The 57,671-nt window shown below is 44.2% G+C and carries 57 protein-coding genes and 1 pseudogene (1 of these 58 running past the window's edge); 48 read left to right on the forward strand and 10 right to left on the reverse strand.

The features are described from left to right. On the reverse strand, positions 1-189 hold a 189-nt coding region (locus H539_RS32590; RefSeq protein ID WP_035322038.1), incomplete at its 3' end, for a hypothetical protein. Between the two features lie 57 nt (positions 190-246). Between H539_RS32590 and lepA the strand changes: the two genes are divergently transcribed. The 10 genes from lepA (at position 247) to deoC (ending at position 12,307) form a co-directional block, all read left to right on the forward strand. Then, positions 247-2,085 carry a translation elongation factor 4 gene (gene lepA / locus H539_RS0106355; RefSeq protein WP_026692840.1) on the forward strand — a complete coding sequence of 613 codons (1,839 nt, stop codon included), beginning with the start codon at positions 247-249 and terminating at the stop codon, positions 2,083-2,085. Positions 2,086-2,205: 120 nt separating this feature from the next. Continuing rightward, positions 2,206-3,342, forward strand: a complete 1,137-nt coding sequence (gene hemW / locus H539_RS0106360; protein ID WP_026692841.1) for a radical SAM family heme chaperone HemW — start codon at positions 2,206-2,208, stop codon at positions 3,340-3,342. 97 nt (positions 3,343-3,439) lie between these two features. Further along, positions 3,440-4,471, forward strand: coding sequence for a heat-inducible transcriptional repressor HrcA (hrcA, locus tag H539_RS0106365; RefSeq protein WP_026692842.1), 1,032 nt, complete (start codon positions 3,440-3,442; stop codon positions 4,469-4,471). A 76-nt stretch (positions 4,472-4,547) separates the two neighbouring features. Next, the gene (grpE, locus tag H539_RS0106370) at positions 4,548-5,141 is read left to right on the forward strand and encodes a nucleotide exchange factor GrpE (protein WP_026692843.1); all 594 of its coding nucleotides are present in this window, start codon (positions 4,548-4,550) and stop codon (positions 5,139-5,141) included. A gap of 34 nt (positions 5,142-5,175) precedes the next feature. Then, positions 5,176-7,011: a molecular chaperone DnaK gene (gene dnaK / locus H539_RS0106375; RefSeq protein ID WP_026692844.1), complete on the forward strand. Its 1,836-nt coding sequence runs from the start codon at positions 5,176-5,178 to the stop codon at positions 7,009-7,011. 241 nt (positions 7,012-7,252) lie between these two features. Next, the gene (gene dnaJ, locus H539_RS0106380; RefSeq protein ID WP_026692845.1) at positions 7,253-8,380 is read left to right on the forward strand and encodes a molecular chaperone DnaJ; all 1,128 of its coding nucleotides are present in this window, start codon (positions 7,253-7,255) and stop codon (positions 8,378-8,380) included. 22 nt (positions 8,381-8,402) lie between these two features. Beyond that, positions 8,403-9,338, forward strand: coding sequence for a 50S ribosomal protein L11 methyltransferase (prmA, locus tag H539_RS0106385; RefSeq protein ID WP_026692846.1), 936 nt, complete (start codon positions 8,403-8,405; stop codon positions 9,336-9,338). Positions 9,339-9,411: 73 nt separating this feature from the next. Continuing rightward, complete coding sequence (locus H539_RS0106390) at positions 9,412-10,164, forward strand: 16S rRNA (uracil(1498)-N(3))-methyltransferase (RefSeq protein WP_026692847.1); 753 nt, start codon at positions 9,412-9,414, stop codon at positions 10,162-10,164. Positions 10,165-10,169: 5 nt separating this feature from the next. Beyond that, entirely contained in the window at positions 10,170-11,519 is a 1,350-nt protein-coding gene (gene mtaB, locus H539_RS0106395) for a tRNA (N(6)-L-threonylcarbamoyladenosine(37)-C(2))-methylthiotransferase MtaB (RefSeq protein WP_026692848.1), read from the forward strand. Between the two features lie 116 nt (positions 11,520-11,635). Next, entirely contained in the window at positions 11,636-12,307 is a 672-nt protein-coding gene (gene deoC, locus H539_RS0106400; protein WP_026692849.1) for a deoxyribose-phosphate aldolase, read from the forward strand. A 40-nt stretch (positions 12,308-12,347) separates the two neighbouring features. Here deoC and H539_RS0106405 read toward each other — a convergent pair whose 3' ends face one another. Next, positions 12,348-13,277, reverse strand: a complete 930-nt coding sequence (locus tag H539_RS0106405; RefSeq protein WP_026692850.1) for a Na/Pi symporter — start codon at positions 13,275-13,277, stop codon at positions 12,348-12,350. A 701-nt stretch (positions 13,278-13,978) separates the two neighbouring features. Here H539_RS0106405 and rpsU point away from each other — a divergent pair. The 26 genes and pseudogenes from rpsU (at position 13,979) to H539_RS0106540 (ending at position 38,366) form a co-directional block, all read left to right on the forward strand. Then, positions 13,979-14,152 carry a 30S ribosomal protein S21 gene (gene rpsU / locus H539_RS0106410; protein WP_026692851.1) on the forward strand — a complete coding sequence of 58 codons (174 nt, stop codon included), beginning with the start codon at positions 13,979-13,981 and terminating at the stop codon, positions 14,150-14,152. A 14-nt stretch (positions 14,153-14,166) separates the two neighbouring features. Continuing rightward, positions 14,167-14,622: a GatB/YqeY domain-containing protein gene (locus tag H539_RS0106415; RefSeq protein ID WP_026692852.1), complete on the forward strand. Its 456-nt coding sequence runs from the start codon at positions 14,167-14,169 to the stop codon at positions 14,620-14,622. Between the two features lie 166 nt (positions 14,623-14,788). After that, positions 14,789-15,622 (forward strand): NfeD family protein, encoded by an 834-nt coding sequence (locus tag H539_RS27930; protein WP_051348468.1) that lies wholly within the window; start codon positions 14,789-14,791, stop codon positions 15,620-15,622. A 21-nt stretch (positions 15,623-15,643) separates the two neighbouring features. Next, positions 15,644-16,645: a flotillin-like protein FloA gene (floA, locus tag H539_RS0106425; RefSeq protein WP_026692853.1), complete on the forward strand. Its 1,002-nt coding sequence runs from the start codon at positions 15,644-15,646 to the stop codon at positions 16,643-16,645. Between the two features lie 32 nt (positions 16,646-16,677). Next, on the forward strand, positions 16,678-17,118 hold the full coding sequence (locus tag H539_RS0106430) for a hypothetical protein (RefSeq protein ID WP_026692854.1): 441 nt from the start codon (positions 16,678-16,680) through the stop codon (positions 17,116-17,118). A 68-nt stretch (positions 17,119-17,186) separates the two neighbouring features. Further along, the gene (gene yqfC / locus H539_RS0106435) at positions 17,187-17,471 is read left to right on the forward strand and encodes a sporulation protein YqfC (RefSeq protein WP_026692855.1); all 285 of its coding nucleotides are present in this window, start codon (positions 17,187-17,189) and stop codon (positions 17,469-17,471) included. 15 nt (positions 17,472-17,486) lie between these two features. Next, positions 17,487-18,674: a sporulation protein YqfD gene (yqfD, locus tag H539_RS0106440; protein ID WP_026692856.1), complete on the forward strand. Its 1,188-nt coding sequence runs from the start codon at positions 17,487-17,489 to the stop codon at positions 18,672-18,674. Positions 18,675-18,677: 3 nt separating this feature from the next. Continuing rightward, positions 18,678-19,640 carry a PhoH family protein gene (locus H539_RS0106445; protein ID WP_026692857.1) on the forward strand — a complete coding sequence of 321 codons (963 nt, stop codon included), beginning with the start codon at positions 18,678-18,680 and terminating at the stop codon, positions 19,638-19,640. Positions 19,641-20,041: 401 nt separating this feature from the next. After that, entirely contained in the window at positions 20,042-22,195 is a 2,154-nt protein-coding gene (locus tag H539_RS0106450) for an HD family phosphohydrolase (RefSeq protein WP_026692858.1), read from the forward strand. A gap of 11 nt (positions 22,196-22,206) precedes the next feature. Next, positions 22,207-22,677, forward strand: a complete 471-nt coding sequence (ybeY, locus tag H539_RS0106455; protein ID WP_026692859.1) for an rRNA maturation RNase YbeY — start codon at positions 22,207-22,209, stop codon at positions 22,675-22,677. After that, the gene (locus H539_RS0106460; RefSeq protein ID WP_026692860.1) at positions 22,661-23,041 is read left to right on the forward strand and encodes a diacylglycerol kinase family protein; all 381 of its coding nucleotides are present in this window, start codon (positions 22,661-22,663) and stop codon (positions 23,039-23,041) included. Before ybeY ends, H539_RS0106460 begins: the two co-directional genes overlap by 17 nt. A gap of 18 nt (positions 23,042-23,059) precedes the next feature. After that, on the forward strand, positions 23,060-23,458 hold the full coding sequence (locus H539_RS0106465) for a cytidine deaminase (protein WP_026692861.1): 399 nt from the start codon (positions 23,060-23,062) through the stop codon (positions 23,456-23,458). Beyond that, positions 23,451-24,380: a GTPase Era gene (gene era, locus H539_RS0106470; protein ID WP_162144694.1), complete on the forward strand. Its 930-nt coding sequence runs from the start codon at positions 23,451-23,453 to the stop codon at positions 24,378-24,380. The genes H539_RS0106465 and era overlap by 8 nt, the downstream gene beginning before the upstream one ends. A 133-nt stretch (positions 24,381-24,513) precedes the next feature. After that, positions 24,514-24,654, forward strand: coding sequence for a YqzL family protein (locus H539_RS30630; RefSeq protein WP_081415803.1), 141 nt, complete (start codon positions 24,514-24,516; stop codon positions 24,652-24,654). A 34-nt stretch (positions 24,655-24,688) separates the two neighbouring features. Then, the gene (recO, locus tag H539_RS0106480) at positions 24,689-25,453 is read left to right on the forward strand and encodes a DNA repair protein RecO (protein ID WP_026692863.1); all 765 of its coding nucleotides are present in this window, start codon (positions 24,689-24,691) and stop codon (positions 25,451-25,453) included. 312 nt (positions 25,454-25,765) lie between these two features. Further along, on the forward strand, positions 25,766-26,656 hold the full coding sequence (gene glyQ / locus H539_RS0106485; RefSeq protein ID WP_026692864.1) for a glycine--tRNA ligase subunit alpha: 891 nt from the start codon (positions 25,766-25,768) through the stop codon (positions 26,654-26,656). Beyond that, positions 26,649-28,721 (forward strand): glycine--tRNA ligase subunit beta, encoded by a 2,073-nt coding sequence (gene glyS / locus H539_RS0106490; protein ID WP_026692865.1) that lies wholly within the window; start codon positions 26,649-26,651, stop codon positions 28,719-28,721. The genes glyQ and glyS overlap by 8 nt, the downstream gene beginning before the upstream one ends. Before the next feature lie 372 nt (positions 28,722-29,093). Then, complete coding sequence (gene ccpN / locus H539_RS0106495) at positions 29,094-29,729, forward strand: transcriptional regulator CcpN (RefSeq protein WP_155889955.1); 636 nt, start codon at positions 29,094-29,096, stop codon at positions 29,727-29,729. Between the two features lie 13 nt (positions 29,730-29,742). Next, positions 29,743-30,543: a pyruvate, water dikinase regulatory protein gene (locus H539_RS0106500; protein ID WP_026692867.1), complete on the forward strand. Its 801-nt coding sequence runs from the start codon at positions 29,743-29,745 to the stop codon at positions 30,541-30,543. Positions 30,544-31,608: 1,065 nt separating this feature from the next. Continuing rightward, positions 31,609-32,084, forward strand: a pseudogene (locus H539_RS27935) (YaiI/YqxD family protein). Positions 32,085-32,212: 128 nt separating this feature from the next. Beyond that, positions 32,213-34,024: a DNA primase gene (gene dnaG / locus H539_RS0106515; RefSeq protein ID WP_026692869.1), complete on the forward strand. Its 1,812-nt coding sequence runs from the start codon at positions 32,213-32,215 to the stop codon at positions 34,022-34,024. Positions 34,025-34,060: 36 nt separating this feature from the next. Continuing rightward, positions 34,061-35,203, forward strand: a complete 1,143-nt coding sequence (gene rpoD, locus H539_RS0106520; protein WP_026692870.1) for an RNA polymerase sigma factor RpoD — start codon at positions 34,061-34,063, stop codon at positions 35,201-35,203. A gap of 154 nt (positions 35,204-35,357) precedes the next feature. Further along, positions 35,358-35,882, forward strand: coding sequence for a hypothetical protein (locus H539_RS30045; RefSeq protein WP_051348469.1), 525 nt, complete (start codon positions 35,358-35,360; stop codon positions 35,880-35,882). Positions 35,883-36,046: 164 nt separating this feature from the next. After that, a complete protein-coding gene (cccA, locus tag H539_RS0106530) occupies positions 36,047-36,412 on the forward strand; it encodes a cytochrome c550 (protein WP_026692871.1) in 366 nt (121 codons plus the stop codon). A 128-nt stretch (positions 36,413-36,540) separates the two neighbouring features. Next, positions 36,541-37,251 carry a tRNA (adenine(22)-N(1))-methyltransferase gene (locus tag H539_RS0106535; RefSeq protein WP_026692872.1) on the forward strand — a complete coding sequence of 237 codons (711 nt, stop codon included), beginning with the start codon at positions 36,541-36,543 and terminating at the stop codon, positions 37,249-37,251. After that, entirely contained in the window at positions 37,248-38,366 is a 1,119-nt protein-coding gene (locus H539_RS0106540; protein ID WP_035322043.1) for a Nif3-like dinuclear metal center hexameric protein, read from the forward strand. Before H539_RS0106535 ends, H539_RS0106540 begins: the two co-directional genes overlap by 4 nt. A 22-nt stretch (positions 38,367-38,388) precedes the next feature. Here the strand turns inward: H539_RS0106540 and H539_RS0106545 are convergent, their stop codons facing one another. Both H539_RS0106545 and vrrA read right to left on the reverse strand, forming a co-directional pair. Continuing rightward, a complete protein-coding gene (locus H539_RS0106545) occupies positions 38,389-39,339 on the reverse strand; it encodes a 4-hydroxy-3-methylbut-2-enyl diphosphate reductase (RefSeq protein WP_026692874.1) in 951 nt (316 codons plus the stop codon). A 221-nt stretch (positions 39,340-39,560) separates the two neighbouring features. Continuing rightward, positions 39,561-40,205 (reverse strand): VrrA/YqfQ family protein, encoded by a 645-nt coding sequence (vrrA, locus tag H539_RS27945; RefSeq protein WP_051348470.1) that lies wholly within the window; start codon positions 40,203-40,205, stop codon positions 39,561-39,563. 353 nt (positions 40,206-40,558) lie between these two features. On the opposite strand from vrrA, the gene H539_RS0106555 reads away from it, so the two are divergent. Together H539_RS0106555 and H539_RS0106560 are read left to right on the forward strand one after the other, a co-directional pair. Next, positions 40,559-41,878 carry a DEAD/DEAH box helicase gene (locus H539_RS0106555; RefSeq protein ID WP_026692875.1) on the forward strand — a complete coding sequence of 440 codons (1,320 nt, stop codon included), beginning with the start codon at positions 40,559-40,561 and terminating at the stop codon, positions 41,876-41,878. Between the two features lie 20 nt (positions 41,879-41,898). Then, entirely contained in the window at positions 41,899-42,792 is an 894-nt protein-coding gene (locus H539_RS0106560; RefSeq protein WP_026692876.1) for a deoxyribonuclease IV, read from the forward strand. A gap of 314 nt (positions 42,793-43,106) precedes the next feature. Here the strand turns inward: H539_RS0106560 and H539_RS0106565 are convergent, their stop codons facing one another. Further along, positions 43,107-43,358 (reverse strand): DUF2624 domain-containing protein, encoded by a 252-nt coding sequence (locus H539_RS0106565; RefSeq protein WP_026692877.1) that lies wholly within the window; start codon positions 43,356-43,358, stop codon positions 43,107-43,109. Between the two features lie 148 nt (positions 43,359-43,506). Between H539_RS0106565 and H539_RS0106570 the strand changes: the two genes are divergently transcribed. The 3 genes from H539_RS0106570 to H539_RS0106580 are packed head-to-tail and all read left to right on the forward strand — an operon-like array spanning position 43,507 to position 45,591. Next, positions 43,507-44,259 (forward strand): metal ABC transporter ATP-binding protein, encoded by a 753-nt coding sequence (locus tag H539_RS0106570; protein ID WP_026692878.1) that lies wholly within the window; start codon positions 43,507-43,509, stop codon positions 44,257-44,259. A gap of 55 nt (positions 44,260-44,314) precedes the next feature. After that, positions 44,315-45,154: a metal ABC transporter permease gene (locus H539_RS0106575; RefSeq protein ID WP_026692879.1), complete on the forward strand. Its 840-nt coding sequence runs from the start codon at positions 44,315-44,317 to the stop codon at positions 45,152-45,154. 11 nt (positions 45,155-45,165) lie between these two features. Further along, on the forward strand, positions 45,166-45,591 hold the full coding sequence (locus H539_RS0106580) for a Fur family transcriptional regulator (RefSeq protein WP_026692880.1): 426 nt from the start codon (positions 45,166-45,168) through the stop codon (positions 45,589-45,591). 36 nt (positions 45,592-45,627) lie between these two features. Here the strand turns inward: H539_RS0106580 and H539_RS0106585 are convergent, their stop codons facing one another. Continuing rightward, positions 45,628-46,206 carry a nucleotidase gene (locus tag H539_RS0106585; RefSeq protein WP_026692881.1) on the reverse strand — a complete coding sequence of 193 codons (579 nt, stop codon included), beginning with the start codon at positions 46,204-46,206 and terminating at the stop codon, positions 45,628-45,630. A 153-nt stretch (positions 46,207-46,359) separates the two neighbouring features. Between H539_RS0106585 and H539_RS32780 the strand changes: the two genes are divergently transcribed. Beyond that, positions 46,360-46,818, forward strand: a complete 459-nt coding sequence (locus tag H539_RS32780; protein ID WP_051348471.1) for a DUF4190 domain-containing protein — start codon at positions 46,360-46,362, stop codon at positions 46,816-46,818. A gap of 175 nt (positions 46,819-46,993) precedes the next feature. Here H539_RS32780 and ispG read toward each other — a convergent pair whose 3' ends face one another. The 3 genes from ispG to H539_RS0106605 all read right to left on the reverse strand — a co-directional run bounded on the left by ispG (position 46,994) and on the right by H539_RS0106605 (position 49,614). Further along, complete coding sequence (gene ispG / locus H539_RS0106595; protein ID WP_026692883.1) at positions 46,994-48,091, reverse strand: flavodoxin-dependent (E)-4-hydroxy-3-methylbut-2-enyl-diphosphate synthase; 1,098 nt, start codon at positions 48,089-48,091, stop codon at positions 46,994-46,996. A 111-nt stretch (positions 48,092-48,202) separates the two neighbouring features. Beyond that, entirely contained in the window at positions 48,203-48,562 is a 360-nt protein-coding gene (locus tag H539_RS0106600; RefSeq protein ID WP_026692884.1) for a hypothetical protein, read from the reverse strand. A gap of 269 nt (positions 48,563-48,831) precedes the next feature. Next, positions 48,832-49,614, reverse strand: a complete 783-nt coding sequence (locus H539_RS0106605) for a DUF1189 domain-containing protein (protein WP_026692885.1) — start codon at positions 49,612-49,614, stop codon at positions 48,832-48,834. Positions 49,615-49,814: 200 nt separating this feature from the next. On the opposite strand from H539_RS0106605, the gene H539_RS0106610 reads away from it, so the two are divergent. The 6 genes from H539_RS0106610 (at position 49,815) to phoU (ending at position 57,390) form a co-directional block, all read left to right on the forward strand. Next, entirely contained in the window at positions 49,815-50,297 is a 483-nt protein-coding gene (locus H539_RS0106610; protein WP_026692886.1) for a DUF456 domain-containing protein, read from the forward strand. Positions 50,298-50,433: 136 nt separating this feature from the next. Continuing rightward, the gene (sodA, locus tag H539_RS0106615) at positions 50,434-51,042 is read left to right on the forward strand and encodes a superoxide dismutase SodA (RefSeq protein ID WP_026692887.1); all 609 of its coding nucleotides are present in this window, start codon (positions 50,434-50,436) and stop codon (positions 51,040-51,042) included. Positions 51,043-51,919: 877 nt separating this feature from the next. After that, positions 51,920-53,137, forward strand: a complete 1,218-nt coding sequence (locus H539_RS0106620) for an MFS transporter (protein ID WP_026692888.1) — start codon at positions 51,920-51,922, stop codon at positions 53,135-53,137. 319 nt (positions 53,138-53,456) lie between these two features. Further along, positions 53,457-55,610, forward strand: a complete 2,154-nt coding sequence (locus H539_RS27950; protein ID WP_051348472.1) for a peptidoglycan D,D-transpeptidase FtsI family protein — start codon at positions 53,457-53,459, stop codon at positions 55,608-55,610. Between the two features lie 273 nt (positions 55,611-55,883). Next, positions 55,884-56,714: a phosphate ABC transporter ATP-binding protein PstB gene (gene pstB, locus H539_RS0106630; RefSeq protein WP_026692889.1), complete on the forward strand. Its 831-nt coding sequence runs from the start codon at positions 55,884-55,886 to the stop codon at positions 56,712-56,714. Positions 56,715-56,739: 25 nt separating this feature from the next. Then, a complete protein-coding gene (gene phoU / locus H539_RS0106635; RefSeq protein WP_026692890.1) occupies positions 56,740-57,390 on the forward strand; it encodes a phosphate signaling complex protein PhoU in 651 nt (216 codons plus the stop codon). Positions 57,391-57,478: 88 nt separating this feature from the next. Here phoU and H539_RS0106640 read toward each other — a convergent pair whose 3' ends face one another. Beyond that, a protein-coding gene (locus H539_RS0106640) for an endolytic transglycosylase MltG (RefSeq protein WP_026692891.1) crosses the window boundary here: on the reverse strand, positions 57,479-57,671 show its end. The gene runs 248 nt beyond the window's last position; only the last 193 of its 441 coding nucleotides appear in the window; its start codon lies off the right edge, out of view; its stop codon occupies positions 57,479-57,481.

Consider the following 57,671-nt stretch of genomic DNA (forward strand, 5'->3'; position numbering starts at 1 on the left):
GACACCTTCGGTCATAAGCCGATCAGTCCATGGGAAGAAAAGCGCTTCCCATAGCCTGCTCATCTTATGCCTTTCAGGTGTCTGCTTTTCAAAGAGAATGGTTTTTTCAATCAGTCGGTTATTCATTCTGCCGGAAATTAGACGCTGGGGAAAAGCACCGTTCTGCGCCTTTCCTATTGTATCTTCCATTGTTGGCTGATATAATCAGGAATAGTGTATTTGTGTCGATTAACAGGAGTGAACGTGATGAACAGAGAAGAGAAATTGAAGAGACAATCGAGGATACGGAACTTTTCTATCATTGCTCATATAGACCATGGTAAGTCTACTTTGGCGGACCGGATTCTGGAGAAGACGAATGCTTTGACTTCCCGCGAGATGAAGGACCAGCTTCTGGACTCTATGGATCTTGAGCGTGAGCGTGGTATTACGATTAAATTAAATGCAGTCCAGCTTAATTATAAAGCTAGGGATGGAGAGGAGTATACCTTCCACCTTATTGATACACCGGGACACGTGGATTTTACCTATGAGGTTTCGCGGAGTCTTGCGGCATGTGAGGGAGCGATCCTGGTAGTGGATGCAGCCCAGGGAATTGAAGCGCAGACTTTGGCGAATGTGTACCTGGCTCTTGATAATGACCTGGAAATCCTTCCGGTCATCAATAAAATTGACCTTCCAAGTGCTGACCCTGAACGGGTGAGGGGCGAGGTTGAGGAAGTGATCGGGCTTGATGCTTCCGATGCGGTGCTTGCATCTGCCAAAGCCGGTATCGGGATTGAAGATATCCTGGAACAGATTGTGGAAAAAGTACCGGCGCCAGAGGGCGATCCGGATGCGCCGCTTAAAGCCCTTATTTTTGATTCCCTTTATGATCCATACCGTGGAGTTGTCACTTATATCCGTATTGTTGAAGGAAGTGTCAAGGTAGGGGATAAAATCAGGATGATGGCTACAGGCAAGGAGTTTGAGGTAACGGAGATCGGTGTTTCCACACCGAAAGCGACGCCTCGTGAAGAGCTTACGGTCGGTGATGTAGGCTATCTGGCTGCCTCTATTAAAAATGTAGGGGATACCCGGGTCGGGGATACCATTACATTTGCTAAAAATGGTGCCGCTGAGCCGCTTCCAGGCTACCGGAAACTGAATCCGATGGTATATTGCGGCCTTTATCCAATCGATTCTGCTAGATTTAACGATCTGCGCGATGCTTTGGAAAAGCTTGAATTGAATGACTCTGCCCTTCAATTTGAAGCGGAAACTTCGCAGGCGCTTGGATTTGGCTTCCGCTGCGGCTTCCTTGGCCTCCTTCATATGGAAATCATCCAGGAGCGTATTGAACGTGAATTTAAAATTGACTTGATCACGACCGCTCCAAGCGTTATCTACCATGTTGTCATGACGGATGGAACAGAGCTTAAGGTAGATAATCCTGCCGCAATGCCTGATCCGCAGAAAATCCAGCGTGTTGAAGAACCATACGTAAAAGCAAGCATGATGGCACCGAAGGATTATGTCGGCGCCATTATGGAGCTTTGCCAGGCAAAACGCGGCGATTTTCTGACTATGGAGTATCTGGACCAGACCCGCGTGAGCATAGTGTATGAGATCCCATTATCCGAGATTGTATATGACTTCTTTGATCAGCTGAAATCAAGTACAAAAGGATATGCTTCCTTCGACTATGAACTGATCGGATACAAGGAATCCAAGCTCGTGAAAATGGATATTCTTCTTAATGCAGAAACCGTCGATGCGCTGAGCTTTATCGTACACCGTGATTTTGCCTATGACCGCGGCAAGGTCATTGTTGATAAGCTGAAGACCTTGATCCCAAGGCAGCAATTTGAGGTGCCGATCCAGGCAGCCATCGGCCAGAAGATTATTGCCCGCTCCACCATCAGTGCGATGAGGAAAAACGTCCTCGCAAAATGCTATGGGGGAGACATCTCCCGTAAAAGAAAACTTCTTGAAAAGCAAAAAGAAGGAAAGAAGCGCATGAAGTCAGTGGGATCTGTAGAAGTTCCCCAGGAAGCCTTCATGGCGGTTCTTAAAATGGATGACAGCGGCAATACTAAAAAATGATGAAGCGGAGGTTAGTGGATATCTATATCCAGCTAGCCTCTTTTTTTACTATAGAGTCCCTTCGTTTGAAAGGGCCGCACGAAAAATAAATAAATGAAAAGAAAAGGATGTGTAATGAAAATGATTTCTTCAGCCTATATCCACATCCCTTTTTGCGAACATATCTGCCATTACTGTGATTTTAATAAGGTGTTCCTTAAAAATCAGCCGGTTGATGAATATCTGGGTTTGCTGAAAAAAGAGATGGAGCTCACATTAGAAAAGTATCAAACGCAAGAACTAAAAACGGTTTTTGTCGGAGGAGGCACTCCTACTGCACTGAATGCAGGGCAGCTGGAAGTGCTGTGCAGGGATATCCGAGAAACGCTTCCGTTTAATCCGGCAGCGGCAGAATATACATTTGAGGCGAATCCTGGAGACCTTTCCGAGGATAAACTGAAGGTCCTTAAGGAAGGCGGAGTCAACAGGCTGAGCTTTGGTGTGCAAAGCTTCAATGACGAACTGCTCCAGAGGATCGGCCGCTCCCACCGTGCAAAGGATGTATTTTCCACATTGGAAAAAGCAGCTGAAGCCGGTTTTGAGAATATCAGCATAGATCTAATTTATGCTCTTCCCGGCCAGACGCTTGAAGATTTCCGGGAAACCCTGAAGACGGCTCTTTCCCTGGGATTGCCGCATATTTCCGGGTATTCACTCATCATTGAGCCTAAGACGGTCTTTTATAATCTTATGCAGAAAGGAAGACTCTCCCTTCCTCCCGAGGAATCAGAGGCGGCGATGTTTGAATTGCTGATGGAGGAAACGGCCCGCGCCGGTTATGCACAGTATGAAATAAGTAATTTTGCAAAACCGGGCTATGAAAGCAGGCATAACTTGACATACTGGAATAATGAAGAATATTACGGGTTTGGAGCAGGAGCGCACAGCTATCTCGATGGCTGCAGAAGAGCGAATTATGGACCGCTGAAAAAATATTTTACCCCGCTCATGGATCATGCCCTTCCTGTGATCGAAGAAAATCTTGTTTCCGTAAAGGAGCAGATGGAAGAAGAAATGTTCCTGGGCCTTCGTAAAACAAGGGGCGTGTCTGCAGAAGGATTCGAGAAAAAATTCGGGAGAGGGCTTATGGAGGTTTTCGGCGGAGAAATCGCCCGTGAAATCGAATTTGGCCGGCTGCAGCTTGATGGAGGCTTCCTCAGACTGACCCGGAAGGGCAAATTCTTAGGGAATGAAGTTTTCCAGTCTTTTCTTAAGTAATATAAATCCTTTTGCGTTGACATCATTTCGTTGTTTTGATAATTTATTATTTAGACTTAGCACTCAATAAGATAGAGTGCTAACAGGGGTGATCGAAATGTTAACTGATCGTCAATTATTCATTCTTCAAGCAATTATTGATGACTTTATCAGGTCCGCTCAGCCAGTAGGTTCACGCAGCTTATCCAAAAAGGAAGATATCACCTTCAGTTCTGCTACCATCAGAAATGAAATGGCAGATCTTGAAGAGCTCGGATTCCTGGAGAAAACACACACTTCCTCAGGCCGGATTCCTTCTGAAAAAGGGTACAGATATTATGTGGATCACTTATTATCACCACACCAGTTAAAAATAAAAGATGTTGAGCTGCTGAAATCTATTTTTGCTGAAAAGATCTATGAACTGGAAAAAATCGTCCAAAAATCAGCTAAAATTCTTTCGGAACTTACCAGCTATACCACAATTGTCCTGGGACCCGGAGTGCAGGAAAACAAGCTCCGCAGACTGCAGATCGTCCCATTGAATAAGGAAACAGCCATTGCTATCATTGTCACGGATACGGGGCATGTGGAAAATAAAATGTTCTCCATCCCTCCGTCCTTAGACGTGAATGAGATAGAAAAAATGGTGAATATTTTGAATGAACGCCTTCAGGGTGTCCCCCTGATGGAGCTTTCAGATAAAATATACCGGGAAGTGGCCGTCCTTTTAAGCCGGCATATTAAAAGCTATGATAAGCTTGTTCAAAACCTTGCCCATACGCTCGACGTCCCCGGCCATGAAAAATTATTTTTTGGCGGCAAGACAAATATGCTCCAGCAGCCGGAATTTAATGACCTGGATAAAATAAAAACACTGTTGTCCATGATTGATCAGGAACAGGATATGTATAAACTGCTCAGTAAAAATCCGGCTGGAATTCATGTGAAGATCGGCCGCGAAAATAAAATAAGCGCGATGGAGAACTGCAGTCTTATTACTGCCTCTTATTCCATTGGCAAGGAACAGGTGGGAACCATTGCGATCCTTGGTCCTACAAGGATGCAATATTCAAGGGTCATCAGCCTTCTGGATCTTTTATCCCATGACCTGACATCTGCGCTTACCCGGCTGTATCAGAAGGCTTAAGGGTGGTTATATTGGTTAACGCCGGGCAAATGGAGCAGGTCTCCAGCTTGCCCGCCATTTAGGGGAGGTGAAATCCATGACAGAAGAAAACAAAACCGAACAGGAATTTGAAAACACGGAAGCTGAAACTTCGAAACAGGCGGAAGTTCCCTTTGAAGAAGAACGAAGCGAAGAGCTTGCTCCGGAGATGGATGAAGAGAGCGCTCTGCAATCTGATGCTCAGTTGAAGATTCAGGATCTAGAAGCCAAAATTGAAGAACTGGACAATCGCTACCTGCGCCTGCAGGCGGATTTCGATAATGCCAAAAGACGTGCGCGTCTAGACATGGAAGCGTCGCAAAATTACCGTGCCCAGAGCCTTGCTGCCGACCTGCTTCCTGCCCTTGATAACCTGGAAAGGGCTATGAAAATAGAAGCGGATAATGAGCAGACTAAGACGCTGCTGCAGGGGATGCAGATGATTCATTCCGGCATTTTAGAGGCCTTGAAAAAAGAAGGAATTCAGGAAATTGAAGCTGTAGGAAAAGAATTCGATCCTCATATCCACCAGGCAGTCATGCAGGTGGAAGAAGAAGGCGTCGAATCCAATATAGTGGTTGAAGAATTCCAAAAAGGATATATGCTGAAGGACCGGGTAATCCGCCCTTCCATGGTGAAGGTAAACCAATAATCCTACATAAAACTCATAGAGAGGAAGTTATCACATGAGCAAAATTATCGGAATAGATTTAGGTACTACAAACTCATGCGTATCCGTTTTAGAAGGCGGAGAACCAAAAGTAATTCCAAATCCAGAAGGAAACCGCACAACACCTTCTGTTGTCGCATTCAAAAACGGCGAGCGCCAGGTTGGGGAAGTGGCTAAGCGCCAGTCAATCACGAACCCGAATACCATCATTTCCATTAAGCGCCATATGGGTACTTCACACAAAGAATCCATCGAAGGCAAAGATTATTCTCCTCAGGAAGTTTCAGCTATCATTCTTCAATACTTGAAATCATATGCTGAAGATTATCTAGGGGAAAAAGTATCAAAAGCAGTCATCACTGTCCCAGCTTATTTCAATGATGCTGAAAGACAGGCTACCAAAGATGCAGGACAAATTGCAGGTCTTGAAGTGGAACGTATTATCAACGAGCCGACTGCAGCTGCACTTGCGTACGGACTGGATAAAATGGATGAAGACCAAACCATCCTTGTATTTGACCTTGGCGGCGGTACTTTTGACGTTTCCATCCTTGAACTTGGAGATGGCGTATTCGAGGTTAAAGCTACTGCAGGGGATAACAAACTTGGCGGTGACGACTTTGACCAGGTGATCATTGACTATCTGGTAGAGCAGTTCAAAAAAGAAAATGGCATCGACCTTTCTAAAGACAAAATGGCTCTTCAGCGCCTTAAGGATGCCGCGGAGAAAGCGAAAAAGGATCTTTCTGGTGTAACATCTACACAAATCTCCCTTCCATTCATCACTGCGGGAGAAGCTGGTCCATTGCATCTTGAAGTTACTCTATCACGTGCGAAGTTTGATGAGATTTCAGCAGGACTTGTAGAACGCACAATGGGTCCTACACGCCAGGCACTTAAAGATGCCGGCCTTACTCCGGCTGAAATTGATAAAGTCATCCTTGTAGGGGGATCCACTCGTATTCCTGCTGTTCAGGAAGCGATCCGCAAAGCTATCGGAAAAGAGCCGAGCAAAGGTGTGAATCCGGATGAGGTTGTAGCAATGGGTGCTGCGATTCAGGGCGGTGTATTGACTGGTGATGTTAAGGATGTTGTTCTTCTTGACGTAACTCCGCTATCACTTGGAATCGAAACAATGGGCGGTGTATTCACAAAGCTGATCGACCGCAACACTACAATACCAACAAGCAAATCTCAGGTATTCTCTACAGCTGCGGACAGCCAGACTGCTGTTGACATCCATGTTCTCCAAGGGGAGCGCCCGATGGCAGCGGACAATAAAACTCTTGGACGTTTCCAATTGAGTGATATTCCTCCTGCTCCGCGTGGGATTCCTCAAATCGAAGTAACATTCGATATTGATAAGAACGGAATTGTAAATGTCCGTGCGAAGGATCTTGGCACAAATAAAGAGCAGACCATCACTATTAAGTCTTCTTCAGGTCTTTCAGACGAAGAAATCCAGCGCATGGTGCGTGAAGCTGAAGATAATGCTGAGGCTGACAAGCAGCGCAAGGAAGAAGTAGAACTTCGCAACGAAGCAGACCAGCTTGTATTCCAGACTGAAAAGACATTAAAGGATCTAGAAGGCAAAGTGGATCAAGCAGAAGTTGCTAAAGCTGAAGAAGCCAAGGATGCATTAAAAGCAGCCATCGAGAAAAACGAATTGAGTGAAATCCGTGAAAAGAAGGATGCACTTCAGGAAATCGTTCAGGCTCTTTCTGTAAAGCTGTATGAGGAAGCTGCAAAAGCCCAGCAGCAGGCAGAAGGCCAGCCAGAAGGCACTGCTTCTAAAAAAGACGATGATGTCGTAGATGCAGAGTTTACCGAGGTAAACGACGACAAAGAATAATCCCGGTTTATTTTTGTAAAAGTCAAAGTCAGGTTATCTTGGCTTTGGCTTTTTTTGTGAATGGCCGCGGCCGTCATCCGAGATAAAACCAGCAGCAGCTGCTTGTAAGGATCATAAGCCCGGAACCCTCTTGGCGTTGTTCCTGCATGCGGACTATACCCTTTAGATTTTTCTGTATTGCGCAGGCATCTCTAAAAATGATAAAATTATCTTTATGTGAAAGAATCTGGAGTGATAGAAAATGAGTAAACGTGACTATTATGAAGTGCTCGGTGTAGGCAAAACTGCCTCCAAGGACGAAATAAAAAAAGCGTACAGGAAGCTTTCAAAAAAATATCACCCCGATATTAACAAGGAAGCGGATGCGGCTGATAAATTTAAGGAAATCAAAGAAGCTTATGAAGTGTTGAGCGATGACCAGAAAAAGGCGCACTATGACCAGTATGGCCATACTGACCCGAATATGGGCGGCGGCTTTGGCGGTGCTGACTTCGGCGGCTTTGGCGGATTTGAGGATATTTTCAGTACCTTCTTTGGCGGCAGCGGAGGCCGGCGCAGGGACCCTAATGCCCCGCGTCAGGGAGCTGATCTCCAATATACGATGTCACTGAAATTCGAAGAAGCAGTGTTCGGGAAAGAGACCGAAATTGAAATCCCTCGTGAGGAAGAATGTGAAACCTGCTTTGGAACCGGGGCGAAGCCTGGAACGAAGCCTGTTACGTGTACACACTGCCACGGTACCGGCCAATTGAACGTTGAACAGAATACGCCTTTTGGCAAAATCGTGAATAGAAGGGTTTGTAACCATTGTAATGGTACAGGAAAGCTGATTCCTGATAAATGTACAACATGCGGCGGAACAGGAAAGGTTACAAAGCGTAAAAAGATTTCTGTAAACATCCCAGCTGGTATTGATGATGGCCAGCAGCTTAGAGTGTCTGGTCAGGGCGAACCGGGTGTGAACGGAGGACCAGCCGGTGATTTATATATCGTTTTCCATGTGAGATCTCATGAATTCTTTGAAAGAGATGGAGATGATATATATTGTGAAATGCCGATCACAGTTGTCCAGGCAGCGCTTGGGGATGAAATCCAGGTGCCGACCCTGCACGGTAAAGTCAATCTGAAGGTTCCGGCCGGAACCCAGAATGGAACCCGATTCCGCCTTAAAGGCAAAGGGGTAGCTAATGTAAGGGGCTACGGCCAGGGTGATCAGCATATCAGGATCAGGGTGGTAACACCAACCAAGCTGACTGATAGACAGAAACAGCTGTTAAGGGAGTTTGCTGAACTCAGCGGCGAAAATGCACCGGATGAAAATGAGGAAAGCTTTTTTGCAAAGGTTAAGCGTGCGATAAAAGGAGATTAATTATATTTAGGAGCTGGTAGAAATGAAATGGTCTGAAATCGCAATTCATACAACAAACGAAGCAGTGGAGCCTGTTTCTAATATTTTGCATGAGGCAGGTGCAAGCGGCGTCGTTATCGAAGATCCTTCTGAACTTTATAAGGAGCGAGAAGACAGATTCGGAGAAATCTACCAGCTTAACAAAGACGATTATCCGGAAGAAGGAGTCATGGTGAAAGCCTATCTTCCGGTTAATAGCTTTCTTGGCGAAACGGTTGATGAAATAAAAAAAGCGATCAACAGTCTTCTGCTATATGATATCGACCTTGGAAGAAATCATATTACAATCAGTGAAGTGAACGAAGAAGAATGGGCGACCGCCTGGAAAAAGTATTATAATCCCGTAAAAATATCCGAAAGATTTACCATTGTTCCGACATGGGAGGATTACACTCCGGTCCATAGCGATGAATTAATCATTGAGCTAGACCCTGGAATGGCCTTTGGTACAGGAACCCACCCTACGACTGTTATGTGTATTCAAGCCCTAGAAAGAACGGTAAAAAAGGACCAGGTGGTTATTGATGTAGGGACTGGATCAGGAGTATTAAGCATAGCTGCAGCGCTTCTTGGGGCCAAAAGAGTACATGCCCTGGATCTTGATGATGTCGCGGTCCAATCAGCAAGGCTGAATGTGAAGCTGAATAAAGTCCATGATACAGTATCTGTAAGCAGAAATAATCTACTTGACGGTGTGGATGAACAGGCAGATGTTGTGGTTGCAAACATTCTTGCGGATGTGATCATCCGATTCGCCAAAGATGTGGCAACAGTGGTAAAACCAGGCGGTTACTTCATTGCTTCGGGTATCATAAAGCAAAAAAAAGAAGACGTAAAGCAAGAGCTGCTCTCTTCCGGTTTTCAGATTGAAGAGACCATCATCATGGAGGACTGGGTTGCGATTATTGCAAAAAAATAATATGAATCTGCGGGGAGCTTCTCCCCGTTTTACATTTATTGAAGCAACTATCTAATAAGTGAGGCAATGAGCGATGCAGCGCTATTTTATTTCAAACAAAAATATATCAGAAGAATGCGTTCGGATTTCTGGAGATGATTTTCATCATCTGGCTAATGTTCTCAGGGCAAAGCCTGGTGAAACCATTTACTGTGTTGAAGAAAATGGAAGGGCCGCATTGGTGGAAATAACAGAAATTACTAATGAAGCGATTATAGGAAACATTATAGAATGGATAGATGAACAAAAGGAAATGCCCGTCAGAGTCTCGGTAGCCAGCGGCCTGCCTAAGGGAGATAAACTGGATTATATAATTCAAAAGGGCACCGAAATGGGAGCTTTTGAGTTTATTCCTTTTATTGCTGCGCGTTCAGTCGTAAAATGGGATGAGAAGAAAGCCTCCAAAAAGACGGAAAGGCTCCAGCGAATTGCCAAGGAAGCGGCGGAACAGTCTCACCGCGGCCGGATTCCCGAGGTTATGCCGCCCGTCAGACTGGAAGGATTAATTAAGAAAGCAGATCGTTTCACGCATAAGCTGATTGCTTATGAAGAGGAAGCGAAGCAGGGCGAGAAAAGTGTGCTGTCCTCTGTTTTAGGAGACATCCAAGCCGGCGAAAGCATTTTATTTATTTTTGGACCTGAAGGCGGTTTTTCTGAAAAGGAAATAGACCTGCTGGTTGAGAATGGATTTATAGCCTGCGGGCTTGGACCGCGAATTTTAAGGACTGAAACAGCGCCGCTTTATGCTCTTTCTGCTGTTTCTTATCATACAGAATTATTGAGGTGATTAATTTGGCAACTGTTGCTTTTCATACACTCGGATGTAAAGTGAATCATTATGAAACGGAAGCGATCTGGCAGCTCTTTAAGCAGGAAGGCTATGACCGCGTTGAGTATGAACATACAGCCGATGTCTATGTTATAAATACATGTACAGTAACAAACACAGGAGACAAAAAAAGCCGCCAGGTGATCCGCCGGGCTGTCAGAAAAAACCCGGATGCCGTCATTTGTGTAACGGGCTGCTACGCGCAGACATCTCCTGCAGAGATTATGGCCATACCAGGTGTAGATATCGTGGTCGGTACACAGGACCGTGTAAAGATGCTTGGCTATATTGAACAGTTTAAAAATGAACGCCAGCCTATTAATGGTGTAGGCAACATCATGAAATCCAGAGTTTATGAGGAACTCGATGTACCGGCATTTACTGACCGTACACGTGCTTCTCTTAAAATACAGGAAGGCTGCAATAACTTCTGCACATTCTGTATCATTCCGTGGGCGCGCGGCCTTATGAGGTCAAGAGATCCTCAGGAAGTCATCAGACAGGCTGAGCAGCTCGTTCACGCAGGCTACAAAGAAATCGTATTGACTGGCATCCATACCGGCGGATATGGCGAGGATCTGAAAAATTATAATCTTGCCATGCTCTTACAAGACCTTGAAAAAGTAGAAGGTCTGAAGCGGATCAGAATATCTTCCATTGAAGCCAGCCAGATTTCAGATGAGGTCATTGAGGTTCTCCGCAGCTCCAAGAAAGTGGTCAGACACCTTCACGTACCTCTTCAATCAGGATCGAATACGGTTCTAAAACGCATGCGCAGGAAATATACCATGGAGGCTTTTGCAGAGAGACTGGATAAACTCCGCGGAGCACTGCCAGGCCTTGCTTTGACTTCGGATGTCATTGTAGGATTCCCGGGAGAAACAGAAGAAGAATTTATGGAAACCTATAACTTCATTAAGGAGCATAAATTCTCAGAGCTTCATGTGTTCCCTTATTCAAAACGTACTGGGACGCCTGCAGCAAGAATGGACGATCAAATTGATGAAGAAGTGAAAAATGAGCGTGTACACAGGCTTATTTCACTATCCGACCAGCTCGCAAAGGAATATGCCTCCCTGTTTGAGAATGAAGTGCTGGAAGTCATTCCGGAAGAGAAGTTTAAGGAAGATGAGCAGAGCGGATTATATGTTGGATATACAGATAATTACCTGAAGGTTGTCCTTCCTGCAAGTGAAGACCTGGTTGGACAGATTGTCAGAGTGAAAATAACAAAAGCGGGTTATCCATACAACGAGGGACAATTCCTCCGCGTCGTGGATGACTCAGCAGAGCTTGAACAGGTATTAGCATAAAATAGCCGGGGCGGACTTGCCCCGGTTTTTTTATGAGCTTAAGCTTGTTACATTTTTGGTGGTTGGGGCATAATTAACGTATCAAACAGTTATTTCCATTGAGGGAGGAGAAAAATATGTCTGAAAATCTTGCGAAATTAATTGACCACACAGCGCTCAAACCGCAGACTTCGGAAAAAGAAATCCGGACTCTTTGTGAGGAAGCTAAAGAATACGGTTTTGCATCTGTCTGCGTGAACCCAACCTGGGTCAAGCTGTGTTCAGAGCTCCTTAATGGCACAGAGGTAAAAGTATGTACGGTCATAGGTTTTCCGCTTGGGGCAAATACACCAGAAACGAAAGCGTATGAAACCGCCAATGCCATTGAAAATGGTGCCGAAGAGGTGGATATGGTCATCAATATCGGTGCTTTAAAAGATCATAATGATGAGCAGGTCTCAAGGGATATACAAGCAGTGGTGGAAGCGGCAAAGGGAAAAGCGCTGGTTAAGGTGATTATTGAAACCAGTCTTCTTACTCAGGAGGAAAAGGTAAGGGCATGCAGGGAGGCTGTGAGGTGTGGTGCGGATTATGTGAAGACATCCACAGGTTTTTCGACAGGAGGAGCCACGTTTGAAGATATTGAATTGATGAGAAAAACAGTTGGGCCGGATATCGGTGTCAAGGCTTCAGGAGGGGTCAGGGATACTCATGATGCCCTGAGAATGGTGGAAGCCGGGGCAACCAGGATCGGAGCCAGTGCTGGAGTGGCAATCCTCAAGGGTCTTCAGGCAGACACGGATTATTAGGTTACATAAAAGGCTTTCTGGAGGTTATCAGAAAGCCTTTTTAATTTCCGCTTCTTCCATGCATGCGGATGATGAGACGGGTAAATGTGTTTGTAAAAGGCAGTGCCATTAAAGATGATAGCACATTGAAGATGACGCTTGCATGCGCCAGCTGCAGATCCTTCTGGTCTGTAAAAATAGAAGCGAAAGACTGTAAAAAAGGAATGAAGGGAAAAAAGAGGGAAACACCGATAATGTTAAGCCAGATATGTGCATAAGAAGTGAACTTTGCTTCTTTTCCGGATCCGACACTTGCCATGAACGCAGTGATGCAGGTGCCGATATTGGAACCAAGCATAATGGCGATTCCGGCAGGGACGGACAATTCTCCTGCTGCAAGGAAGCCCATGGCGATCCCTGTCATAGCAGAGCTGGAGTGGATAATTGCTGTTATAATCATTCCTATGGTGAGTGCGATCACCAAATGTTTTTCCATCGATAAAAGCAGGTGCTGGACAAGTTCATAAGAAGAAATGGGGCCAGCCAGGGTTTTAAATCCATTAATCGCAGCTATGACAAAGGAAAGGCCAATCAGAGTCGTGCCGATACTTTTGGATATAACGTGCGGAATAAACCATAAACAGCACCCGAGTATGGCCCCAGGTATGGTCCACTCCTCTAAAGGGACCGTCATAAATTCAGTCGTAAAGGTGGATCCGATATTTGTGCCAAGGATGATCCCGATGGTTTGAGGGAATGTGAGGCTTCCAGCTGAAACAAGCCCGATCGTCATTACCATTACGGCAGAGCTGCTTTGCAGAATGCCGGTTACAAAGATGCCGACAAAAAATCCCCTGACAGGGGTCCTGGTGACCCTCTTTAAAAAAACCTTCAATCTCTTCCCCGATGCATTGAACAGACCAATCCGCAAAATGGCCATTCCTGCTAAGAATAAACCTAAAAAAATCCCAAAGCTCAGCAATTCTTTCATTCATGATCCCCCTTGCCAAATTCTATGGACAAAAGGGGAAGGACATGCCTTGAAAATAAAATTGTTTAAGAAGCATATCAATATTAGATCGATTTTTTTCCATGCATACGGGCCTATTTCAAAGCTGTATTCGAGGAAAAGTTGTATTTAACAATTTTCTATGGGTGAAACACATTGATTAAACAGGTTGGTCTACGTTCCAGGTGCGAGACTCCTGATCCACTCCAAGGCTTATGCTTGCACTAAAGCATAAGTGCGACTAAGCTTCTGTCTTCGTTATCGCTCGCCAATCACCAAGTCTTCTTTATCGGGTCTCTGCCTGCCAATTTTGTTAAGTATTTCATATTTATTAAATCAACATTGAGCTTTAAAATATCAAATATTTGGCAGGCACCGCTTTCCGCCTTTCTGCGCGGGATTAGCGGGACAGGTGAGACCCCACAGGCGAAGCCGAGGAGGCTCCACCGCCCGCCCCGCGGAAAGCGGGCATCCTGAAACGGAAATCAACCTGCTGCTTTAAAAGTAACAAAATTTGTGAACAAAGCCTGATTGAAATATCACTGAAGCGAAAATCAACAAAGTTTGCGAAACGTCCCTATTAATAGTTGACCTGAATTAACCAGTATATTATAATGTGTAAGTACATGATGTAATAAAATGCATTATGAGTTAGTGTGTTGTGTTCGGAGGGAGGGAAAGAGATGTCTAAAACCGTCGTTCGTAAAAACGAATCGCTTGAAGATGCTCTTCGTCGCTTTAAACGTACTGTATCTAAGACAGGTACACTGCAAGAAGCTAGAAAGCGCGAATTCTATGAAAAGCCTAGCGTAAAACGCAAGAAAAAGTCAGAAGCAGCTAGAAAACGTAAATGGTAAGAGAGGGTGTAAATATGAGTCTTCTCGAGCGTTTAAATAATGATATGAAACAAGCGATGAAGAATAAAGAAAAAGACAGACTCTCTGTTATTCGTATGCTTAAATCAGCTCTTCAAAACGAAGCCATTAAGCTTATGAAGCAAGACCTGACAGAAGAGGAAGAATTGACAGTACTTTCTCGCGAACTAAAACAACGCAAAGACTCCCTTCATGAATTTGAAAAGGCAGGCCGACAAGACCTGGCTGACAAACTGCTTACCGAAATTAATTACGTTGAGGTATATATGCCTGAGCAGCTTTCTGAAGAAGATTTAGCCGCGATCGTCCAAGAAACGGTTAAAGAAGTGAATGCTTCATCCAAAGCTGATATGGGAAAAGTTATGGGAGCTATCATGCCTAAAGTAAAAGGCAAAGCAGATGGTTCTTTAGTAAACAAGCTAGTACTACAACAATTATCTCAAACTAACTAACTAACGTTAAACCGCAAGCATTCATGCATGCGGTTTTTTACTTTGTATTTCTTCGAAATTCCCTGCATACCATACATAAGGATACATTCATTCCTTTGATTTTCTGATTTTTTGAAACTTTTTTACTATTGATCGGTATATAATGCGGGGGTATTGGGGGTGAAGTATGAACAAGTACATGTTAGCGTTCCTGCTTGGTCTATTCTCATGGCTTACACTATTCGGATTAACACCCGAAGCAGCAGAAAATAAAACAGTATACAAGGTTCATGTAAACCGTTCAATGGAAAATGAAAAGGAGCTGCTGGAACAACTGGGTATAGAAAAGGCAAAGGCTGCAACCGTTAAGGAAAGCTTTGCAGAAAAAGCCTCGCGCTTTCTTACTAATCCAGTTGTCATTTGCATTTTGCTTACGATAGGATGTCTCGGCCTTGTCATCGAGCTGTTTACCCCGGGAATCGGGCTTGGCGGGCTGCTGGGACTGATTGTGTTTGTGTTATTCTTCTTTGGGCATATGGCGGCAGGGTTAACTGGCTATGAACCCATTGTACTCTTTGGGGCGGGAGCTGTACTGCTGATCCTAGAGTTGTTTCTGCCCGGGGCCGTTGCAGGCATGCTGGGCCTTGGATGCATTATTGCCAGTCTCTATATGGCATCGGAAAGTGCTTTGTACTTATCCATCGGATTATTAATTGCTCTAGTCATTTCGATCAGCACAGCTATTATCTTAATAAAGGTGTATGGTAAAAGAATGAGATTCTTTAAAAAAATTGTATTGGAAGATTCTACGGCGTCTGATAAAGGATATGTTTCCAATAATAACCGTGTTGATCTTATTGGAAGCGAAGGGACAGCGCTTACCACTCTTCGTCCCGCAGGCATTGCCCTGATTGAAAATGAGCGTCTGGACGTAGTGACTGAGGGCGGCTTTATCCCTAAGGACAGCAGAATCAAGGTGGTAAAAGCAGAAGGCGCCCGCATTGTTGTGAGGGAAATATAAACGTAAAAGGGGGAAATCAATATGCTGTCTACCAGCAGTATCTTGTTAATTATTGCAGTGATTGTTGGCGTGATCCTGCTAGCTATCCTGCTGACATTTGTACCCGTTATGCTCTGGATATCAGCCCTGGCTGCAGGAGTAAGGGTCAGTATTTTTACCTTGATCGGGATGAGGCTCCGCCGTGTCATTCCCAGCAGGGTGATCAATCCGCTGATCAAGGCACATAAGGCAGGCCTTGGGGTAACCACCAACCAGCTTGAAAGCCACTATCTTGCAGGAGGTAACGTAGACCGGGTGGTCAATGCCTTAATTGCCGCCCACAGGGCAAATATTGAGCTTTCCTTTGAACGGTGTGCTGCTATAGATCTGGCAGGAAGAAACGTGCTGGAAGCTGTGCAGATGAGTGTAAATCCGAAGGTGATTGAAACTCCATTCATTGCAGGTGTTGCGATGAATGGAATTGAAGTGAAGGCAAAGGCCAGGATTACGGTAAGGGCGAATATCGAGCGTTTGGTGGGAGGGGCCGGTGAAGAAACAGTTATTGCCCGTGTAGGGGAAGGGATTGTCTCCACGATAGGTTCTTCTGAGAATCATAAAAAGGTTCTTGAGAACCCGGATATGATCTCACAGACTGTTTTATCGAAAGGTTTGGATTCCGGTACGGCTTTCGAAATCCTCTCCATCGATATAGCGGATGTCGATATTGGCAGTAATATCGGAGCGAATCTCCAGACCGAACAGGCGGAGGCGGATAAGCAGATCGCCCAGGCTAAAGCCGAGGAACGCCGTGCCATGGCTGTAGCTTATGAGCAGGAAATGAAAGCCAGAGTCCAGGAAATGAGGGCAAAAGTGGTCGAGTCGGAAGCGGAAGTCCCTCTGGCTATGGCAGAAGCGCTCAAGTCAGGGAATTTAGGTGTCATGGATTACGTGAATCTGCAGAATATCACCGCTGATACGGATATGAGAGACTCCATCTCCAGAATGTCCAAAAACCCTGAGGATGGAGAAGGCAAGAAATCCTAACAGACAGGAGAGGAGGAATTCGCATCGAAAAATTGATTGAGTTTATCATTGGCAATGGATTTTTCTTCATCATTCTAATAGGGATTGTCTCCAGTCTTTATAAGAAGGCAAAAAATGCCTACAGAGGAACGCCTAAGTCTCCTCAGACAGAGATTGAACAGTCATGGAGCGATCAACCATCCGGTCCTGAAAGGGCTGAGAAAGTAAAGGTGGACATTCCGGGAAATCATCTGGAAAGAAGCACGATTTTTCATGATGAAAGGCTCGAAACCTCTATAAATATCGAAAGATTAGAAACAGCGGCAGAAAGGAAGAGGTTCCAGGCCGGTGTCCTTCTAAATCAAAGAGAGGATACTCCTTCTGGTGGGCCCGTTCTTTCCAGCTTCACCCGTAACAATCTGGTACAGGGCCTGATCATGGCAGAAATACTAGGCAGGCCGCGGGGCAGGAACCCTTACAAAAGAAGAAGATAATCGTTAAATTTCAGTGCTAGAACCCCCTTTTTTCTCATACATTTGAGTTAAAAGGGGGTTCTTTTTTTATGGCATTACGATGGGGACAAAAGCTTCGGCAGCTAATGATGAAAACAATGGACCTTCCGCAGGATGTGATCATGGATCTGCCCCGTATTACCATGATCGGGCAGCTGCATATATATATCGAGAACCACCGGGGGCTGCTGACATTTACGGATGACGAATTACGGTTAATGCTGAAGCAGGGTCAGCTGCTCATTAAAGGAAGTTCCTTTTCAATAAAAGCCATCCTTCCTGAAGAAATTTTACTGGAAGGAAAGATAGATCATGTATTTTTTATCAATGAATGATACGGGGGGAAACCCATGAAGAACCAGTGGACAAACTTTTTATCTGGGACTGTAAGAGTAAAGGCGGAAGGCAAAGGTACAGAAAGAGTATTGAATAAGCTTGTCAGGAATAAAGTATTTGTCTGGAATGTGAAAAAGATTGGCGCGGAAACGATGCTGTTCAGCATCCATCTGAAGGATCTTCACAATTTCCGCAGGGCTGTGAGGAGCAGCGGATGCCGCTATTCGTTTTTAGAAGGAAGCGGCGGTCCCTTTTTGTTCAAGAAGCTGTTGAAGAATAGCGGGATTCTGGCGGGCTTTTTTGCTTTTATTATCGTGATCCTTGTCTTGTCAAATATGGTATGGAGAATCGAAATTAAAGGCGCAAAGCCAGAGACAGAACATTTGATACGCAAAGAATTGGACAAGATGGGAGTAAAGCCGGGGAAGCTTCAATTCTCGCTGGATGGCGCGGACGACATTCAAAAAAAGCTTACGAACAATATCTCTGCGCTTACCTGGGTCGGTGTGGAGCTGAAAGGGACAACTTATCACTTTCAGGTGGTTGAAAAAAAGCAGCCGAAGGAACCAGTGAAACTGCCGGCGAGAAATCTTGTGGCAAAAAAGAAAGCGGTAGTTGCCCATATGTTTGTTGCCAAAGGGCAGCCGCTGGTGGCGGTCCATGATTACGTGAAAAAAGGACAGCTTCTTGTTTCAGGAACGATTGGGAATCCCGAGCACCCAAGGATTGTTGCGGCGGATGGAGAGGTGTGGGGGGAAACCTGGTATAAATCCAAAGTAGAAGTTCCTTTAATAACCAAATTTTCCGTGTTTAATGGGAACGAGAAAGTGAAACATTATATAAAAATAGGCGGCTTTTCCATTCCTGTCTGGAATTTTAAAAAGATTACCTACAAGCACTATGAAAAAGAGATGTCTGAAAGGCCGCTGAAATTTTTGAAGTGGGAGCTTCCGATTGTATATAAAACCTCCACCTTTCGTGCAAAGGAAGAAGTCACCCGCAAATACACTGTGCCTCAGGCGGTTTTAAAAGCAAAAGATATGGGAAAAAAAGATTTGAGGAAGCTTTTGCCTGAAGATTCTAAAATAGTTGGGGAAGAAGTTTTGCACCAAGAGGAAGAGAGTGGTAAAGTTAAATTATCTTTACATTACAAGGTTATAGAAAATATAGCTGTCGGACAGCCGATTATTCAAGGAGACTAAGGAATGTCAGAAGAAGCAAAAGTGATTAACTTACATCTCGAATCACCTGCTGAAGCCATCGCTCTTTTAGGTAATTCAGACTCTAACTTAAAGATACTTGAACAAGACCTGCAGATTTCTCTTGTGACCCGCGGGGAAGACATCTCCATATCAGGAGAAGCATCTTCCGCAGAAATGGCAGCGGTAGTGCTAAAATCGCTTCTGAAGGTCATTAGAAGAGGAATCAATATCAGTTCGCGTGACACGGCCTATGCTGTTGAAATGGCAAAAAAGGGTACCATCGAGTATTTTATTGAATTATATAACGAAGAAATCATGAAGAACGCCAAGGGCAAAACCATCCGGGTGAAGACACTTGGCCAACGTCAATATATCGCTGAGATGAAAAAGAACGATTTAGTTTTTGGGATTGGTCCTGCAGGGACAGGAAAAACGTATCTGGCGGTTATTATGGCAGTCAATGCCTTGAAAAATGGGCAGGTCAAAAAAATCATTCTGACCAGGCCGGCGGTGGAGGCCGGTGAAAGCCTTGGATTCCTGCCAGGTGATTTAAAGGAGAAGGTGGATCCTTATCTTCGTCCCCTCTATGATGCCCTGCATGATGTATTAGGCACGGATCATACTGAACGCATGATTGAAAGAGGAACCATCGAGATTGCCCCTCTTGCTTATATGAGGGGAAGAACTCTGGATGATGCTTTTGTTATTTTGGATGAAGCACAGAACACCACGATGGCACAGATGAAGATGTTCCTGACAAGGCTTGGCTTTGGATCCAAGATGGTCATAACCGGTGACCGGTCCCAGGTCGACCTTCCAAAAGGCGTAAAATCCGGCCTGCTGACAGCCGAAGAGATACTTAAAAATGTCAAGGGAGTATCACTTGTGTTCCTGGAACAAAGCGACATTGTACGGCACCCTCTCGTCGCCAGAATCATCAATGCCTTTGAAAAAGCAGATCTATAAGAAAAGTGCCTGCCACTGGTGGCAGGCACTTTTTTGCGATGGCTGCTTTTCAATAAGTTTAAGTACAAAAATAAATGGTATTTCATTGATTTATAAGCGGTTTTGAGGGAAAAACACCGTTCTGCGCTTTTCTTTGATCCAGCTGCGAACTGCCATCTTCCCGTCATAAGCCAAGCCGTCCATGGGAATAAGGCACTTCCCACGGCAGCCTCGTCTTATGCTGGTCAGATGGCTGCTTTTCAATAAGTTTTGTACAAAACTAAATGGTATTTCATTGATTTATAAGCGGTTTGAGGGAAAAGCACCGTTCTGCGCTTTTCATGCCCCTTGAAAACTGATATGATTTTACATAAATAGCGGTAAGAGGAATTGGATTTTTGTCTTGGGCAGGGAGGCTTATTATGAGCAGAGTTTACAAGGCAGTCGCAAAGCTTCGGGAACTCCTGAGGGTGAAGGTTTTTCAAGCCTTGCTTTTTATAATACTCGGGTTGATTTCATATTTCGTGATGTTTGATAATGTCAGGCCAGAGAAAATCAATGTAAAATTACTGACTCCAGCGGAAAAGACGATCAGGGCGACCCAGACGGTAGTGGATAAGGAAAAAACTGCTGAGGCACGGAGCGAAGCCGTGAAAGAAGCTGGGGATATTTATACCCTGAAAAAAGAGTATGCGCAAAATCGTGTGGATTTAATTTCTTCTATTTTTGATTCGGCTAAAGAAGTGAAACAAGATCTGATTAAAAAGCAGCAGGCAGCCAAGAAGGACGGACAGGATACGGAAAAATTGGTATTAGGCACCCCTGAACAGGTTGCCCTTGTAAAGCAGAAGCTGACGGAGGATGTTACTAAGGAGCTATCTGATTCCGTATTCGCCACGCTGCTGAAATCGGATGATAATGAAGTTGAAATTGCAGAAGACCTGACCTTGACCGCCATACATAATGTCATGAATACAAAAATACCGGCAGCTGAGGTTGAAATAGCCAAAAAACGGGTGGAGGAACAGCTGAGGTTTTCCAGTCTCCCCCAGGATCTTAAAAGCGTTGCTGTTGTTTTGGGACGATTTGCGATCATTCAAAATGATATATATGACCGCGAGAAATCTGAGGAAAAAATCCAGGCAGCCAAGGAAAGCGTAGAGCCGGTAAAAATCCTCCAGGGTCAGGTGATTGTTGAGGAAGGCCAGCTAGTGGACCAGGATATCTATCGCAATTTACAGCTTGCCGGTCTTTTGGAGGAGCAGACGTCCTATCTGCCGTATATCGGCCTCGGATTATTTGTCCTGCTTACAATGGGAGGGTTGTTTTATTACTTCCAGCTTGCACGTGAAGGTGACGTGAAAAAGCAGTCGCAGATCCTGCTTTTCAGCATCGTGTATCTGCTGTCGCTTCTGATCATGAAGACCATCAGCCTGTTCCAGAATGCCGAGTTTATTGACGTCGTCTATTTCTTTCCGGCAGCCTTTGCAGCCATGCTGATCAAGGTACTCCTGAATGAAAGGCTGGCCATCGCCACCACAATCATCATGGCCTGTTACGGGACTATCATATTTAATGGAGGCTCTGCTTCGAATCTTCATATCACAGCGGGAATATTCATCCTGCTGAGCGGGACAGCATCCATCATACTCTTAAATACCAAGAATTATCGTTCCAAGATTCTTCAGGCAGGAATGATATTGTCTCTGTTTAATTTTGTGCTGATCATGGCCCTGCTTTTCATCATGGATGCACATTTTCAAAAGATGGAGTTATTATTCTTTATGCTGTCTGCGCTTGTTTCCGGTTTGTCATCTTCCATCTTGACGATCGGTATTCTGCCTTTCTTTGAAACAGGCTTTGGAATCCTGACAACCATGAAACTGATCGAGCTTTCGAACCCAAACCATCCGCTTTTAAGGCGGATACTAACAGAGGCTCCCGGCACCTATCATCATAGTGTCATGGTCGCCAATCTAGCTGAATCAGCATGCGAGGCGATTGGCGCAAACGGTCTCCTTGCCCGTGTCGGCTGTTATTATCATGATATCGGCAAAACCAAACGCCCGCAGTTCTTTATTGAAAATCAGATGAATATCGAAAATCCGCATGACCGCCTTGATCCAGAGACCAGTAAGGATATTATCCTTGCCCATGTATCCGATGGTGTCGAGTACCTGCGGAAGCACCGTCTCCCTGACGAGATTGTGGCTATTGCAAAAGAACATCACGGAACAACATTATTGAAATACTTCTTCCATAAGGCCAAAAACGAAGAGCGGGAAGTAAAAGAAGCTGATTTCAGATATCCGGGGCCTCGCCCTCAATCCAAGGAAACAGCTGTAATCAGTATAGCGGACAGCGTTGAGGCAGCAGTCAGGTCCATGGGAGGGCCAACCGCCGAAAAAATTGATTCTTTGATTAAAAGCATCATTGTAGAACGCCTGCAGGATGGGCAGTTTAATGAATGTGATATTACAATGAAGGAACTGGAGATTGTAAAGAAATCCCTCAGCGAGACTTTGAAGGGGATTTTCCATACACGAATAGAGTATCCTGTCATTTCAAATAAATAGGAGTGTTGATTATGATATTGACAATCGATTATAACGATGAAACACATGAGCTTCAGGAAAAGGACCATCAGCTCGTTGATGAAATCCTGCAGTTTGCGGCGGGGAAGCTTTCGATCCAGCAAGGAACTGAGCTTTCTGTCACGTTTGTCGATAATGATACTATTCAAAAGATTAATGCGGAATACAGAGATAAAGATCAGCCTACAGACGTCATTTCCTTCGCCTTGGAGGAAATGGGCGAAGATGAAGTCCAAATTGTAGGTGGGGAAATGCCGAGAGTTCTCGGCGACATTGTGATTTCAGTCGAGCGGACAAGGGAACAGGCGGAAGAGTACCAGCATTCCTTTGAACGGGAGCTGGGCTTTTTGGCTTTGCATGGATTCCTTCATCTGCTGGGTTATGACCATATGACGGAAGAAGATGAAAAGATCATGTTCGGCAAACAAAAGGAAATCCTTGACGAGTATGGACTCCTTCGATAGAAATCGAAAGCATTCATTCTATAGAAGCGTCTGTTTCGCCTTTAGAGGGATCTATACGGGAGTTAAGAGTGAGAGGAATATGCGGATTCACATTACAGCCGCCATCCTTGCATCACTGGCCTCGTTCATATTTAAACTGACTCTCCTGGAGTGGATTTTGGTGCTGTTCGCCATAGGGGGGACTATTTCCCTGGAATTGCTGAATTCAGCATTGGAGAGGGTAGTGGACCTTGCCTCCCCGCGGTATCACAATCTGGCAAAAGAGGCAAAGGATCTGGCTGCCGGGGCGGTATTGGTTTTTGCCATCATTTCGCTTTTGATCGGGCTGTTGATTTTTGTGCCAAAGCTGGTTCAATTATTTTAATGATAGGGGGATACTAATATGACAGTAGTAGAGTTGATAGAGAAAGCAAGAAAAGCAAGAGAACAGGCATATGTACCTTACTCCAAGTTCAAGGTAGGGGCCGCTCTTCTAACGGCAGATGGAAAAGTCTTTGGAGGCTGCAATATTGAAAATGCAGGCTACAGCATGACAAATTGTGCGGAAAGAACCGCTTTCTTTAAGGCTGTTTCTGAAGGGGAGAAGAACTTTCAGATGCTGGCGGTTATAGCAGATACAGATGGACCGGTATCTCCATGCGGCGCATGCAGGCAGGTTATTTCCGAGTTCTGTGCAAGAGATATGAAGGTAGTTTTAGCTAATTTAAACGGAGATATAAAAGAAACAACAGTTGAAGAATTATTGCCAGGGGCATTTACACCGGAGGATTTACATGACTAATTTGAATAACCAGACAAACAAGAAGTACAAATCAGGATTTATTTCTATTATCGGAAGACCAAATGTAGGGAAGTCTACGTTCTTAAACAGAGTAATCGGCCAAAAAATTGCGATTATGAGTGATAAGCCTCAGACAACACGAAATAAAGTCCAGGGTGTACTTACACTGGACGATGCTCAGATGATCTTTATCGATACACCGGGTATTCATAAACCAAAGCATAAACTTGGCGATTTTATGATGAAGGTGGCGCAGAACACCTTGAAAGAAGTCGATCTTGTCTTATTTATGATCAATGCAGAGGAAGGGATCGGCCGTGGGGACGAGTTTATTATTGAAAAGCTGAAGTCTGTCAAAACCCCGGTTTTTCTTGTCATCAATAAGATTGACCTTGTCCATCCGGATGAACTGCTGAGAATCATTGAAACCTACAAGGAGAAGCTGGATTTTAAAGCAGTTGTTCCAATATCTGCACTTCAGGGAAACAATGTGGAGACCCTATTGACCCAGATTCAGGAATTCCTTCCGGAGGGCCCTCAATATTACCCGGCTGATCAGGTAACCGATCACCCGGAAAGATTCATCATATCCGAACTGATCAGGGAAAAAGCCCTCCACCTTACCAGGGAAGAAATCCCGCACTCCATTGCGGTACTGATTGATTCCATTAAGCGTGCTGAAAATAGTGAAAACACTATCCATGTGATGGCTACCATCATTGTGGAAAGAGACTCACAAAAGGGAATCGTCATAGGAAAGCAGGGGAAAATGATGAAGGAAATCGGCCAGAGGGCGCGGGTCGATATTGAAAATCTTCTTGGTTCCCGAGTCTTCCTTGAACTATGGGTCAAGGTGCAGAAGGACTGGAGAAACAAGGCCAACCAGCTGAGGGATTATGGTTTTAGGGATGACGAATACTAAGATTAGATTCCACGAGCGGCCGTTTTATACGTAGAAAAAAATGTTTAACATGAAAACTAAGGGATTGGTCAACATAATTATAAGGTTTGGGGAAAAAGCATGCTGGTTTAATAATGAAAGGTGGGCTTAAATTATGTTAGACTTTACCTGGAAAGTGTTCAGCCGCACGGGTAATATCGATACCTATCTTCTTTTTAAAGAGCTTGAAGAGGATAGGGAGAACCCCGATGGGATGAAAGCCGAGCTTGCAGAACCTGATTACCCTCTCTTATAATTTCCTTCCCTGCCATTTTCGAAAGGCGGTTATCGTGTTCCAGAAATGTGAAGGAATTGTAATCAGGCGTACGAATTACGGAGAAAACAATAAGATTATTACTCTATATACCCGGGAATGGGGCAAAATTGCGGTGATGGCAAGAGGAGCGAGCAAACCCAGCAGCAGATTTTCAGCCGTCACCCAGTTATTTAATTACGGTTCTTATCTGGTCCAGATGTCCAAGGGCATGGGGACGCTTCAACAGGGAGAGACCATATCCTCCATGCGGTCGATCAAGGAAGATATCTTTTCCACAGCATATGCTTCATATATGGTGGAGCTGCTTGATAAAAGCGTGGATGACCGGAGCCCGAATCCTTATTTATTTGAGCTCCTTTATCAGTCTTTACATTATATTAATGAGGGCTATGATCAGGAAATCATAACCTTTATCTTTGAAATGAAAATGCTGGATGTACTGGGCCTGCACCCCAATCTGGATTCATGTTCCATCTGCGGTGCCCAGGAAGGGAGTTTTTCCTTTTCGTTCCGTGAAGGGGGATTTATCTGCCACCGCTGCCTGGACAAGGATCCTTATCATATGAAAATCTCTCCCGCTGCGGTGAAACTTCTGCGGTTATTTTATTATTTTGATTTAAGCAGGCTAGGCAAGATATCTGTAAAACCGGAGACAAAACGCGAGCTTGAGAGAGTGATAGGAACCTATTATGAGGAGTATTCCGGGCTGCAGCTCAAGTCCAAGAAGTTTCTTAAACAGATGGACCGTTTAAAAGGTACGTTCGGTTCAGAGTCATGATACATTTTGTTTTTATGGCTCTTGACAAACGTACTTTTTATCCTATAGAATTTGTTTATTATAAACATTGCGTAGACGGAAAGTAGTACCTAGACGCCTCATTCAAAGCGACCCTGAGATGGTGAGAGCCAGGGATTAGAGAATCTGGGGAAGGCAGTCCTGAGCATATTCTGGCTGAGCCAGCAAAAAAGAGGCCAATTTCGGCAAATAGGGTGGAACCGCGGGTAACTCTCGTCCCTATGCATTCGTGCATAGGGGCGGGAGTTTTTTGTTTCCTTACACGAAAGATCAAATAATTATGGAGGTGCAGAAATGAATATTCAAGATATGATATTAACTCTTCAAAGGCACTGGTCCCAGCAGGGATGTATTTTGATGCAGGCCTATGATGTGGAAAAGGGAGCAGGAACGATGAGTCCCTACACATTCCTTCGTGCAATCGGGCCGGAGCCGTGGAATGTAGCATACGTTGAACCATCCAGGCGTCCTGCTGACGGAAGGTATGGAGAAAATCCAAACAGGCTGTATCAGCACCACCAATTCCAAGTGATCATGAAGCCGTCTCCGGATAATATCCAGGAGCTGTATTTGGAGTCTCTTAAGGCCCTGGGCATTGACCCCCTTAAACATGATATCCGATTTGTAGAGGATAACTGGGAGAATCCATCACTTGGCTGTGCAGGACTGGGCTGGGAAGTTTGGCTTGATGGGATGGAAATCACTCAGTTTACATACTTCCAGCAAGTGGGCGGCTTAGAGTGCAAGCCGGTATCAGTTGAGATTACTTACGGAATAGAAAGGCTTGCCTCCTACATCCAGGATAAGGAAAACGTGTTTGATCTGGAATGGACAAATGGCTTTACAGTAAAGGATATCTTCTATCAGCCGGAATATGAGCATTCAAAATATACCTTTGAAACATCCGATCCCGATATGCTGTTCGGGCTGTTCAATATCTATGAAAAGGAAGCACACCGCCAAATGGAAAACGGGCTGGTTCATCCTGCTTATGATTATGTCCTAAAATGCTCTCATACCTTTAATATACTGGATGCCCGCGGTTCCATTTCTGTAACCGAGCGTACCGGCTATCTGGCAAGGGTCAGGAATTTGGCAAGAAAAGTGGCAAAAACGTTCTATGAGGAAAGAGAAAAGCTTGGTTTCCCAATTTTAAATAAAAAGGAGGATGTAAACCATGACTAATAGAGATGTACTCATTGAAATTGGACTTGAAGAAATGCCGGCACGGTTTGTAACCTCCTCCATGAATCAGCTGGCAGAGAAAATCGAAGCATGGCTTCATGAAAGACAGATAGAATTCAGCGGGATTACCGCTTTCTCAACTCCGCGCAGATTAGCGGTAAGCATCAAAGGAACAGCTCAGTTCCAAAAGGATGTGAACGAGGAGGCGAAAGGTCCTGCCAAGAAAATCGCGTTAGACCAGGAAGGAAATTGGTCTAAGGCAGCCATGGGCTTTGCCCGCGGCCAGGGAGTAACCGTGGAGGATCTTTTCTTCAAGGAGCTGAATGGTGTTGAATATGTGTATGTTAACAAATTCATCAAAGGGCAGGAAGTCAGAAATCTCCTTCCTGAATTAAAGGATCTAATTACAAGCCTGACCTTCCCTAAAAATATGAGATGGGCCGATGAGGACCTTCGCTTTGTACGTCCGATTAAATGGCTGATGGCTCTCTATGGAGAAGAAATCATTCCATTTTCCATTGCGGGTGTCCAGACGGGTAATGAAACACGGGGCCATAGATTCTTGGGGGAATCTTCTGTGATTCAGACCGCCGGCGAATATGAAGCCAAGCTGAAAAGCCAAAAGGTCATTGCAGATCCAGCAGAAAGAAAGCAGATGATTCTGAGCCAGATTAAACAGATTGAAAAAGATCAAAACTGGACGATTCCTGTAGATGAAGAGCTTCTTGAAGAGGTAAACAATCTAGTGGAATATCCCACAGCCCTATTTGGAACGTTTGAGGAGGAATTCCTGGAGCTTCCTGAAGAAGTTCTCGTAACTTCCATGAAGGAGCATCAAAGGTATTTCCCTGTAAAGAACAAGGAAGGAAAGCTATTGCCATTCTTTGTTACTGTGAGAAATGGTAATGACGAGCACCTCGACATCGTGGCACGTGGAAATGAAAAGGTATTGCGTGCCCGCCTGGCAGATGCAGCTTTCTTTTATAACGAAGATAAAAAGACCAGCATCGAGGATTCTTTAAAGAAGCTGGAATCCATTGTTTATCATGAAGAATTGGGGACATTGGCAGAAAAGGTAACCCGGGTCAGAAAGCTTACATCCCTTATTGCAGAAACATGGGGACTGAATGCGGAAGAGCAGAAGCTTGCCGACAGGGCTGCTGAAATCAGCAAGTTTGACCTTGTCACTCACATGGTGTACGAATTCCCTGAACTCCAAGGTCACATGGGTGAAAAATATGCTCTGTTAAAGGGTGAAGATGCCAGGGTCGCTGCTGCGATTAATGAACATTATATGCCGCGCAACGCCGAGGACAGCGTCCCTTCATCTTCTATTGGATCCATCGTGTCTCTTGCAGAGAAGCTTGACACCATTACCGCATGTTTTTCCATCGGCATCATCCCGACGGGTTCACAAGACCCTTACGCCCTTAGGCGGCAGGCAAGCGGGATCGTCTCTATCCTTGCAGAAAACAATACGGATGTAAGGCTCGAGGAGCTTCTTGAATCGGCACTATCCATTATAGAAGAAGAGAAGCTGGCAAAGGATTCTGTGGAGAACATCAAAAAAGAATTACTTACATTCTTCAAGGCTCGTGTGAAACATCTGCTTAATGAGCGGAAAGTCCGCTATGATTTAATTGATGCAGTCCTTGAAAATGAAATCGGAAGCGTCTCAAGCCTTGTTGAACGTGCAGAGGTGCTTGAAGCGAAAAGAAGTTCAGAAGGCTTCAAGGAAACTGTAGAAGCATTGAGCAGGGTCATGAACATTTCATCCAAGGCAGAAATAGACGTCGCCATTGATGAAAATCTGTTTGAAAACTCTTATGAGAGCGGCTTGAATAAAAAATACATGTCCATCCTTGACGAATATGCTTCCGTAAAGAGTGAGGAAGAACGATACGAAGTGCTTGCCTCCCTGCAGCCGGAAATTGAGGAGTACTTCGAACATACAATGGTCATGGCGGATGATGAAACGATCAGAAATAACCGCCTTGCCCTTCTTTCCGCTGTTACGAAGGCCATCCGCCAGTTCGCAGAATGGAATAAAATCATTACTGCATAAACGGTCTTGCTTAGGTCTGTTTCATCAGCTATATAAAAACATTAAAGGCTCATGACTTTATTTCGGTTTCTCTAAAAAGCCCAAAAGTCATGGGCCTTCTTATTGGCCTGGTGAAAACATGAAATCCTGAAAATCCGATATGACGCTGCCTGCCTTCTGATAAACACTCTTTTCTCAAGGATGCCTATTAGTATATAATAAAATTAAAAAGTATAGCTTAATTTATTTCATAGAAGCAGAAGTGTGCCCCAGCCATGCCTTTTACATATCGTTTAGTTCTGAAAAGGAATGAGAGGGTTTCCTCCGGAGTGGCAGAAACGATCTTTAGATCGTTAATAAAGGGGGAGACCGTTCTTTTTTACTAGCAAGGTGGTGATTAATATAGAACTGAATAAGCGCCAGCAGCATATTTTGGAAATCGTCAAACAGAATGGCCCCATTACCGGGGAACATATTGCCGACCAGCTGAATCTGACACGTGCAACACTAAGGCCGGACCTTGCCATCCTGACTATGGCCGGCTTTTTGGATGCAAGGCCGCGTGTGGGCTATTTTTATTCTGGAAAGAGTGAAACCCAGATGCTTAGTGACAGCCTGAAGAAAATCCTGGTGAGGGACTATCAATCGATTCCCGTTGTGGTGAATGACAGTGTTTCGGTCTATGATGCTGTCTGCACCATGTTTCTGGAGGATGTGGGAACCCTTTTTGTGGTGGACAAAGATTCCATTCTAAAGGGAGTCCTTTCCAGAAAGGATCTTTTAAGGGCGAGCATCGGCAAGCAGGAGCTGACAACGATTCCTGTTAATATCATCATGACGAGGATGCCCAATGTAACGATGTGTTCCCGTGAAGACCTGCTGCTCGATGTAGCGAAGAGGCTGATCGACAAGCAGATTGATGCAGTTCCGGTTGTGAGAGAAACCGAGGCAGGGTATGAAGTAATAGGCAGGATAACCAAAACCAATATAGCTAAAGCATTTGTGGCTCTTGCAGATGATGAGATATAGGAGAGGGAAGCCAATGAACAGTAAAATGATCTATGTAGTTTCTGATTCAGTCGGGGAAACGGCTGAACTGGTGACAAAAGCAGCAGCCAGCCAATTCAAGGGATATGAGATTATCATTAAGCGTATCCCCTATGTGGAGACGCAGTCCAATATCGACCAGGTCATACAGCTTGCGAAAAAGAACTCAGGGATCATAGCTTATACCCTTGTGAAACCTGAAACCCGGATGCATATGAAGGAAATGGCGGAACGGGAAGATATCTTCGCCTATGATATCATAGGCCCCCTGATTGATAATCTGCAGAACTGCTTTGAGTCCCAGCCGCTTTATGAACCTGGGATGGTGCGGAAGCTCGATGATGATTATTTTAAGAGAGTGGAAGCGATAGAATTTGCCGTAAAATATGATGATGGCAGAGACCCGCGGGGAATTCTGCGCGCGGATATCGTCCTTGTCGGGGTTTCCAGGACCTCGAAAACTCCCTTGTCCCAGTATCTTGCGCACAAGAGGCTGAAGGTTGCGAATGTTCCGGTCGTGCCCGAAGTGGACCCTCCGGAAGAGCTCTTTTTAGTTCCGCCGTCCAAGTGTATCGGGCTCAAAATCAGTCCTGAAAAACTGAACAATATCCGGCGGGAACGCCTGAAGATATTGGGGCTTAACGACCAGGCGATCTATGCCAATATGGAGCGCATCAAAGAAGAGCTCGCCTACTTTGACCGGATTGTGGCGAGATTAAAATGTCCAGTCATCGATGTGACCAATAAGGCTGTGGAAGAAACAGCGAATACGATTATTAATAGCATTCAGAATTGAGAAGAAGGAATGCATATATTTGTGATCAGACTGCAGGGAAACTTATTAAGATTGAGTTTTCCTGTATTTTTTTAAGCTGAAAGGGCACCGCTTTCCGCTTTTGGTGTCATCCAGCTTCAAGCTGAAACCCTCGAGTCATAAGCCGATCCGTCCGTGAGGAGAAAAACCGCTCCTCACAGCCGGCTCGTCTTATGCTTGTCGGGTCTCTGCCTTTCAATAAGTACTGGGTAATTGAGGGGTTTGATATCCATGGAAAGGGAATAAGATTGAGCTGAAAGGCACCGCTTTCCGCTTTTGGTGTCATCCAGCTTCAAGCTGAGACCCTCGAGTCATAAGCCGATCCGTCCGTGAGGAGAAAAACCGCTCCTCACAGCCGGCTCGTCTTATGCTTGTCGGGTCTCTGCCTTTCAATAAGTACTGGGTAATTGAGGGGTTTGATATCCATGGAAAGGGAATAAGATTGAGCTGAAAAGCACCGCTTTCCGCTTTTGGTGTCATCCAGCTTCAAGCTGAGACCCTCGAGTCATAAGCCGATCCGTCCGTGAGGAGAAAAACCGCTCCTCCCAGCCGGCTCGTCTTATGCTTGTCGGGTCTCTGCCTTTCAATAAGTACTGGGTAATTGAGCGGTTTGATATCCATGGAGAGGGAATAAGATTGAGCTGAAAGGCACCGCTTTCCGCTTTAGGTGTCATCCAGCTGCGAACTGCCATCCTCGAGTCATAAGCCAGGCTGTCTATGGGAAGAAAACCGCTCCCCACAGCCATCCCGTCTTATGCTTGTCGGATGGCTGCTTTTCAAGGAGTCGGCAGTTTTGATGAGAAGATTCATCATGCTGCATTAGACAATTTGTGTTAGAAAAGCACCGTTCTCCGCTTTTGGTTAAATTAATAGCTTTTCTGGTGATTTTGTTCTATAATAAAAAGCTGTGATAAAAAAGAAATTATTAGGTTTAGAGTTGACAATTAAGGAATAAACTAAGAAAAGCGAGTTGTCAAGTTTTACCTGGTGAAAATATTCGACAATGAGATTTATACTCTTAAAAGATAAGGCTGCATAAGAAGGATTATGAAGAACGATGTAGAATTAAAAAAAGGTACAGTGATATACGTTGACGCAGACGCCTGTCCTGTGAAGGAGGAAATTTCAGCAGCCGCAAAGAAGTCTGGGCTGCAGGTCATTTTTGTCATCTCGATCAACAACAGGATGAACCATCCTTCTGAAGGCAGCTGGGTCTATGTGGAAAACGAAAAAGAAGCAGCTGATTTATATATTCTGAACCATGCGTCTAAAGGAGATGTTGTGGTTACAGGGGATATAGGCCTGGCTGGACTCTTTTGCCCAAAAAAGTTTATGTTTTATCACCCAGGGGAAAGGAATACACGGAAAACAATATCAGCACACTGCTTGACATGCGGTATATTGCGGGTAAGATTCGAAGGCAGGGAAAACATACAAAGGGCCCAAAATCCTTTTCAAAAGAAGACAGAGTGGAATTTGTAAAAAGTTTCACAAAAATTTTGTCGAACCTTGCAGGAAATTAAACGTTCTTCTCGAATTAATACATAATCATCAGAATGATGAGCAGCAATGCCCCTTTTGATGATTTAGAGAGCGGCTTTGTTTGTTCCGATTACCCAGTATATTTTAAATTTTTGAACGGGGTGATCATATGTCCACTACCCGTATACCCGAAGAAAAGATTAATGAAATCAGGGCGGCCGTTGATATAGTTGATATCATCGGTGAATATGTCCAGCTCAAGAAGCAAGGGCGGAATTATTTCGGCCTTTGTCCTTTTCATGGTGAAAAGTCGCCGTCCTTCTCTGTTTCTCCAGATAAACAGATTTTCCACTGTTTTGGATGCGGGGCAGGAGGGAATAGCTTTACTTTTCTAATGGATATCGAAGGAATTTCGTTTTTAGAAGCGTCAAAAAAGATTGCGGATAGAGCAAATATTCCTTTGGATATTGACATCCAGCAGCAGGGCGGCGGGAAAAAGCAATCACCGGCCGTAAACTCTATGATAGAGGCTCATGAGCTTCTAAGGAAATTCTATCATCATCTGCTTATAAACACAAAGGAAGGCCAGGGAGCCTTGGAATATCTTTTGAACCGGGGATTTTCGGAGGAGTCCATCGAAAAGTTCCAGCTGGGATATTCACTTGATTCTTGGGATATTGGTTATAAGTTCCTTAATAAGAGGGGATTTTCAGATGAAATACTCGAAAAAGCAGGACTGATCATTAAGAGTGAAAAGACGGGAACCTATTTTGACCGTTTCCGCAACCGGATCATGTTCCCCATTTTCGATAATCAGGGAAATACTATTGCCTTTTCCGGAAGATCTGCTGGCGATGACCAGCCCAAATATTTAAATAGTCCGGAAACCGCAATTTTTAATAAAAGTAAGGTTTTATACAATTTTCATAATGCAAGGCCTTCCATTCGAAAGAAGGAACAGGCCATTTTGTTCGAAGGATTTGCAGACTGCATTTCCGCAAGTACTGCTGGAGTTGAGAATGGCGTCGCCACCATGGGCACCGCACTCACCGAAGATCATATTCAAACGCTCCGGAGAAATACAGACTCCCTTGTTTTATGTTTTGACTCAGATTCAGCAGGTTTGGAGGCAGCGAACCGCGCTTCCGGCCTTTTATTACATTCCGGTTTCACCATTAAGGTTGCTTTAATGCCAGATAAGATGGACCCCGATGACTATATTCGCAAGAATGGGCCAGATAAATTTCTTAACGAAGTAATAGGGGGCAGCCTGACTTATACTTCCTTTAAAATGCAATATCTGCGAAAAGGGAGAAATTTAAATAATGAAGGAGACCGGATTCAATATATAGAAGACGTCCTTAAGGAAATATCCAGGCTGTCTAACGCTGTGGAAAGAGATCATTATCTAAGACAGATTGCCTCTGAATTCTCGCTTTCCCTTGATGCCCTTGAGAGCCAGCAAAAGCAGATCTACTTTGCTGAAAATAAAAAAGGCAGCAGCCAGCAGTTTAAGCCCCCAGCGGCTAAAGTAAGCCTGCAATATGAAAAAAGGCTGAGGCCGGCTCATCATAATGCAGAGCGTAAATTAATTGCCCATATGCTTAAGTCCCGAGAAGCGGCTTCTAAAATTCAGAGCTTGATGAACGGCACCTTCTTCAATCTGGACGAGCACCAGGAAATTATCACATACCTTTATGCCTTCTTTGAAGAAGGACATGAAGCTGATACAAGTCACTTTCTAACCTTCCTTCCTGATTCGGGCCTTCGGAAAATAGTGTCAGACATCGAAATGATGACGGTAAATGAGGAATTTACGGATCAGGAGCTAAGAGATTGTGTGAATCAGGTGTTGAAGTATCAGAAAATGTTAATGATAAAAGAAAAAGAAACAGAAAGAAGAGAAGCAGAGCTTCAGAACGACCATCTAAAAGCTGCAAGAATCGGGATGGAAATTATACAATTAACAAAATTACTATAGCAGTGGCGTTGTACAGTTTTGGAAGGAGGGGAACAGATGTCTGAAAAATCGGCACGTTCCAGAGAAGTAGATAGTGAGTTGACTTTAGATCAAGTAAAAGAGCAGTTGGTGGAGATTGGAAAAAAGCGGGGATCCCTCAATTATGAAGTGATTGCAAACCGTTTGGCCAGCTTTGATCTTGATTCAGAACAAATGGATGAGTTTTATGAATATCTTGGTGACCAGGGTGTAGATGTGCTTGCAGAAAATGATGATGAAGATGATGGAGAAGGCAGCCCGGGAGCTAAGGAATTGGAGAAGGAAGAAGAAGAAGAGTTTGACTTGAACGATTTAAGTGTTCCTCCTGGTGTCAAAATCAACGATCCGGTCCGTATGTACCTTAAAGAGATTGGCCGTGTAGACCTTCTTTCCGGAGAAGAGGAAATAGAGCTGGCCCACAGAATCGAGCAGGGCAACGAAGAAGCCAAGCGCCGTCTTGCAGAAGCAAACTTAAGGCTTGTAGTCAGCATAGCAAAAAGATATGTCGGCCGCGGAATGCTGTTCCTGGATTTAATTCAGGAAGGGAACATGGGCTTAATTAAGGCTGTTGAAAAATTCGACTACCGTAAAGGATTCAAGTTCAGTACCTATGCAACATGGTGGATCCGCCAGGCGATTACAAGAGCAATAGCCGACCAGGCCAGGACCATCCGTATACCGGTGCATATGGTCGAAACGATTAACAAGCTGATCCGTGTCCAGAGACAGCTGCTCCAAGACCTTGGAAGGGAGCCTTCTCCTGAAGAAATCGCAGAAGATATGGATATGACGCCTGATAAAGTCAGAGAAATCCTTAAAATCGCACAGGAGCCTGTATCTCTTGAAACCCCAATAGGTGAGGAAGATGATTCACATCTTGGAGATTTCATTGAAGACCAGGATGCTACCTCTCCTTCTGAGCATGCAGCATACGAACTGCTGAAAGAACAGCTTGAGGATGTTCTGGATACACTGACAGACCGTGAAGAAAATGTCCTTCGCCTCCGCTTCGGCCTGGATGACGGAAGAACCAGGACGCTGGAAGAAGTAGGGAAAGTGTTCGGTGTTACTCGTGAGCGTATCCGTCAAATTGAAGCAAAAGCACTTAGAAAACTCAGGCATCCAAGCCGGAGCAAACGGCTTAAAGACTTTTTAGAATAAAACCCGAGTCCGCCTTCAAGCGGACTTTTTTTATATTTGATTTTCATCCGCTGCTGCTAGCTGCATCAGAAGCAAGCTTTGTAAAAAAGCTCTTTCCTTTCAATTCTTACTGGGCTTATACTTAAATCAGACAATGATTTTAGGGTGTGGAATTTTGAACGAGACAAGAAAAAAAATCATCATCAATGAATTGGTGTATTGGAAGAAGAACCGGCTTCTTCCTGAGCATTACTGTGATTACCTGCTTGCTCTCTATGATGGGGGAGAACAGGCGGAAGAAAAGAGAACGCATCCAATAAAAGACATGCTGCCCGCCTTCTTTGCTCTGTTTTGCCTTCTCCTTACATTATATGTAAACTATTTTACAAAACTGGGTTTTAACTTGCAAATGCTCCTGACAATTTTTTTACTTTTTCTTCCGGCTGTTTTTTTGAAAAAAGGGAATAAACAGGGGCTGTATTTTCAATCTGCCATGGCATGCACGGCTTTGATTTTTTTGCTCCTTACGGAAAGGGCGGCCGATGCCGTACTTCCACCAAGCAGCAATATCCTGTATGTGCTGCTTCTTATCCATTGTGCCATTTGGTTCTTTACCGGCAGGAAATTAAATATGAGCTTTTTTGTTTACGGCTCGGTCTTCGGTGCCTTGACCTCTGCCTTTTTTTATTTTTTTAAGTAGAGAAAGAACTTTACGGAAAAAGTGATCCGAAATTTTGTTAATTTTGTGAATTTAGGGAAGATATACATATTAGGGCTTTTTTTTGAAACCACTTTCAAGTAAAATTAAAATTGTTGTTATATTCATTATAGACAGATAGTTTTATACATAGGGAGGTGATGCCAATGAATCGAAATCCAATTGTTCCATTTATTATTATTATGGTATTCGGCATCGGGCTTATGTTTATGTTATCTTTCATGGGTCTGGGTAATAGCAAGGAAATGGCCAAGGAGAAAAATGGCGGCGGAGAAAAGAAAACGGAACAAACGGCTTTCAATCCGGAAGAAGTGTATAAGCAGTCATGTTCTGCCTGCCACGGTGAACAGTATCAAGGCGGTGCCGGTCCAGCCCTTAAAGGGGTAGGCCAGAAACTTTCACACGACCAGATTAAAAAGCAGATCGTCAATGGCGGCGGCGGAATGCCGGGAGGCCTTGTAGATGCAGCAAATGCCGATAAAATGGCAAAATGGCTTGAATCTTTAAAATAATAGGATAAACAGTGAGTCCTTTGCATATGCGAAGGACTTTTTCTATACTAAAAATATGTTATGATTAACTGCGCAAGACTCGAAAAAGCAATGGACGAGTCATAATACATAAAAGTGAGCTGAATGATATGAATATTGACAAGCTGTCCCATCGGCTTGAAGCCGTAGCAGGCTATATACCCCCGAACAGCATACTAGCAGATATTGGCTCAGATCATGCTTATCTGCCATGCTATGCCATGAATAAAGGAATAATACAACGTGCTGTCGCTGGAGAGGTAAGTGAAGGGCCATTGCGGTCTGCCCTTAAACAGGTCCAGAGTGCCGGTCTGAAAGAATATATTGATGTCCGAAAAGGGGACGGCCTGGAGGTCATCAAACCTGGTGAGGTGGAATGCATTACGATAGCCGGAATGGGAGGAACGCTGATATCCTCTATCCTGGAGAGGGGAAGTTCCAAGCTTCAGGGAGTGAAGAGGCTCATCCTCCAGCCGAACATAGGCGCAGCCAATATCCGAAACTGGCTGGTTGAGAACAGCTGGGAGCTTGTTACAGAGGAGATCCTTGAAGAAGATCAAAAAATCTATGAAATTCTTGTAGCTGAACGCGGTGAACCGATGAAGCCGTATCAAGTGGAAAAGGAAGCCGGATTCCTGATGGGCCCTTTCCTTATGAAAGAAAAAAGTGATGTGTTCCTGAAAAAGTGGGCCATGGAGCTGGAGCATATGAAACGAATTCTTCTTCAGCTGGATCAGGCAGGAGAAACAGAAAGTTTGAAAGGGAAAAAGGAAGAACTGCAAAGCCATATTCTTGTAGTGGAAGGAGTGCTGCAAAAATGAAGCAGGCGAACGGACACGAAATCATCCAGCTGTTTGAACAATTCTCCCCCAAATCCTTGGCGATGGAAGGCGATCCAATAGGTCTCCAGGTTGGCAGGCTCGGGAAAGAAGTCACACATGTATTGGTTGCACTGGATGTAACGCATGAAGTCATCGATGAAGCCATTAACATGGGAGCGGAGCTGATCATTGCGCATCATCCTCCTATATTCAGAGGGCTGAAGAACTTGCGGACAGATGATCAGCAGGGCAAATTATATGAAAGATTGATCAAACATGATATTGCGGTCTATGCGGCACATACCAATCTGGATATAGCTAAAGGAGGGGTGAATGATCTGCTGGCGGGTGCCTTAAAACTCCAAAAGCAGGAAGTTCTCGCCCCTACTTATGAAATCAAGCTGAAAAAACTGGCTGTATTCTGTCCGGCAGAGGCAGCGGAAGAGGTCCGCAAAGCCCTTGCGGAGGCAGGGGCAGGACATATCGGAAACTATAGCCACTGTTCATTCAGCACGGAAGGGAAAGGAAGATTCCTGCCCCTGGAAGGAACAGATCCGTATATAGGGAAACAAGGCAGCCTTGAAGAAGTACCAGAGGTGAAAATTGAGACCATCTATGAATCCCAAATGGAAAAAAGGGTGTTGAAAGCTTTATTTACGTCTCATCCTTATGAAGAGGTTGCTTTTGATATTTATCCTCTTGAGAACAAGGGAGAGACCCTTGGGCTTGGAAGAGTAGGCTATCTCGAGAAAGAAATGACATTTCCTGAGTTTGCAGAATATGTGAAAAAGGCATTGAATGTGGAAAATGTGAGAATCGTCGGGGACCCCGAAGCGGTGATTAAAAAGGTTGCCGTGCTAGGCGGAGACGGCAATAAGTATATCAAGGCAGCAAAATTTAAAGGGGCAGACTGCTTTGTAACAGGTGATATCTACTACCATACTGCACATGATGCGCTCATGCTTGGATTAAATCTGCTGGATCCCGGCCATAACATCGAAAAAATCATGAAACAGGGCGTAGCTGACGTTATGGAGGCATTATGCAGGGAGAAAAAGCTTCAGACAAAGTTCTCAGCATCTGCTGTCCATACAGATCCTTTCATCTATTTGTAAACAATAAAAAAGCAGCCAAGCGTTACGCTTGGGCTGCTTTTTTTACTTTTGGCAAGATACGGTTCAGCGGAACTTTGCGTTCTTTAACCCATGTTGCCGGCTCGTTTTTATCAAACTGTTCCAAAAAGGACACTACTTCTTTTGTGATGGGAGTGGGAGTGGAAGCGCCGGAGGTCACACCTACTGTCTCGACATTCTGAAGCCATTCAGTATTTATTTCCGTAACATCTGCTACCCGGTAGGCCTTCGTCCCGGCGATTTCTTCAGATACCTGGGCCAGCCGGTTGGAATTGTTGCTTTTCGGGTCTCCTACCACAATCAAGAGGTCTGCTTCTTTTGCCTGTTCCGCAACCGCCTCCTGCCGGACCTGTGTAGCCATGCAGATCTCACGGTGAACTTCACAGTGGGGAAACTTGCTTTTGACAGCTTCCATGATCTCAGATACATCCCACTGGCTCATGGTCGTCTGGTTCGTGACAATCAGCTTTTGGGAGTCAAGGGCCAAATCTTTCACTTCTTCTGCCTTCTCGATGAGATGGACGGCATCCGGAGCCACACCGACAGCTCCTTCAGGCTCTGGATGGCCTTTTTTGCCGATATAGATGACAGAGTATCCTTCCCTGGTTTTCTCCCTGATTAAATCATGAGTGGCGGTGACATCCGGGCAGGTAGCATCAATCGCTACCAGGCCTTTTTTTTCTGCCAGCTCGCGGACCTCGGGGGAAACACCGTGTGCCGTAAAGATCACGGTCCCTTTATCCACTTTTTCAAGAATTTCTTTTCTATTGCTGCCATCCAGGGTAATGATGCCATCCTCTTCAAAAGCATCCGTAACATGTTTATTATGGACAATCATGCCCAGTATATATATAGGCCGCGGAAGAGTCTTATCCAGAGCGGCATTGCGTGCAATCACCATAGCATCCACTACTCCGTAGCAGTAGCCGCGTGGGGATATTTTTAATACTTTCATTCTAAAAATCCTCCTTGATAAAAGAAGAAGAGCTAAAAAACAGCTCTTGTCTAAGTCTATTATAGCCAACGGGAGGCAGGATTTCAAAGACTCTTCTTTCCTGGAATGAGGATTGTTGTTTTTAGTGAGCTTACTCAAGAAAAAAGGATGCAGCCAGAATACGGACCGACCTGAAAAGGGGATGATGGTATGTTGTTTATATACGGGATGTTAACAAAGGATTAAAAAAACAATCTAGGCCTGGAAACGCCTGATTCATTGCTGTGTTCCTCAGAGGGCGGATTGCTGTTTCCATTGGACTTGGGAGAGTGCTTTTTATTTTCGTCAGATACACTTGAGCTGGATTCATGGCTTTCCTTTACTGCTTCTGTTTCATTCCCGTCATTGCCGGTGTCTGCTGATTTAAGGCTTCGATACATCTTCCACATCGCAGGCAGATTTTTGACCATCGGCCCATATTGCTGCACCATCGGCCCAACCTGCTGGGCCGTATTTAGGATCTTCTGAGTATTTGTAAGAAAGCCGGTCAGTGCACCCGGGTTTGTCAGGCTGCTGAGAATACCGGATCCTCCGGATGAGGCAGCGGCCCCGGCGCTCCTTCCTGGCAGGGAAAAAGGAGAAACCGGGGCGGCTGTCTTGCTTCCTCCGCGTCCAAGGATCTTTGCCAGCAGGCCTCCTCCTCCAGATTTGGGCTGAGTCTGACCCTGACCCTGCATGGGGCCCCTTGGAAAAAATCCTCCCTGCTGCTGCCGCGGGAACTGCTGCCCGAATGGCGGGTGCTGCATTCCCGGCGGAGGACCCATGCCAAAACGGGGAGGTCCATGCATTCCCTGGCCAAAGGGCGTATTTGGATATCTTTGAACCATATATTCACCCCTTTCCTTAAGGGCTGTGTAATGTATTTATGCTTTTCATTTATCACATTGCGCCTAACGTCAAAAGCTGATTCTGTGATAAACATTAGGATATTTTGAAAAGTGGTCATTACAATAATAAAATATGCAAGTATCATAAAAAGGTTTGAGGAATACTAATCGTAGGAAAAAATATAAAAAACGTGCACGGGCTTGGGTTTGTATCCAGGATTACGGCTGTGCGGACATCGAGATAAATGACAAAGAAGGCTCCGACAGGAGTTGTACAATTTCTCTTTTCATATTATGATAAGAGGATGCATACTGCAGAAGCGGGAAAATGACGATATATAAGGAGAAATAACATGGAAAAAAATAATTTTGAAAGATTTAACTTTCAAAACTACATAATAGATGCTATTAACGAACTGGGGTTCTCAAAACCGACTGAAATTCAGGAGCGCGTAATACCAGCTATCAAAAATGGATGGAGCATGATCGGACAGTCCCAGACCGGAACTGGAAAGACCCACGCGTACCTTCTGCCGGTAATGGACAGACTGGATCTTGAAAAAGAAGAGGTTCAGGCTATTATCGCTGCCCCTACAAGGGAGCTCGCTAACCAAATATATCAGGAAGCATTGAAGATCGCAGCCCAATTCCCGGAAGACAGCCCAGTTTCTGTCAAACTGTTCATTGGCGGAACAGACAAACAGCGGACAATAGAAAAACTGAAGAAGCAGCCGCAGCTGGTGATCGGGACACCGGGAAGGATTAAGGATCTCGTAATTGAAAATGCGCTTGAGGTATATAACGCGAAAACCCTGATTGTGGATGAGGCTGACCTGATGCTGGATATGGGTTTCATTGAAGATGTGGATCAATTCGCAGGAAAGATGGCAGAAAAGACCCAGATGCTGGTATTTTCGGCTACCATTCCAGAAAAACTGAAACCGTTTTTGAAAAAATATATGGAAAATCCAAAATATGTCCAGGTTTCACCCGGGCAGGCAGCTGCCAAGAAAATTGATCATGTCTTGATTCCGGCAAAGCACAGAAATAAGATGACACTGCTTTATGACATGCTGCAGCTTTACAATCCGTATCTTGCCATCATCTTCACCAATACAAAGAAAAAAGCGGAAGAAGTAGCTGCTTCGCTGACTGGTAAGGGATTAAAGGTTGGAAGGATACATGGTGATCTGACTCCGCGTGAGCGTAAGAAAATGATGAAACAGGTGAATGATCTTGAATTTCAATATATAGTCGCTACCGACCTTGCGGCAAGAGGGATTGATATTGAAGGCGTAAGCCATGTCATCAATTTTGAGCTTCCTTCGGATCTCGATTTCTACATCCATCGGACCGGAAGAACGGCGAGGGCAGGCTACTCAGGGATAGCAGCTACGATTTATGAAACCTCTGATGAAGATGCTTTGAACCGTTTGGAAAAAATGGGCATTGAATTTAAAAATATAGATATCAGAGATGGAGAATGGACAGAAGCAGAAGACCGGAATAAGCGGCAAAAGCGTAAAAGGCAGGATGATGACGCTGTGGAAACAGCTAAGCGGCTTGTGAAAAAGCCATCCAAGGTAAAGCCTGGCTATAAGAAAAAGATGCAGTATGAAATGGAGAGTATTAAAAAACGCCAGCGCAGGATGGCGGCGAAAAAGAAGAAATAATGCAGGCGGGGGAAAGTGAAATGTTGAAAATCGGATCTCATGTATCGATGAGCGGAACCAAGATGCTTCTTGGCGCTGCAGCAGAGGCAGTTTCATATGGTGCAAATACCTTTATGATTTACACTGGAGCCCCTCAGAATACAAGAAGAAAAAAGATTGAGGACTTGAACATTGAAGCGGGCAGGAATTACATGGAAATCAATGGAATTGATGAAATAGTCGTTCATGCTCCCTATATCATCAATATCGGCAATACGGCTAATCCAGATACTTTTGACTTGGGAGTAAGATTCTTAAGGTCAGAAATTGAGCGTACAGAGGCACTTGGAGCAAGACAAATTGTCCTTCATCCGGGCAGCCATGTTGGAGCTGGAGCCGAAGCGGGGATCAAGAAAATCATAGAAGGACTTAATGAAGTGCTGACACCTGAGCAGACGGTCCAAATTGCTCTGGAAACAATGGCAGGAAAAGGCTCCGAATGCGGAAGAAGCTTTGAAGAGCTGGCAATGATCATGGATGGCGTCAGATTAAACGATAAGCTCTCTGTGTGTTTTGATACGTGTCACACTCATGATGCCGGATATAATATTGTGGAAGATTTTGATGGAGTTTTGAATGAATTCGATAAAACCGTCGGTCTGGAAAAGCTGAAGGTGCTCCATATTAATGACAGCAAAAATGAAATCGGTATGAGAAAAGACCGCCATGAAAATATCGGATTTGGAAGAATCGGCTTCCAGGCGTTAAATTATATCGTTCATCATCCTGATTTAATGGATGTTCCTAAAATTCTGGAAACCCCATTCGTGGGCGAAGATAAAAAGAATAAAAAAGCCCCTTACAAACTGGAAATTGAGATGTTCAGGAACAAGGAATTCAACGATAATCTGTTGGCTGACGTTATGAATCAATAAACAAAAACCGGCACTTGCTTATGTGCCGGTTTTAATTTGGGACAAAAGAGAGTTTTAATGTAATCTTGCTTACGAATTCCACTGTTGAATACCTAAGTTAATTCAAAAACGGCTTAGGAGTTGATAATATCAGATAAACTAAGCTTTTACACACTCCTTATTCCATTAAGAATGATAAAAACTCAGGTTGCATTTTTATATCTGTCGGAATGGAACTCAGACACTCCATTCTAAAACACACACAATTAAATATCTCTAAATAGGCTGCTTTTTGTTGAGCCTGCCTGTAGGCTGCCAGTACATGGCTTCTTGCTTTATGTGAGCTGATTGAAAAGCGATTCAATCTGCAGGGCCGTTTTTTTGCCTGTTATGGATTCAATATCCTGAAGGACCTTCCTTCTTTGGACTTCATCAAAAATATTAAGATTTTTCCCATTCAGCAGGACAGCGATTTTTCCAGCGTGCTCTTCGCTTAAGACAACTCCATACTGCCTTCCTATTTTCATCAGTTCATCCCGTTTAATGCTGTTGATTTTTTGGTTGACCATCATTTCGTAGAATTTCATGGTGTATCCCTCCTCTTTTTTAACATATGAGGGCGCATAGGAACAGTGAACAAAAAATAAAATGAAAGCAGGCAAGTTTACATTGGGCGGAAAGTAAGGTATACTACTGAAGTTAAATCGTAATGATTCTTAAATAATAGGTGATTGTATGGTAAATGTAATTAAAATGAATCATGTATCTTATAAATATGAAAAACAGAACGTGCTGGAGGATATCACATTGGAAGTCCCTAAGGGGGCGTTCCTGGCCATCGTGGGTCCGAATGGATCGGGAAAATCCACGATGCTTAAGCTTCTGCTGGGATTGCTCAGAGTCCAGCAGGGGAGCATTGAATTATTCGGACAGGATATCCGCTCTTTCAAACATTCGGAAAAAATTGGGTTCGTATCCCAAAAGGCCAATTCCTTCAACACAGGTTTCCCGGCTACAGTCTTTGAGGTAGTTCTAAGCGGGCTATCCCGTAAAATCGGCCTATTTAGACTGGCCTCAAAGGAAGAAAGGCAAAAAGTCCTTAATGTTCTTGATTCAGTAGGTATGCTGGAATTCAGGAATAAGAATATCGGGGAATTGTCTGGTGGCCAGCAGCAGCGTGTCTTCATTGCAAGGGCCCTGGTGAGCGAGCCGGAGCTGATCATTCTTGATGAGCCGACCGTTGGAGTGGATGCGAAAAATGTGCAGCAATTTTATGACATGCTTGAAGAGCTGAACAAGGAGCTGCATATTACCCTTGTGCTCGTTACCCATGATATTGGAGTAATCAGTGATAAAATTACCCATGTAGCCTGTTTGAACAAGCATCTTCACTTCCACGGAGACAGCCGTGCATTTAACGCTTTAAATGAAAATGAATTATCCAGTATATATGGACATGAAGTCCAGATTCTTCATCACCATCATTAAGATGGAGCCATCAGCTTTATGGGCTGTATAATAAGATTGTTGGAGGCTTTCCCTCATGATTTCGGGTTTATTTCAATATGAATTTCTTCAAAATGCCTTTTTGACAGGCATCATTATAGGAGCCATTGCTCCATTGCTCGGTGTATTTGTTGTAGTAAGGCGGCTGTCGCTGATCGCTGATGCACTCAGCCATGTTACACTCGCTGGGATTGCGTTCAGCCTTCTTCTTGAAAAGAAGCTGGGAGTCCTTTCGGGATTAAATCCTCTGTATATGGGGATGGGTTTCTCTGTGGCTGGGGCCTTGTTTATTGAGAGGCTGAGATCTGTTTATAAACATTATCAGGAATTGGCCATTCCCATTATCTTATCTGGCGGCATCGGATTAAGCGCCATTTTTATATCCATAGCCCATGGATTTAATACAGATTTATTCAGTTATCTGTTTGGAAGCGTCAGTGCTGTCACTAGGACGGATTTATGGATCATCTTAGGAATCAGCCTTTTTGTAATTGTGGCGATCAGGCTGCTCTTTAAGGAGCTGTTCCTTCTCTCTTTTGACGAGGAGCATGCCAAAGCATCCGGGGTTCCCGCAAAATTTGTACATTTCATTTTCATCATAATGGTTGCACTGGTCATTGCTGCCTCCATGAGGATTGTAGGAATCCTTCTTGTTTCTTCCCTCATGACCCTTCCAGTGGCTGCAAGCATCAGGATTGCTAAAGGATTTAAACAGACGATGATTTACTCGGTCATTTTTGGGGAGGCGGCAGTGGTCGGAGGCTTATTCCTGTCTTACTATCTTGACTGGGCACCGGGAGGAACAATCGTACTTCTATCCATCCTGATTCTGCTTCTTTCGATTTTGTATAAAAATATCCGTCTCCGGATTCTTTGATGGAGGTAAATATGAATCTTACTCAAGCAATGGACATTTTAAAGGAACACGGCTTTAAACATACGGGAAAGCGGAAGCAAATGCTCGAGCTTTTCGCTGTTAAAAATAAATATTTGACTGCTAAAGATGTTCTCGAGCATATGAAGAAGGATTATCCGGGCTTAAGCTTTGATACCATTTACCGGAACTTATCCATGTTTGCTGAATTAAGGATATTCGAGATGACAGAGCTGTCTGGAGAAAAGCATTTTCGCTTTGCGTGCAGCAAGGATCATCACCATCATCATTTTATCTGCCTGGACTGTGGGATCACGAAGCAGATTGCCACATGCCCCATGAATGAACTTCAGGCAGATTTAAAGGATTATGACATCTCAGGTCATAAATTTGAAATTTACGGCAAATGCCCGGACTGCAGGTCAGGGGCCGCATTATAAAAGGAGCGAAGGCTTTTAGGCCCAAGCTCCTTTTTATTATTGCTTCTCCTTGTGCTTCAGCCAGTGGCCGACCCAGTGTTTTGCCTCATGCCAGTCTTTGACTCTTACGACATTTTCCGGAACAGGATCCTGATTATAAGGGGCATTGAAGAGCAGGACTGGAATTCTGCAATGCTCCGCAATGGCCACGGCATTATCATGCTTATCTTCAAAGAAGATATCAACCTTATGCTGGATGGCTGCAGCTACTTTATCATGGGATCCAACCAGCTCAATATGATGGGCAGCTAAATCCTGCTTCTTAAACCATGCCTCTGTGACATCTAGGAGGCTTTTTGATCTGGCACTGATGATGATTAATTCATGCTCGTCCTTCCATTTGGTCAGTGCATCCTTGGCTCCGGATGCGATTGGGGACTCAGCATAAATCAGAGGCTCGGTCTTTTTGAACCACGTGGAAAAGACCTCTCCCGGAACGTTTACAAAGGGAGTCAGTTCATACTGGGTAATATCCTGTATGGTCAAGCTTAAGTTGAACTCTTTATTGATAAAGGGCAGCAGTGCATCCGGACGGGTGATCGTTCCGTCTATGTCTATACCAAATCGTTTTCTCATTTGTCATTCTCCTATGTAAGTATTTCCTACTCAGTGTATCACACACTCCTGTAACCTGAAATAATTCCCTGGTTCAGAAATCATTGCTATCATGATGGACTCCTGTACTACAAATACTAAAAAAGCTTCCAACCTTGAAAGTGAGGGATTCCAATGGGAAATAATCAAGCGGATCAGCATGGCGTTAATGAATTTCCACAGGATAGCAGCACAGATAGCGGGAGCAGCAGAAATGAATATGCAGAAGAGAACAAGGTGGAAGCGGGAGAGAATATTCAAGTTCAGAAGAACAGCCATGATGCTGGCGGCAGCGAAGCACGCTTTAATACCGAAATGTCCGCCGAGGTTCTTCCGGGAACCTCTCACATGCTTTCACGCAGTGAGACTGAGAACCATGAACAAAGCGTACTTGGTGCTGGCACAGGCATTGGCTATGCAGCGCTCGCCGTTTCTATCCTTTCCCTTTTTCTTGCCCCTGTCCTCTTTGGAATAGTGGGAATCGTTCTCGGGTTCATGGCAAGAAACAGAGAGGCAAAAACCCTTGGCAACTGGGCGATAGGGATTGGGGCATTTGCCCTCATAGTAGGTGTGATCATACTTCCTTTCTTTTAGCCAGGTTATCCAGGGTGAAATCAATTAAGGGATTCAGAACTGTACATTCTGAATCCCTTTACAAATTTAGTCTTCTCCTATGCTTATTGGCCCTGCCTCGGTTGCAGAACTGGACAAAATAAAAAACTGCGGGCAAGCCTGGAATGCACCTGGCGCCCGCAGTTCTGAAGCTGAGTTACACGTTTGCAGTCTGCGCTGCAAAATACTCTTCAGCAATCTTGTCAATTTCCTTCTTAAGCTCCTCGACCATTACGGCTTCAGGAACCTTGCGGACAATCTTTCCTTTACGGAACAGAAGGCCTTCGCCCCGGGCGCCGGCGATGCCGATATCGGCTTCCCTTGCTTCGCCTGGTCCATTCACGGCGCATCCAAGGACAGCGACTTTGATTGGAGCCTTAATACTCTGGATATATTCTTCTACCTCATTGGCTATGCTGATAAGGTCGATTTCGATCCTGCCGCAGGTTGGGCACGAAATCAGTGTGGCAGCATTGGAGATGAGTCCGAATGATTTCAACAGCTCTCTTGCAACCTTTACTTCCTCAACAGGATCTGCGCTAAGGGAAACCCTTAGGGTGTTTCCAATTCCCATGCTCAGGATCGCTCCAAGACCTGCTGCACTCTTCACAGTGCCGGCAAAGAGGGTTCCTGATTCAGTGATTCCAAGATGTAAAGGATAATCAAATGCCTGGGCTGCTTTTCTGTAGGCCTCAATAGCCAGGTTTACATCGGAAGCCTTCATTGAAACGATGATATCGTGGAAATCCAGGTCCTCCAGAATCTTGATATGATGAAGGGCGCTTTCGACCATTCCATCAGCTGTTGGATATCCATACTTTTCAATGATTTTCCTTTCCAAAGATCCGGCATTTACCCCAATGCGGATAGGAATCCCTTTTTCCTTGGCAGCTTTAACCACGGCTTCGACCTTTTCCCTGCGTCCGATATTGCCGGGATTGATTCTGATTTTATCCGCACCGCCCTCGATGGCCTTAAGGGCAAGCTTGTAATCAAAATGAATATCTACAACAAGCGGAATATTAATACGCTTTTTGATCTCAGATATGGCATTGGCAGCTCTCTCGTCAGGGCATGCCACGCGGACAATCTGGCAGCCTGCTTCTTCAAGGCGCTTTATTTCTGCAACGGTAGCTTCTACGTCATGTGTTTTAGTCGTAGTCATACTTTGGATGACTACTTGGTTATTTCCCCCTATGGTCAGGTTTCCTACCTTAACCGGGCGGGTTTTTGTACGATGTATAATTTCACTCACGTGTATTTTCTCTCCTTCAGGAAAAAGCGGAATAAAAACCGCTTGTTTTCTTACACGGTCTTATTGTATCAATTTTTCTCGGTTTTTGACAATATTCTGCATGAAAACAGTTCATTCCTTATACCGGGGGATTTTATAACTTTTGCCTATCTGAATATCCTCAGGCTCCTTACCATTGTTCAATTTTCTAAAATCTGCTATTACATCCTCGATCGGTTTATTTAGCTTTCCCTCCCGCTGCTCAATTATCGACAAAATTGTATCACCGGCCTCAATTTTTGTTTCTGTAAAAGGTATGCCTGCGTCCGTTTTATTTTCCTGTTTATTTTCCTGTTCCTGGGGCTCCTCCGTGACATGGAGTTTCCCTGAGGAAGTAACAGAATGGCGGACTGGAATGGTACCGGCCGTTAAGTCGTAATAAATGATGAACAGCAGGAAGAAAAAAGAGAGAACATAGAGAAGACGGCGCATATAAAACCCCCGCGATCAGCTTTTACTTCAATATATTCCAGCCTGTTCCATATATTCCTGTCTGAAATAGAAAATAGAGTAGGAAAAGTAGAGAAAATATAGAGTTTTAACCTGAAAGTTGATTTCCGCTGATCCGAGTAAACAAGTAACGTTAGCGGAGATTTTCGGCCAACGGCAGGAAGGCTGTGATAAATAAAAAAGGACGTATGCATTCATACGTCCATTCTTGTGATATTTAATAAGATAGCACCCGGAAAACGCAGTTCACGTTAATCGCGCGGTTTCTGCTTGGGAAGGGGAACCTCCTTGATGCTGAGATAAAGGATGATCAGAGTTACTAACCAATTGATGAATGGCTTGTAAACGACATTTGTCTGTAAAAAGCCCATGATGGTAAAAAATACGGTGGCCAGAGTCAGGCTGTAGGCGGTAAGTCTCCACAAATGCCTGTATTGAAGCCTTCTTTCCATTCTGCTGGCCAGGAACAAGCCGACAAGGGCAATGATGGTTGCCTGGAAGAACAAGGAAGCTGCCGCCGTACAATAAATCGTAAGAGAGAGGGCTGGAAGAATAATAAAATAGAGTGATTGAATTTTATTCAGTGCATCAAGAGCCGTTTTATTAGTAATATGCATTCCCCGAGCCATCGAATATTCATAAGAACCTGTGTTTCCTCCAGCTGTGAAGACCATTTTGTCCTTTAACAGTGCGATGGCGCTTCCGCCTCGATTGGTTACCTCTCTCTCTGTCACAGCTCCGCTTGAATCTAAATAAATATTAAAGCCGTCCTTCTTCATTAGGAAAGGCACACTGCTTTTGGTTGTCAGCACGCCGTCTTTTATTTCAAAGTCAGGAAGATCCTTATTCATGGTGCTCTTCGCAGCTTTTACCCCTGCTGTAATCTCCATGTTTACATAGATTAACGAGGGCAGTACGGAAATCAAGGAGAGCATAAAAAGATAGAGAATCGTCTTACCGATGCCCTGGAATCTAAATCTCGCAATATCTTTAGGAGAATAAAGACTTTTATAGAACTGGACAAATATATTCATTTTTTGAGCACTCCCACCAACATTATGTATCCCTTTATTCTAGCCTTCAAATGGAAATTAGACAACCCAAATAGCCTTAAAGGACGCAAGGTATAGATGTTTCAACTTCCTAATAATGAGTTATAGTAGATACCAGCGGGACAAAATTAATCATTTACATAATAGTCTTTTTGAGCTGGGCGCAATTAGGGGGGCTGAAGATGGATGCAATATATTGGGGGATTATTATCATTTTATTTATTATAGGATTCGCGGGATTGTTTTTCCCTATTATTCCCAGTGTGATATTTGTTTTTGGGGGAATCTTATTATATGGGGTTTTCTTCACGTTTGAACACTTTGGCTACTTTTTTTGGGCCATCGAGATAGTATTTGTTGCCCTGCTGTTTATCGCAGACTATGCTGCCAATTTCTTCGGCGTTAAGAAATCTGGGGGATCGAAGGCTGGAGTGTGGGGGAGTACTATTGGCCTGATTGTCGGACCGTTCCTCATACCTGTAGTCGGGATTATAGCCGGCCCATTTTTAGGGGCCATACTTGCTGAGCTTATTTTTAAAAGAAGAGATATAAAGACTGCTTTTAAAATAGGGCTTGGTTCTGTGGCTGGCTTTATTTCAAGTGTGATTGCCAAAGGTTTGATTCAGGCAGCCATGGTTGGATATTTTCTTTTCCATGTATTATAAAAAAATAAAGAAAATAAAAGTGCTAAAAATTTGAAACGGTTTAGGAACTTTGATAATCTAAAATCAAAGTCCTGATTCATGAATGTTGTGCAAAAGGACCCAAAAAAATATTAGTACATAGAGAGGGGTTTTACTTATGGCTTTTGAATTACCACAGCTTCCTTACGCTTACGATGCATTAGAACCTAGCATTGATAAGGAAACCATGAACATCCACCATACTAAGCACCATAACACTTATGTAACAAACTTAAACAATGCACTAGAAGGCAATGAAGAGCTTCTTGGCAAGAGTGTTGAAGAAGTTATCTCAAATCTTGATGCGGTTCCAGAAAATGTACGCACTGCTGTACGCAACAATGGCGGCGGACATGCCAACCATTCACTTTTCTGGCAGCTTCTTTCTCCAAATGGCGGCGGTGAGCCGACTGGCGAACTAGCTGAAGCAATCAACAGCAAATTCGGCAGCTTTGAAAACTTCAAAGAAGAGTTTGCAAAAGCAGCTACAACTCGTTTTGGTTCAGGCTGGGCCTGGCTTGTTGTAAACAACGGCCAGCTTGAAGTAACAAGCACACCAAACCAGGACAACCCATTAATGGAAGGCAAAACACCTATCCTGGGTCTTGATGTTTGGGAGCACGCTTACTACCTAAATTATCAAAACCGCCGTCCAGAATACATCACTTCATTCTGGAACGTTGTAAACTGGGAAGAAGTAAACAACCGCTACAGCCAAGCAAAATAATCCAAAGAAAGCCGGCAGAAATGCCGGCTTTTGTTTTTGAACTCAGTAAGTGCAGGTTTGTCTCATCGTCCGAATGTCACGACTGGGGGGCTGCTCAAAGCCATGGAGGGCATGCTAGATAAAAAAGTCCGGAATTTCGGATCTTTTTTTGTTTATAAAGGATAAAAGTATTCCAAGCCAAAGTGAAATCTGCCTCCTCGTGCGCGATGCATTTTTTGGGAGTCCATATCACTCATTTAGTATAATGAGCTTCTAGTTTCTACCTGAATTGTCGAGAGCTATTTATTATCGCTTAAAAGATGTTTAACTGATGTTTTATACTCTAACCTAATTTATAAACCTGTCTGAGTGGAGTGGAAGGCGTGTAGACTCCTTGATCTAGCTCCAAGCTGAGACCCTCGAGTCATAAGCCAACCCATCTATGGAGAGAAAAGCACTCCCCACAGCCGGCTCGTCTTATGCTTGCACTAAAGCATAAGTGCGACTAAGCTTCTGTCTTCGCTAACGCTCGCCAATCAGCAAGTCTTCTTTATCGGGTCTCTGCCTGCCAATTGGTTTCTGCTTTATATATATTTCAATCAACATTGAGCTTCAATATCGCATATTTGGCAGGCACCGCTTTCCGCTTTTCTATGCGGGACAAGAAGGACAGGTGAGACCCCGCAGGCGAAGCCGAGGAGGCTCACCGCCTGCCCCACGGAAAGCGAAACGCCTGGAACGGAACTCAGAAAGCCATATTTATGCACAGTCTTCAAAAGTACTTTTGAAAACTAGACTTTCTTTGACACAGTAAACACAGGCAATTAAAACTCTGCTTTTTTTACATAATTCTCACCCATTCTCCTTAAACTATCACAGACATAAAGGGGAGTTCGAAATGACATTTTTGAAAAAATGGGTGGGAGATGCGGATCTTCCTAAGGATTTAAATTTACTGTTAATGATTGGCGGGCTGTATTCCCTAAGCGGAGCTCTGTCTAATACGTTTGTAAATGTCTACTTATGGAAACAGTCAGGAAGATATATCGATTTGGGGATTTACAATTTATCCATAGTGATTCTTCAGATTCTCACCTTCATCCTGGCCGGACGATGGGCTAAGAAAATGGATCGGACGATCGTCCTCAGGATGGGTGTCATCTTTTTAGCTCTTTACTATCTGGCTGTTCTCATGGTAGGGGAGCATGCCACTTCTTTTTTATTCCTCCTTGGCGGGCTGCTTGGGATTGGCTATGGCTTTTACTGGCTTGCATTTAATGTTCTCACATTTGAAATCACAGAACCTCATACAAGGGACTTTTTTAACGGCTTCATGGGCATTATGTCTTCAGCTGGCGGGATGATCGGACCGATCGTTGCAGGCTTGATCATCTCGAAATTTGCAAAGTTCCATGGATATACCTTCGTATTCGGCCTGTCGCTGGCCCTTTTTTCTCTTGCGGTCCTTTTAAGCTTCTCATTAAAGCGCCGGCCGGCAAAGGGCAGATATGTTTTCTTAAGGATCCTGAAGGAGCGCAGCCAGAATGAGAACTGGAGGCTGATTACAACTGCTCATTTTTTTCAGGGCCTTAGAGAAGGGACATTTGCTTTTGTCATTTCCATATTTGTGTTTGTTTCCACTGGGAGTGAATTGGCACTGGGGACTTATGGATTAATAAATTCAGGAATTTCCTTTATTGGGTATTTCCTCGTATCCCGCTACATAAAGAAAAAAAACCGAAAAAAGTCCATCCTGATTGCCGGCATCGGATTATATCTGGCCATATTTTTATTAATTTTTGATTTGAATTATATCAAGCTGCTCATTTATGCGGCGGTCATTGCTCTTTGTTATCCGCTCCTGCTGGTGCCATTTATCTCGACTTCGTATGATGTCATAGGGACGGGATGGAAAGCAGCGGAAAATCGAATAGAATACATTGTTGTAAAAGAAATCTTCCTTAATGGGGGCAGGTTGGCATCCATACTTATCTTTATTGCAGCCATCTCGATTTTTGATGTCAAAGCCAGCCTTCCATGGCTCCTTCTGATCCTTGGAGCAGGCCATTCATGCATTTATTTTTTCATCAGGAAAGTCCATTTTAGCGAAGCTTGAGGGGGAATGGGAAAAATCCCCTCTTTTTTCTATGTCTATATTTGTAGAAATATAAGAGGAACTTTTATAAAATGGAGAAATAGGTTTTCTTACATATAGCTTTTCCGCATGATAGGCCGTCGTTCATCGACCGCGGTTTTACCATCGGCTGTATGAAGCTTGGGGGCATCCTTTCGTAAAATGGGGTTCAAAAAGTTAAAGGCTTTTGAAATGAAAAGACAGCAGGATTTACGAAAAGAGCCTTAAAAGAGCCTTGCTGGAGTTAGTGGCACCGCAGAAATTCCCTGCGGCAATGTTAGAAAAAGGATGTGTGGCTTAGTTGAAAAAGGCAGAAAAAAAGAAGACGCATGTTCCTTTTCGGTTCAATGTTCTTTTTTTCATCGTATTTGTATTATTTTCAGTGCTTATCCTCCGCCTGGGAGTTGTCCAGATCGTTTACGGAGAGAATTATAAGCGCGAGATTGAGAGAACGGAAGACATTACGGTAAACAATCCAGTACCCAGAGGAAAGATGTTTGACCGCAATGGAAGGGTGATTGTAGACAATAAGCCTTTGAATGCCATCACTTATACAAGAAAATCAGGTGCAGATCCAAAAGAGATGATGGATACTGCTGAAAAGCTTGCTAAGCTTATTAAAATGGATACGAGAAAAGTGACGGAACGGGACAAGAAGGATTACTGGATTATGAATCATCCTAAAGAAGCACGTGCCAAGGTCACCCAAAAAGAAGAAAAAGAGTATGCAGAAAAGAAACTATCAGATAAAGAGCTTTATGACTTGGAGCTTTCAAGGATTTCGCAGGCGGAGCTGGGTTCCATTACTCCTCAGCAGCTTAAGATACTGGCAATATACCGGGAATTCAGCAGCGGCTATGCCCTGACTCCGCAGGTAGTCAAAAATAAAGGAGTCACGCCGGAGGAATTTGCGGTTGTAAGTGAAAACCTCGAAAAGCTTCCCGGTGTTGAGACCACCACGGACTGGGACCGCAATTATCCATTTGGATCTCCGCTCCGTACCATCCTGGGCAATGTCACTTCCTCCGAGGAAGGTCTGCCGAGCGACCAGCTGGATTATTTCCTTGCAAGTGATTATAGCCGGAACGACCGCATAGGAAAGAGTTATATCGAAAAACAATATGAGGATGTACTGCACGGCCAGAAGGAAAAAATAAAAAATGTAACGGATAAATCAGGAAATGTCATTAAATCCGAAAAGGTTTCAGATGGCCAGCGGGGAAAAGACCTGGTCCTGACCATTGACATGGATCTTCAAATGGCTGTAGAGAAGATTATCGAACAAGAATTAAAGGATAAAAAGCAGAATGATCCTGATACCGAGCTCCTTGAACGCGCGTTCGTCGTAATGATGGACCCGAATACCGGGGAAGTACTGACCATGGCAGGAAAGGATTATCATAAGGATGAAAAAACAGGGAAATACAAGATGGATGACTTTGCCCTTGGCAATATTTCCACCTCCTATGCGATGGGATCAGCGGTAAAAGGGGCAACCGTCCTAACGGGTTACAAAACCGGTGCGCTTAAGCCCGGACAGATGATTCTCGACCAGAGGATGAAGATTAAAGGCACCAAGGATAAAGGCTCCTGGCAGTCCATGGGCATGATCAATGATCTGACAGCACTGAAAAGGTCATCCAACGTATATATGTTTAAAACGGCCATTGCCATTGGTAAAGGTCATTATGTTCCCAATCAGCCTTTATCCGTAGATCCAAAGGCATTCACCACAATGAGGGACAGCTACAGCCAATTTGGATTAGGAGTCCGGACGGGCATCGACCTTCCGAATGAGCAGAACGGGTACAAGGGGAATTCCACATCTCCGGGTCTCCTGCTTGACTTAGCAATTGGTCAGTATGATACGTACACACCGCTTCAGCTTGCCCAGTATGTATCAACCATAGCAAATGGGGGCAACCGGATTAAACCAAGAATTGTTAAAGAAATCAGGGAACCGATCGATAGTGAAGCTGGAAAAATGGGACCTGTTGTGGAAGATATCCAGCCAACCGTACTGAACAGACTTGATCTAAAACCGGAATGGATCGACCGGGTAAAAGAAGGCTTCCGTGAGGTAATGCAGGACCCAAGCGGTACAGCAGCCTCCAGGTTTATGGATGCTCCTTATAAGCCGGCAGGTAAAACAGGAACAGCCCAGGCATTTTATGACGGGCCTAGGCGAAGTGAATTTAAAGAGCCGCCTGAGACCATGAATATCACTATGGTAAGCTTTGCTCCTTATAATAATCCAGAGGTGGCTATTGCAGTGGTTGTGCCATGGGCCTACCAATCTGCCGATGGCCATCATATGAATTTGGATATCGGCCGCAGAGCATTGGATGCGTACTTTAAATTAAAGAAAGAACGCGAGAAGGAAGGCACAGCAGTAAATGCTGCTGAGGAAAAGAGAGTCCTCGCCCAAATCACAGGTGGCAAGAAATCAGAATAAAATCTTGACATATGGCTTAAGCGTATTGAATGTTGATTAATAAGAATCACATTATAAAAACCATACTAACCGAAATACCGGTTCCATTTCAGAGTTCTCTGCCAGCTCTGAATGGAGCCGGCTTTTTTTTATTCGGCTTTACAAATAATTTACAAAGAGTTTATACACAATTAACGAAAAGACGGTAGAATTTGAAGGGTCATGGGGATATAAGTACTAACCCAGACGATTAAAGCCAGAACAAAATGATTCCCTATGGGGAGGAGAATTCAAATGAACGCTGTCTTAATCGATAAAACTGGAAAAATAAATAAATCAGCAGAATCCCGGACACCCGATCCACAAGGGAAGACGGCAGTTTATCAAACAAAAGAATTAAATCTATGGTATGGAGAAAACCATGCCCTTAAAAACATAAACCTCGATCTATACGAAAATGAAATAACAGCTATTATCGGACCTTCCGGGTGCGGAAAATCTACCTATATCAAAACCCTGAATCGAATGATTGAATTGGTTCCGGGAGTGAAGACATCAGGAGAAATCTTATATCGAGAAAGAAACATTTTCAATAAATCCTATTATGTAGAAGAGCTGAGAACAAAGGTAGGAATGGTGTTCCAAAAACCTAATCCTTTCCCGAAGTCCATCTATGAGAATGTAGCATATGGGCCTAAGATCCACGGAATCCGAGACAAAAAGACACTGGATGAGATTGTGGAAAAAAGCCTTCGCGGTGCTTTCATCTGGGATGAAGTGAAGGATCGATTGAATCAGAGTGCCTACGGACTGTCAGGAGGGCAGCAGCAGCGTCTGTGTATTGCCAGATGTCTTGCCATAGAGCCAGATGTCATCCTTATGGATGAGCCTACCTCAGCGCTGGATCCAATCTCCACATTGAAGATTGAAGAGCTCGTACAGGAGCTGAAGAAAAAGTTCAGCATCATCATTGTTACACACAATATGCAGCAAGCAGCGAGAATTTCTGACAAAACGGCTTTTTTCTTGAATGGAGAAGTGATTGAATTCGCTGAAACTGACAAGATTTTTGCGAATCCTTCAGATAAGAGAACCGAAGATTATATCACAGGAAGATTTGGCTGATCAATATCAGTGTGGGGGGATAATAATGGCTGTCCGGGAAAAGTTTGAGATAGAGTTATTAGAATTGAAAAATAAACTGATCAAGCTCGGCTTACAGACGTCAGCGGCGCTCACAGCGTCCTTTGGCGCTCTGGAACAGCAGGATTTTGATCTTGCCCTTGAAATCATTGAGGAAGATGTCAAGATCAATCTGCTTGAGGAAGAAATCAATGATTTTGCCATACTCTTAATAGCGAAGCAGCAGCCGGTAGCCAGTGATCTTAGAAGGATTATCTCTGCGATAAAAATAGCGGCGGATCTTGAAAGAATGGCTGATTTTGCAGTGAATATCGCGAAATCCACCATACGGATCGGCAAGGAACCGTTTATTAAGCCGCTCATCCATTTAAAACAGATGCATGGACTGACCATTGAGATGATCGATTTATCCATCCAGGCATTTGATAAAGAAGATATCGTACTGGCGAAGGAAGTCAGTGAAATGGATGATGAAGTAGACAGCTTGTATGGGGAAGCCATCAAGAGTCTGCTGGAGCGTGCGAATGAAAATATGGCACAGGTTACTCAGCTTACTTTCATTGCCCGTTATCTTGAAAGGACCGCCGACCATGCGACCAATATTGCGGAAAATATTTTCTATATGGTCAAAGGAAGACATTATGATTTAAATGAATAATCCATGAAAAAGGAGCATGCCCCGGGCTGCTCCTTTTTCGTTGAAAAGCCAGACGGTTCAGCTTCTGGCTTGTTTCTTTCTCATCCTATTATGAATCTTTTGCGAGTGTGCTCCCGATCTGGGCAAGTGTCATGCTGCTTGTTAACACATAGGTTCCAAGCTGGATTTTTTCATTTAAGTGATGCTTATCCATGTAGGTCACCAGCTCGTTCTTGTCTTTTAGGATGCCTTTTTGCTGCAGGAGATCGGCAATCTGTCCGGATGTCATTCCCTGCTTCACC

This window comes from Peribacillus kribbensis DSM 17871 (assembly GCF_000430765.1).
Classification (GTDB): Bacteria; Bacillota; Bacilli; order Bacillales; family DSM-1321; genus Paraperibacillus; species Paraperibacillus kribbensis.

Bases quoted from the DNA above. Each gene is read 5' to 3' on its own strand.
- dnaJ (WP_026692845.1), top strand. From the start codon at position 7,253: ATGAGTAAACGTGACTATTATGAAGTGCTCGGTGTAGGCAAAACTGCC.
- yqfD (WP_026692856.1), top strand. From the start codon at position 17,487: ATGAAGAACCAGTGGACAAACTTTTTATCTGGGACTGTAAGAGTAAAG.
- dnaK (WP_026692844.1), top strand. From the start codon at position 5,176: ATGAGCAAAATTATCGGAATAGATTTAGGTACTACAAACTCATGCGTA.
- H539_RS0106585 (WP_026692881.1), bottom strand. From the start codon at position 46,206: ATGAGAAAACGATTTGGTATAGACATAGACGGAACGATCACCCGTCCG.
- H539_RS0106535 (WP_026692872.1), top strand. From the start codon at position 36,541: ATGAATATTGACAAGCTGTCCCATCGGCTTGAAGCCGTAGCAGGCTAT.
- H539_RS0106415 (WP_026692852.1), top strand. From the start codon at position 14,167: ATGAGTCTTCTCGAGCGTTTAAATAATGATATGAAACAAGCGATGAAG.
- yqfC (WP_026692855.1), top strand. From the start codon at position 17,187: ATGGCATTACGATGGGGACAAAAGCTTCGGCAGCTAATGATGAAAACA.
- H539_RS0106610 (WP_026692886.1), top strand. From the start codon at position 49,815: ATGGATGCAATATATTGGGGGATTATTATCATTTTATTTATTATAGGA.
- H539_RS0106620 (WP_026692888.1), top strand. From the start codon at position 51,920: ATGACATTTTTGAAAAAATGGGTGGGAGATGCGGATCTTCCTAAGGAT.
- H539_RS0106575 (WP_026692879.1), top strand. From the start codon at position 44,315: ATGATTTCGGGTTTATTTCAATATGAATTTCTTCAAAATGCCTTTTTG.
- cccA (WP_026692871.1), top strand. From the start codon at position 36,047: ATGAATCGAAATCCAATTGTTCCATTTATTATTATTATGGTATTCGGC.
- H539_RS0106465 (WP_026692861.1), top strand. From the start codon at position 23,060: ATGACAGTAGTAGAGTTGATAGAGAAAGCAAGAAAAGCAAGAGAACAG.
- H539_RS0106405 (WP_026692850.1), bottom strand. From the start codon at position 13,277: ATGAAAGAATTGCTGAGCTTTGGGATTTTTTTAGGTTTATTCTTAGCA.
- H539_RS0106540 (WP_035322043.1), top strand. From the start codon at position 37,248: ATGAAGCAGGCGAACGGACACGAAATCATCCAGCTGTTTGAACAATTC.
- vrrA (WP_051348470.1), bottom strand. From the start codon at position 40,205: ATGGTTCAAAGATATCCAAATACGCCCTTTGGCCAGGGAATGCATGGA.
- sodA (WP_026692887.1), top strand. From the start codon at position 50,434: ATGGCTTTTGAATTACCACAGCTTCCTTACGCTTACGATGCATTAGAA.
- H539_RS0106605 (WP_026692885.1), bottom strand. From the start codon at position 49,614: ATGAATATATTTGTCCAGTTCTATAAAAGTCTTTATTCTCCTAAAGAT.
- H539_RS0106450 (WP_026692858.1), top strand. From the start codon at position 20,042: ATGAGCAGAGTTTACAAGGCAGTCGCAAAGCTTCGGGAACTCCTGAGG.
- H539_RS0106580 (WP_026692880.1), top strand. From the start codon at position 45,166: ATGAATCTTACTCAAGCAATGGACATTTTAAAGGAACACGGCTTTAAA.
- rpsU (WP_026692851.1), top strand. From the start codon at position 13,979: ATGTCTAAAACCGTCGTTCGTAAAAACGAATCGCTTGAAGATGCTCTT.
- H539_RS30630 (WP_081415803.1), top strand. From the start codon at position 24,514: ATGTTAGACTTTACCTGGAAAGTGTTCAGCCGCACGGGTAATATCGAT.
- H539_RS0106600 (WP_026692884.1), bottom strand. From the start codon at position 48,562: ATGCGCCGTCTTCTCTATGTTCTCTCTTTTTTCTTCCTGCTGTTCATC.
- H539_RS0106570 (WP_026692878.1), top strand. From the start codon at position 43,507: ATGGTAAATGTAATTAAAATGAATCATGTATCTTATAAATATGAAAAA.
- H539_RS0106545 (WP_026692874.1), bottom strand. From the start codon at position 39,339: ATGAAAGTATTAAAAATATCCCCACGCGGCTACTGCTACGGAGTAGTG.
- H539_RS32780 (WP_051348471.1), top strand. From the start codon at position 46,360: ATGGGAAATAATCAAGCGGATCAGCATGGCGTTAATGAATTTCCACAG.
- floA (WP_026692853.1), top strand. From the start codon at position 15,644: ATGCTGTCTACCAGCAGTATCTTGTTAATTATTGCAGTGATTGTTGGC.
- H539_RS0106565 (WP_026692877.1), bottom strand. From the start codon at position 43,358: ATGAAATTCTACGAAATGATGGTCAACCAAAAAATCAACAGCATTAAA.
- era (WP_162144694.1), top strand. From the start codon at position 23,451: ATGACTAATTTGAATAACCAGACAAACAAGAAGTACAAATCAGGATTT.
- grpE (WP_026692843.1), top strand. From the start codon at position 4,548: ATGACAGAAGAAAACAAAACCGAACAGGAATTTGAAAACACGGAAGCT.
- H539_RS0106555 (WP_026692875.1), top strand. From the start codon at position 40,559: ATGGAAAAAAATAATTTTGAAAGATTTAACTTTCAAAACTACATAATA.
- glyQ (WP_026692864.1), top strand. From the start codon at position 25,766: ATGAATATTCAAGATATGATATTAACTCTTCAAAGGCACTGGTCCCAG.
- prmA (WP_026692846.1), top strand. From the start codon at position 8,403: ATGAAATGGTCTGAAATCGCAATTCATACAACAAACGAAGCAGTGGAG.
- rpoD (WP_026692870.1), top strand. From the start codon at position 34,061: ATGTCTGAAAAATCGGCACGTTCCAGAGAAGTAGATAGTGAGTTGACT.
- H539_RS0106460 (WP_026692860.1), top strand. From the start codon at position 22,661: ATGGACTCCTTCGATAGAAATCGAAAGCATTCATTCTATAGAAGCGTC.
- H539_RS0106390 (WP_026692847.1), top strand. From the start codon at position 9,412: ATGCAGCGCTATTTTATTTCAAACAAAAATATATCAGAAGAATGCGTT.
- dnaG (WP_026692869.1), top strand. From the start codon at position 32,213: ATGTCCACTACCCGTATACCCGAAGAAAAGATTAATGAAATCAGGGCG.
- H539_RS27930 (WP_051348468.1), top strand. From the start codon at position 14,789: ATGAACAAGTACATGTTAGCGTTCCTGCTTGGTCTATTCTCATGGCTT.
- hrcA (WP_026692842.1), top strand. From the start codon at position 3,440: ATGTTAACTGATCGTCAATTATTCATTCTTCAAGCAATTATTGATGAC.
- lepA (WP_026692840.1), top strand. From the start codon at position 247: ATGAACAGAGAAGAGAAATTGAAGAGACAATCGAGGATACGGAACTTT.
- hemW (WP_026692841.1), top strand. From the start codon at position 2,206: ATGATTTCTTCAGCCTATATCCACATCCCTTTTTGCGAACATATCTGC.
- pstB (WP_026692889.1), top strand. From the start codon at position 55,884: ATGAACGCTGTCTTAATCGATAAAACTGGAAAAATAAATAAATCAGCA.
- glyS (WP_026692865.1), top strand. From the start codon at position 26,649: ATGACTAATAGAGATGTACTCATTGAAATTGGACTTGAAGAAATGCCG.
- H539_RS0106445 (WP_026692857.1), top strand. From the start codon at position 18,678: ATGTCAGAAGAAGCAAAAGTGATTAACTTACATCTCGAATCACCTGCT.
- deoC (WP_026692849.1), top strand. From the start codon at position 11,636: ATGTCTGAAAATCTTGCGAAATTAATTGACCACACAGCGCTCAAACCG.
- H539_RS0106560 (WP_026692876.1), top strand. From the start codon at position 41,899: ATGTTGAAAATCGGATCTCATGTATCGATGAGCGGAACCAAGATGCTT.
- H539_RS0106500 (WP_026692867.1), top strand. From the start codon at position 29,743: ATGAACAGTAAAATGATCTATGTAGTTTCTGATTCAGTCGGGGAAACG.
- ybeY (WP_026692859.1), top strand. From the start codon at position 22,207: ATGATATTGACAATCGATTATAACGATGAAACACATGAGCTTCAGGAA.
- phoU (WP_026692890.1), top strand. From the start codon at position 56,740: ATGGCTGTCCGGGAAAAGTTTGAGATAGAGTTATTAGAATTGAAAAAT.